Here is a 57,029-nt window from a genome sequence, read left to right on the forward strand (position 1 = left end):
GTGGCCAGCGGAATGTCGTAGTACTCGGCGACATTGGCGGCGGGCTGTTCGAAATTCAGAAACGTGACCAGCAGGTCGGACCCGGCCGCCAGCGACCGCAGTGTCGCAGTGATTTGCTCCCAGTGCCGGGTGACGGACTGCCCGATGTCGCGCCACGACCTGACCAGATCTCGGATCTTCCAGAATTTGCGGAACACACGCGTCCAGAAGTCGCGGTGCGAACTCCACCACTCCCGCGTATCGGGCCCGTAGGCGACGGCCACGTGTACGTCGTGCCCGCGGCGCAGCAGTTCACGGCCGACAGCAACGCCGGGCTCCGCGTCGCCGCGAGTTCCATAGATGGCCAGCACAAATCTCATCGCGGAGGTTTCCGCCTTTCAGTCGTCGTGCGCGCGGGCAGCGTCCGGGGGCACCAGACATGATGCCTGGCGTTCGTTCGAGCGACACAACGAATCGGCTACTCTCGCGTGATGATTTGGTCCGCATCCGATGCGCCGCCGGACAATCGGCTCGCATTGGTGGACCAGGGTTTGTTTGCGGGACATCGCGCCGCGGGCCTGAACCTCGTCATCCAGTGTGTGTGGATTTACGAGCGCGCCATCGACTTGGACGAGTTGAAGCGGTTTCATCACCATCTCCGTGACGGCCTCTTGGGACGGCGCATCGAGCTCTCGCCGTTGCCGTTCGCCCGCCCGCGGTGGGTGGTTGATCGCGGGCCGTCGGACATCGACATAGCCGACAGCGCCCGTCCGCCTGGCGAACTCAGCGACTGGGCCGATGAACGCGCGCAGCTGCCGATCGACGCGGAAACTGGGCCCGGATGGCATGTCGGCGTGCTTCCCCTGACGAACGGCTCGACCGCGGTCACCCTGGTGCTCTCCCATTACCTGCTCGACGGCCTCGGGCTCGCCGTCGCCCTCGCCGACGCCGCGCTGGGCAACACCCGCGATCTTGGCTATCCACCGCCGCGTTCACGCACCCGAACGCGCGCGGCCGTTCAGGATGCCGGCCGCACGATGCGAGAAGTGCCCGAGGTGGGCCGGGCTCTCAGGGCGGCGGCGAGGCTGGCCCGAAAACAGGCCCGTGCGCGCGGTGCTGCCCCCCGATCACCGGCATCGCGACCGGTCGCGCTCCGGGCCGGTGACGGCGATGACCCCATCGTCGTGCCGGCCGCATCGATTCACGTCGACGCGGACGACTGGGATGCCCGCGCGAAGGAGCTCGGCGGAACGGGGAGCACGCTGGTCGCGGGATTTGCTGCGAAATTCGCCGAGCATGCTGGGCGCCGACGCGCCCACGACGGCCTCGTCACCCTGCACCTGCCAATGAACGATCGTGCCGAGGGTGACATGCGCGCCAACGCCATGTCGATCGCGACCGTCCGCGTCGATCCGACGCGGGTGACGGCGGACCTCGGTGACCTGCGGGCCGCCATCAAGCAGGCGCTGAGGACGCTGCGCGAGACGCCGGACGAGGCGCTGCAGTTGCGCGCGCTGATCCCGTTCACCCCGAAGCGGGCGCTGAAACGAATGGTCGATGCCGGTTTTACCGACCCCGATGCGCCCATGCTGTGTTCGAATCTCGGCGACCTCGACCCGTTGGTGTGTCGGCTCGATGGCACCGAAGCTGAGCTCGTCCTAACGCGGGCGACCGGGCAACGCGTGACGCGGCAGTGGCTGGACCGAACGGGCGGCCAGATGACCCTGCAGAGTTGGCGCACCGGCGGCTCCAAGATCTACCTCACCGTCAACGCCTACCAACCGGGTGCGGAGAACACGAAGCCCGCGTTGCGCGAGCTGGCCGCCCGCACCCTGGCCGGGTTCGATCTGACCGGCAAGATCGACTAACGAAGCGTCGTGCGCAGGCTTAACGCGCGGACCCTGGCCAGACACCCCCACAAACACCGAGCTCAGCGGTTAGGCTTTGAACGTGGCGGCGAAGAAGTGCGGAGCCCCACCCAGTGCAGACGGCTCGGCGAAGCACCCGGACTGCGTAGCGGCGGTGCGGGCGCAGACCCGCGACCGCAATCAGCACTACGCCGACAGCGCCGCCCGCCGGGCCCGGATCCTCACCGTCACGGCGTGGCTGGCAGTGACGGTGAGCGTGAGCTTTGTGCTCGTGCAGATCGTCAGCGGATCGTGGCTGTGGCAAGTCAGCTCGATCAGCGTCACCGGCGCGATGATCTTCGCCGTCGTCCCGTGGCTGCAGCGATTCGGGGAATTGGTTGCGCCACTTACGTTTATGGGCGCGGCCTATGTGTCGATCTTAGCCAACTGCCTCGACGTCGGCACCAGCGCGGGCGCTCAGTTCTTCTTCCTGGTTGGCGCCTGCATCGTGGTGCTGCTACTGGGGATCGAACACATTGTGTTGGCGTCCGCGCTGGCGGCCGTCGCCGCCGGCCTGATCATCGCGGTGGAGTTCCTGGTGCCACGGAGCACCGGACTGCAGCCGGCGTGGGTCCAGTCGGCGGGTTTCGTCATCACGGCCATCTCCAGCGTCGTGATGGTGGTCGTCACGGTGTGGTTCGCCCTGCGCGACACCGCGCGGGCCGAGGCGGTCATGGAAGCCCAATACGACCGCTCCGAGGCGCTGTTGGCCAACATGTTGCCGGCCAGCATCGCCGACCGCCTCAAAGAATCGGGGCGAGGCATCATCGCCGACAAATACGACGAGGCCTCGGTCCTGTTCGCCGACATCGTCGGCTTCACCGAGCGAGCCAGCGGCACCGCGCCGGCCGACCTGGTGCGCTTCCTGAACCGTCTATACAGCGATTTCGACGCGCTGGTCGACAGGCACGGGCTGGAGAAAATCAAAGTCAGCGGGGACTCCTACATGGTGGTCAGCGGGGTACCGCGGCCGCGGCCCGACCACGTGCAGGCGCTGGCGGACTTCGCGCTCGACATGGTCGATGCCGCCGCCCAACTGAAGGATCCGCACGGCCAGCCGCTGCCACTGCGGGTGGGCATGGCCTGCGGCCCGGTGGTGGCCGGGGTCGTCGGGTCGCGGCGATTCTTCTACGACGTGTGGGGCGACGCGGTCAACGTCGCCTCCCGGATGGAATCCACGGACTCGGTCGGGCGGATTCAGGTGCCCGAGGACATCTACGCGCGCCTCAGGGACGACTTCGTGCTGCAGGAGCGCGGCCCCATCGAGGTCAAGGGCAAGGGCACCATGCGCACCTGGTACCTGGTCGGCCGCAAGGCCGTAGCCGCCGAGACGCCCGATCGAGTTGCCGAGGAATCGCACACCGCGCGCGTCTGATTCGCGTGGCCTTCAATCCCTATACCCGAACCGGCGTTTGTGTCAGACTGCGGCCATGACTACTTCTCCGGAAGCAACTCCTGGAAAACCGCCTATTCCAAGCTTGTTACCGCATCTGTGGAAGTCCACGCTGCTATCGGGAATTCTGTCGCTGATCCTCGGCATCCTGGTGCTGGCCTGGCCCGGAATATCGGTCCTGGTCGCCGCCATCTGGTTCGGTGTCTACCTACTGATCACCGGCATCGCGCAGGTCGTGTTCGCGTTCAGCCTGCACGTGACGGCCGGCAGCCGAATCCTGTTGTTTATCAGTGGCGCAGCGGCATTGATCCTGGCCGTGCTGGCGTTCCGTCATTTCGGTCAGGGGTACGCGGTCTTGTTGCTGGCCATCTGGATCGGCGTCGGCTTCATCTTCCGCGGTGTCGCCACAACGATTTCCGCGATCAGCGACCCGACGCTGCCGGGCCGCGGCTGGTCGATCTTCGTCGGCGTGATCAGCCTGCTGGCCGGCATCGTGGTCATCGCGTCGCCGTTCGACTCGATCATCACGTTGGCGCTCGTCGTCGGCGTCTGGTTCGTGGTCATCGGCGTCTTCGAGATCGTGTCGTCGTTCGGGATTCGCAAGGCGTCGAAAACGCTAGCCAGCTGAAACCGCCGTCGGATCATCCCGGTGGCGTCGCCGAATCCTATCTACTACACTGCGTCGTAGAAAGGCAGGCGCCTCCGTAGTTTCGGGAGATGACAATGAATGTCGTCGACATTTCACGGTGGCAGTTCGGTATCACCACCGTCTACCACTTCATCTTCGTGCCGCTCACCATCGGTCTGGCTCCCCTGATCGCGGTGATGCAGACGGTGTGGGTAGCCACCGGTAACGCCGCGTGGTATCGCCTAACGAAGTTCTTCGGCAAGCTGTTCCTGATCAACTTCGCCATCGGCGTGGCAACCGGCATCGTGCAGGAATTCCAGTTCGGCATGAATTGGAGCGAGTACTCGCGCTTCGTCGGCGACATCTTCGGCGCCCCGCTCGCGATGGAAGGCCTGGCCGCCTTCTTCTTCGAGTCCACCTTCCTCGGGTTGTGGATCTTCGGCTGGAGCAGGCTGCCCAAGCTGGTACACCTGGCGTGCATCTGGATTGTCGCGATCTCGGTCAATGTGTCCGCGTTCTTCATCATCGCGGCGAACTCCTTCATGCAGCACCCGGTCGGCGCCCACTACAACCCCGCGACCCGGCGTGCCGAGTTGACCAGCATTGCGGCGTTGCTGACCAACAACACTGCGAGAGCGGCCTTTTCACACGCGGTCGCCGGTTCCTTACTGACGGCGGGAACTTTCGTGGCCGCCGTCAGCGCGTGGTGGCTGGTCCGCTCCCGCAAACCCGGAACCGCCACGCCCGCCGCCGAGTCCGATGCCCGAACCATGTTCCGCCCGGCGACCATCCTCGGGTGTTGGGTCGCTCTGGTCGCGACCGTCGGCTTGCTCTTCACCGGTGACGCCCAGGGCAAATTGATGTTCGTGCAGCAACCGATGAAGATGGCGTCGGCGGAATCGTTGTGCGACACGCGAACCGACCCGGATTTCTCCATCCTGACCGTAGGCACGCACAACAACTGCGAAAGCATTACCCGCGTGATCGAGGTGCCCTACGTGCTGCCGTTCCTCGCCGACAGCCGATTCAGCGGTGTGACGTTGCAGGGTGTGCGCGATATCCAGCGGGACTACCAACAGCGATTCGGGCCAAACGACTACCGGCCGAACCTGTTCGTCACCTACTGGTCGTTTCGCGCGATGATCGGATTCCTTGCGATCCCGCTGCTGTTTGCGCTCGCCGCGCTGTGGCTGACCCGCGGCGGCCGAATTCCCAATCAGCGGTGGTTCTCTCGGCTGGCGCTGCTGACCATTCCCACGCCGTTCCTGGCCAACAGCGCCGGGTGGGTGTTCACCGAGATGGGCCGGCAGCCCTGGATCGTCGTGCCCAATCCGACCGGCGACCAGCAGGTGAGACTCACGGTCGCCCAGGGTGTGTCGGATCATGTCCCCGCAATGGTCATCACCTCGTTGGCGACGTTCACCCTGGTGTACGCCGTGCTCGCGGTCATTTGGTTCTACCTGCTGAGGCGCTATGTCGTCGAAGGGCCACAGGAGCACGACGCCGAACCCGCGGCGCCACCAGCACCCGGCGAGCACGACGTGGCGCCGCTGTCCTTCGCCTACTAGGGCCTACGAGGCCGCCAAGGACAAAGAAAGGAACGACGGTGGGACTCCAACAGGTGTGGTTCGGTGTCATCGCGACGATGTTCCTTGGCTTCTTCATCCTGGAGGGCTTCGACTTCGGCGTGGGAATGTTGATGGAGCCGCTCGCCCGGCTCGGCTCGGGCGACCCGGAGCTGAACCGCCGCGCGACGCTCAACACGATCGGACCGGTCTGGGACGGCAACGAAGTCTGGCTGATCGTCGCCGGGGCAGGGATGTTCGCCGCGTTTCCGGGCTGGTACGCGACGTTGTTCTCGACGCTCTACCTGCCCCTGCTGGCGATCCTATTCGGCATGATCGTGCGCGCCGTGGCCATCGAGTGGCGCGGCAAAATCGACGACACGAAGTGGCGCGCCCTGGCCGATTTCGGTATCGCGGCGGGGTCATGGCTGCCCGCCGTGCTGTGGGGCGTCGCCTTCGCCGTCCTGGTCCGCGGACTCCCGGTCGACGCCGCCGGCCAGGCTCACCCGTCGATCACCGACGTGCTCAACGCCTATACCGTGTTGGGTGGTATGGCCACCGGCGGCCTGTTCCTGCTCTACGGCGCTGTGTTCATCACCCTCAAGACGTCGGGCCCGCTGCGTGACGATGCGTACCGATTCGCCAAGTGGCTATCGCTTCCTGTGACGGGATTGGTTGCGGGCTTTGGGGTTTGGACACAGCTGGCGCACGGCAAGGACTGGACGTGGGCCGTGCTCGGGGTCGCGGTGGTCGCGCAACTGGCAACGGTGCTGTTGGTGTGGCTGGGCAGACTCGACGGCTTCGCATTTTTCTGCGCGGCCGTTGTGGTCGCGGCGGTGGTGGTGCTGCTGTTCGGCGTGCTCTATCCCAATCTGGTGCCCTCGACGCTGAACGGCCAATGGAGCGTGACGATCGACAACGCGGCCTCGACACAGTACACGCTCAAGATCATGACGTGGGTGACGGCGTTCATGGCTCCACTGACGGTCGTGTACCAGGCGTGGACGTATTGGGTTTTCCGGCAACGGATCTCGGCTGAGCACATTCCGCCGCCCATCGGTCTGGCGAGGCGTACGTCCTGAGCACGAGGGACTCCCGAGCGCCGCTGGACCCGCGACTGTGGCGGGCATCGGGCGCGCTGCGCCGGTTCCTGGCGGCCACGGTGGGCTGCGGGGTGGTGATCTCCGGCTGCGCGATCGGCTCGGCGATCGTGCTGGCGGGCATCGTCGCGCGCGTCGTCACCGATCCGTCGGCACGGGGCCTGCGCGGCTGGGTAGGCCCGCTGTCAATCCTGTTGGTGCTGTGGGTGATCCGCACCGTGACACACTGGCTGCAGGCGCGCCTGGGACAGCGGGGCGCCAGCGCGGTGATCGCCGATCTCAACGGGCAGGTGCTCGCGGCGGTGACCGCCCGGCAACCCAACGAACTCGCCGCGCAGCGCGACGCCGCGGCGGTCGTGGTCACCCGTGGACTCGACGGCCTGCGTCCCTACTTCGCCGGGTATCTGCCGACGTTGTTGCTCGCCGCGATCCTGACGCCGGCGACCGTGGCCGTGATCGCGGTCTACGACCTGAAGTCGACGGTGATCGTGGTGATCACCCTGCCGCTGATCCCGGTTTTCATGGTGCTGATCGGGCTGGCGACGGCCGAGCGATCGGCGGCAGCGTTGGGCGCGATGACCACCCTGCAAGCGCGATTGCTGGATCTGATCGCCGGTATCCCAACGCTGCGGGCGCTCGGCCGCGCGTCGGGTCCCGAGCACCGGATCGCCGAACTCGCTGCCGCGCATCGACGCTCGGCGATGGCGACGCTGCGGATTGCGTTTCTGTCGGCGCTGGTGCTCGAATTGCTGGCCACCTTGGGTGTGGCACTGATCGCGGTCGGCATCGGTCTTCGCCTGGTGTTCGGTGAAATGACCTTGGCCACCGGTCTGACCGTGCTGCTGCTGGCCCCCGATGTCTACTGGCCGCTGCGCCGCATCGGGGTGGAATTCCATGCCGCTCAAGACGGTAGGGCCGCCGCCGACAGGGCATTCGCTCTTATCGGCGAGCCCACCAGGGAGGTGACGCGAACCCGGACCGTCGCCGCGCGGGGGGCCGAGATCCGGCTCGAAAACCTCAGCGTGGCCGGCCGAGACGGGAATTCGCCGTGCGGGCTCACCGCGGTGATCGAACCCGGCCACGTCACCGTGCTGACCGGACGAAATGGCGCGGGCAAGAGCACCACCCTGCAGGCGATCGCCGGACTCACCATCGGTTCGTCGGGCCGGATCACGGTGGCCGGCGTGGATGTCGCAGACCTCGATCCCGCCGCGTGGTGGCCGCAGTTGTCCTGGCTACCGCAACGCCCGGTGCTGGTGCCGGGCAGCGTGCGCGACAACCTCACGCTGCTGGGCGGTGTGGAAGATCTTGAAAAGGCCTGCGCCGCTTCCGGATTTGACGCAGTCCTGGCCGAGCTGCCCGACGGCATGGAAACCGTGCTCGGGCGCGACGGCGTCGGGCTGTCCCTGGGGCAGCGGCAACGTCTGGCCCTTGCGCGAGCGCTCGGATCGCCGGCCCCGGTGCTACTGCTCGATGAGCCCACCGCGCACTTGGACGCCCACACCGAGGGCCGGGTGCTGCGCGCCATCGTCGAGCGCGCCCGCGCCGGGTCGACCGTCGTGGTCGTCGGCCACCGCGGGCCCGTCGTCGCAATCGGTGACCGGGTAGTCGACGTGGAGTCGGACGATCGGGTGCGTTATGCGCCGGTCTGACCCGCTCCTCGCAGCCTGGAGTCTGCTGCGCCCGCGCCTGCCGCGCATCCTGGCGGCCATCGCGCTGGGCGTGCTGTCGCTGGGCAGCGCGCTGGCGCTGGCCGGGATTTCGGCATGGCTGATCACGCGGGCATGGCAGATGCCCCCGGTGCTGGACCTGTCCGTCGCGGTCGTGTTGGTGCGCGCGTTCGCGATTTCGCGGGGGGTGCTGCACTACTGCGAGCGACTGGCCACCCACGACACCGCGCTGCGCGCGGCCGGCACCGCCCGGGCGCAGATCTATCACCGGCTCGCCCACGGGCCGGCTTCGGCCGCGGTTCGGATGCGCAGCGGTGAGTTGGTGGCACGGGTGGGCGCCGATGTCGACGAACTGGCCGACGTCCTGGTTCGTGCGCTCGTCCCGATCGGTGTCGCGGCGGTGCTGGCCCTGGCGGCGACCGCGACCGTCGCGGCGATATCGCTACCGGCCGCCGTGGTGCTGGCGGTCTGCTTGCTGATCGCCGGTGTCGTGGCGCCGCGGCTGGCCGGGAGGGCCGCCGCGACGCAGGAAGAGTTTGCGCGCCAACATCATTCGGAGCGTGACACGTCGGCCATGCTCGCCCTCGAACACGCGCCCGAGCTTCGCGTCGCCGGCGTGCTACCTGATGTCATCGCGGAATCGCAACGGCGCCAGCGCGCTTGGGGCGCCGCACTCGATGCCGCCGCACGGCCGGCCGCCATCGCCGAGGCGGTGCCCACCGCCGCCATCGGGGTTAGCGTGCTCGGCGCGGTGGCGGCCGGGATCGGGATGGCGCACGCGGTCGCACCCACGACGCTGGCCGTGCTGATGTTGTTGCCCCTGTCCGCGTTCGAGGCGATGACTCCCCTCCCGGTCGCCGCGGTCCAGTTGACGCGGTCGCGGATCGCCGCGTGTCGCTTGCTCGACCTCGCCCCCGCCGACAGCCACGCCGAGCCCATGCAGCCGCAACCGGCTGGCGCCGGGTGCTTGTCCGCCGATGTCGTTTCCGGTCACGGGGATTCGGCGCGGTCAACCAGGGCGCGGCTAGACCTGCCGCCGGGCGCGCGGCTGGCGGTCACCGGCGCCAGCGGTTCGGGAAAGACGACGCTGCTGATGACACTCGCCGGGCTGATGCCCCCACTGGACGGGCGGGTACTGCTGGACGGAACCGATCTCGACCAGCTCGACGAAGCCGAGTTACACCGCATCGTCACGTTTTTCGCCGAGGACGCGCACATCTTCGCCACCACCGTCCGCGACAACCTGCTGGTGGTCCGTGGCGACTGCCATGACGACGAACTGGTGGCCGCGCTGGACTCGGTCGGGCTCGGCGGCTGGCTCGCCACCCTGCCCGACGGCCTGTCGACGGTGTTGACGGGTGGCGCACAGGCGATCTCGGCGGGCCAGCGCAGGCGGCTGCTGCTGGCCCGGGCGAAGCTCTCACCCGCCCGGATCGTGCTGCTCGACGAGCCCACCGAGCACCTCGACGCGATCGACGCCGAACGGGTGCTGCGCGAGCTGCTGACCCACGGCGCAGCGTTAATCCCCAGCGACAGAACGGTCGTGGTGGCCACTCACCACTTGCCGGAAGGGCTTGATTGTCCCGAACTACGCGTCGAGCACTCAGCGATGGCGTCGCCGCGGCATGAACTCCAGCGTGAGCAGCACGAACACCAGCGGAACTAACTGCGTCACCGATATCAGCGCGTAGCGCCGGGCATCCAACGCGTGGAACTTGCGCACGTACCGGTACAACGACTCGAGCGCGATCAACGGATCCAGCACGTGGATCAGCCGGTAGAAAATGCGCTGCAGCCGCCCACGATTCTTGTCGTCGAAAATCTCCGGGAACGCCGCGAACGACAGCGATACCCGCTGCGCCCCAGCCTCTTTGCCGGCCATGATCATGTCGACGCTGAGACGTTCGTCGATCCCGTTGGGCGCGCCGCGGCGCCGCCACGGCACGTCGAGGCTGATGTCGCTGCCGCCGCCCGCGGTCGCGTAACGGTGAAAGCCCTGTACCTTCCCGGTGGCATCCCGGGCGAGGATCAGCCGTATGCCGGGGAACCGGCCCTCCAGCACGCCGTCGAGGTTCATGTAGAAGCCGCGGTCGGTATGGGCGCCGCTGGGTGACGCGTGCACCACGTCGGTCAGTTCGGCCAGCAGCCGGTCGTCGAGTTCCTGCTCGGCGACGATCTCGGTGGTGATGCCGGCGTTGTGGGTGCGCTTGACCGCCTGACGCAGGTTGCGGAACTTGCGGCCCACCATGTCGAAGCGGGAGACGTTGACGACGACATCGCGGCCGATCGGGACCGCGCGCAGCGATTGTCCGAGCACCCTCGCGTCCATCCACAGCTCGAGACGCCGGTCGCTGCAGCCCACTACCGCGATTCGCCAGCCGTGCATCCGACACATCGCGGCGAAGTCGGCGACTAATTCGGGGAAACGCGCCGCGTCACCGATCGGGTCGCCCCCGACCACCGCGAACCCCATCCGCGTCCGGTACGCCAGCGCCGCGGTTCCGTCGGCGTTGAAGTGGTAGCTCTTGCCCGTCTGCATGGCGAACGGCGCCAGTGGGTCGTCGCTGGTGGCATCGATCAGGGCCCACGCCCGGGGCAGATCTTCTGGTCGCGGATGCGATGAAGTCGGCCACATCAGCACCAGTCCGGAGCTGGCGATCAGCACGTCACCGAGCAGATCGAAGGACAGCACGTGCGAACCGAAGCCCGCCAACACAAACAGGGCGGCCGCGGCCGCATGCATGGTCGTGACCGGGCGGCCCAGGAAGATCCCACGTGCAATGAACATCACAGCGGCCAGCACCGTCAGCGACCATCCCAGCCGACCGGCGTAGTGCCACTCCGGATTGTGGTGGTGCCGGGCGAGGATCGCGATCAGCCAGCAGGCGGCGCTGAACAATGCCAAGGCTCCGAAACAGCGCGCGGCGAGCGAATCGACGTGAACGACAACGCGTTCGCGCGCGCGCAACCTTGGTAGGACTTCGACCGGCGGTCCGTTCACATCTCACCTCCCGATGCGCTGACCTTCAGCTGGGCGGCTCGCTTGCCGCATGTCCCATCGAATACCCGGCTTGTAAAAACTTACGCCTGATCACGGCTGTTTTCACCCGTAATCGGACGCATGTCCGATAGGTATCCTGTGCTGTCTATCGGCGCCGGGGCGGAAAGTATTTCAGCACGCCTTCCTGGGCCACCGTGGCCACGAGCTGGCCGGAGCGATCGAAGAAGTGTCCGGTGCCCAGCCCGCGCGAGTCCGCGGCGACCGGCGAGGACGTCGAATACAACACCCAGTCGTTGATGTCGACCTGCCGGTGAAACCACACGGAGTGGTTGGCGGAGGCCGCAAAGATACGGTCGAAGCCCCACGACAGCCCGTGAGTGGTGATGACCGAGTCCAGCACGGTGGTATCGGAGGAGTACACCATCGTCGCCGTGTGCAGCACGGGATCGTCGGGCATCGTCCCCAGCGCCTTGACCCAGACCCGGTTGTAGGCAAGGCGGTCGCCCTTGTCCCGCATCACCCACGCCGGGTCGTTGGTGTAGCGCCATTCGATCGGCTGCAAGGCGTTGACGAAGTGCGGGACGGTCTCCTCGTAGCCCTGCAGCAGCTCGCGGAGCGGCGGCTGGGTGTGGGGCTCCGGCACCGGCGGCGGTTCGACGGCGTGCTCAAGGCCCGGGCCCCCGGCCATGTACGAGATCATCGCGGTGGACAGCAGCGTGCCGTCCTGTACCGCGTCGACGCGCCGGTTGGCGAAGCGCCGCTCGTCACGCAGCGGCACGACGTGGAATTCGATGTCCTTGGCGGTGTCGCCGCCGTTGATGAAGTGCACCGAAAGTGCGCTGGGCGGCAGGTCGTCCCGGATCAGCGTGCGGCTGCTCGCGACGAACGATTGCGCCATGAGCTGGCCGCCGAAGGTCCGCAACGGGTTCTTGCTGGGATGTGAACCGACGAACACTTCATCGGATACGCGGTTGAGGTCGAGTACCGCCAGCAGCTCCTCGAAATCGTTGCCAGCCGGCACAGGCCTGCCCGCCCCCTGTCGATTAGACGTCGTCCTCCCCGATCCGGTGCACGTGGATCAGGTTGGTCGAGCCTACTGTGCCCGGCGGCGCGCCCGCGACGATGACCACCAGGTCGCCGCGCTTGTAGCGGCCGAGTTCCAGAAGCGACTTGTCGACCTGACGAATCATGCCGTCGGTCGAGGTCATCATCGGGACGATGAACGTCTCGGTTCCCCACGTCATGGCGAGCTGGCTGCGCACCTCGGGCCATGCGGTGAACGCGAGCAGGGGCAGCGGCGTGTGCAGGCGCGCCAGTCGCTTCACCGTGTCACCCGACTGGGTGAACGCGACCAGCGCCTTGGCGTCGAGCCGCTCGCCGATGTCGCGGGCGGCGTAGGAAATCACTCCGCGCTTGGTGCGCGGCACATGCGTCAACGGCGGAGCGGCCGTCGAATTCTCCTCGACCGCGCATACGATCCGCGACATCGTCCGCACGGCCGCCAGCGGATACTTGCCCACCGCGGTTTCGCCGGAGAGCATCAGCGCGTCGGCGCCGTCGAGCACCGCGTTGGCGACGTCGGAGGCCTCGGCCCGGGTGGGTCGCGAGTTCTCGATCATGGAGTCGAGCATCTGAGTCGCCACGATGACGGGTTTTGCGTTCTCCCTTGCGATCTGGATGGCCCGCTTCTGCACCAGCGGAACCTCTTCCAGGGGGAGCTCGACGCCCAGGTCGCCACGGGCCACCATGATGGCGTCGAAGGCCAGCACGATGGCTTCGAGATTGTCGACGGCTTCGGGCTTTTCGAGTTTGGCGATCACCGGCACCCGGCGGCCGATCCGATCCATGATCTCGTGGACCAGCTCGACATCGGACGGCGAGCGCACGAAGGACAGCGCGACGAGGTCGACGCCGAGGTTCAGCGCGAAGGTGAGATCCTCGATGTCCTTCTCGGACAAGGCGGGGGCGGACACGTTCATGCCGGGTAGCGACATGCCCTTGTTGTTGCTCACCGGGCCGCCTTCGACGACGGTGCAGACCACGTCGTCGCCGTCGATCGCCTCGACCACCAGCCCGACCTTGCCGTCGTCGATCAGGATCCGGTCACCGACGACGGCGTCCTTGGCCAATTTCTTGTAGGCCGTCGACACCCGGTCGTGGCTGCCTTCGCAGTCGGCGACGGTGATCCGGACAGTTTCACCGTCGGCCCAGTAGGTCGGCCCGGTGGCGAAGCGCCCGAGCCGGATCTTGGGGCCCTGCAAGTCGGCCAGCACGCCCACCGCGCGGCCGGTCGCGTCCGAGGCGTTGCGCACCCGCTCGTAGGCGGCTTTGTGGTCGGCGTAGTCGCCGTGGCTGAAGTTCATTCGGGCGACGTCCATTCCGGCCTCGACCAGCGCCAGGATCAACTCGTCCGATTCGGTTGCAGGGCCAAGGGTGCAGACGATCTTCCCGCGTCTACTCACGGCGACCCAGCATAGTCGTGCTCTTCGTTATCGGGATGACCCGACGGTGGCGGCACGGTTACCCGCTGAGAATCGTCGGGACCAGTGGAAATCCGGGCAGGTTGCGGGTCACCGTCCACACCGCCGCCGCGACGACGACGGTCACCACCGCGGGCACCGAGAGCCAAGGCCGCCCCTGACGCCGGCGCAGCACGATCCAACCGGCCAGCGCGGGGATACCGACCAGCAGGAAGAGGTTGTCGTTGATGGTGGCGACGAGGTCACCGTGCAGCAGGTCGTGCGTCATCCGGAGCCCGCCGCAAAACGGGCAATTCCATCCGGTGAGCCACTTGAACGGGCACTGCGGATACAGCGAGTGGGTGTTGTGCGGGTCGACGAAGCCCACGTAGCCGAGTGCGCCGGCAAGCAGCGCGCCACTCCCGGCGGCGGCATACACGCGACGACGGCGGCTCAGGGTCTGGGAAGTGGGATTAGGTTCCATCGCGCAACGGGCGGCCCTGTGGGTCGGGGACCTTGTCGGTCAATATCAAGATGGCGTCGACGATGCTCCAAATCAGCCCGACCCCGCAGGTGAGCCATCCCACGAGCAGCTGGGCGACGCCCACGCCGACGTCTCCGATGTAGAAGCGGCCGATCCCTCCGACGCCGACCAAACTGAGCAGCTGTAGGAGGCCCGCGGTGGTCTTCGACTTGTCCGAGAACGGTTGTCCGGTCACCGGATGGCGGCCGAAGGGCGCGGTCGGGTCGTAATACGGGCTGGGCGCAGGATATTGCGGATAGGGCGGCGGATACCCGGGCCCGGGCGGAGGCGGCTGTTGCGCCGCCGGGTCGGACCCAGCGTCGTGCCACGGCTGATCAGTCACGTCTTCAGCATGCCCCACTGGTCCGCCGAACGTCGACTGGTCGGGCGGAAATCCGCACATCTCGCGCAGCGACTCGACGCTGGACGAGGTCGGGGCTGTTAGCGGTCCCTACGGTTGCGCAGTCGAAAGCGCAGGCGCCGCCGCGTGGAGCCAGACTCGGCTTTCGCTGCGGTGCCGGCGTCTGCCGGTGCCGGCGATGCGGGTTCCCCCGGCTCTCCCCGATCCTCTGCTACCGGCTCCGCCGACTCCGACTCTGCCTGCGGCTCTTCGGATTTGGGCTCCTCGGCTTCGGCGTCTTCGGCTTCGGGCTCGTCGGCTTCGGGCTCGTCGGCTTCGGTCTCGACCTCGTCGATCTCGGTTTCGGTTTCCGCCTCGGCCTCTTCGGTCTCCGCCTCGGGCTCCTCGGCTTCAGGCTCTTCGGCTTCGGGCTCCTCGGCTTCAAGTTCTTCGGCTTCGGGCTCCTCGGCTTCAAGTTCTTCGGCTTCGGGCTCCTCCGCTTCGGCTTCGGCGGCCTCGGTCACGACGGCTTCTGCCTCCGCGTCGTCGGGCTCCGCGCGTTCGGCTTCCATCGCCTCCGCTACGGCCGCCTCGGCCTCCGCGACTTCGGGTTCGGCGCTTTCGGATTCGTCGGCCACGGCCTCCGGCTCTTCGGCCTCCGCAGGCTCCGGCTCGGCCTCCTTCTCGGCCTCCTCCTCGACTTCAGACTCTTCGACCTCGACCTCCGCCTCTTCGTCCCCAGGCCCTTCGGGCTCGGCCTGGGTCTTGACCGTTTCCGGCTCCGCGACTTCAGCTTCGACGGCTTCAGTTTCGACGGCTTCGTCTTCGCGGTCTTTGGACTCGGCGGCTTTGGACTCGGTGGCTTTCTCGAGTTCAGTCGTTTCCGCATCCGCCGCCGCACCGCTCGCCGCCCCGGATGCCGAAGCGACAGCGGCGAGCTCGTCCGCGGGCTCGGGCTCGGCTTCGGGCAACTCCTCGTCGACGTACTCGGTGCCGCGCAGGCTCGCGGGATCCTCCCGGCCCTTCGGCGCCAGCACGAGGTAAACCACCGCCCCGATGAACACGAAGGTCGATGTGAACGAATTGATTCGGATCCCCGCGATGTGGGTGGCCGTGTCGTCGCGCAGCAGCTCCACACAGAATCGCCCGACGCAGTAGCCCGCCACGTAGATCGCGAACAACCGCCCATGGCCCAAGCTGAATCGCCGGTCCAGATAGATCAGTGCGACGAATACCAGGACATTCCAAATCAATTCGTACAGAAAGGTCGGCTGCACGACCAGCGCCAGCTGCCCGGTCGACACACCGTCGAGCGAATGCGGGTCGATGTATCCCGCGGGATCGCGACGGTAGAAGATCTCCAGGCCCCACGGCAGCGTGGTCTCCCGGCCGTAGAGCTCCTGGTTGAAGTAATTCCCGAGCCGACCGATGGCCTGCGCCAAGATGATTCCGGGAGCAACGGCGTCGGCGAAGGCCGGCAGCGGAATTCCGCGGCGCCGGCATGCGACCCACGCGCCGACCGCGCCGAGGGCGACGGCGCCCCAGATGCCCAAGCCGCCGTCCCAGATTCGCAGGGCCGCGGCGGGCCCGGCTCCGCCCGGCCCGAAATAGGTCCGCCAATCGGTGGCCAGGTGATAGAGCCTGCCGCCGATCAATCCGAAAGGCACCGCCCACAGGGCGATGTCGTAGATCACCCCGCGCTGGCCGCCGCGAGCCACCCAACGCCGGTCACCGATCACCAGCGCGACGACGATGCCCGCGATGATGAAGAGCGCATAGGCGCGGATTGGTAACGGCCCCAAATGCCAGACGCCCTGCGACGGGCTGGGGAAATAGGTTGGCAACATCGTCATGACGCGGACTCCCCCTGTCGCACACCCTCGGCGAGTTCCTCGGTCAGGGCGCGCAGCTTCGGCAATCCGTCGCCCAGCGCCGACACCAACGCGGAACCGACAATCACACCGTCGGCGTAACTTCCGATCTGCGCGGCCTGCTCGCGCGAACGCACCCCCAGACCCACGCCGACGGGTATGTCCGACACCGCCCGAACCCTGCTCACCAATTCGGGTGCGGCCTGCGACACCGCGTCGCGGGCCCCGGTCACGCCCATCGTCGATGCCGCGTAAACGAATCCACGCGAGGCTTCGATGGTGGTCACCAACCGCTGAGGCGTCGACGAGGGCGCGACGAGGAATATGCGATCCAACCGATGCGCTTCGGACGCCGCAACCCATTGCCCGGCCTCGTCGGGAATGAGGTCGGGGGTGATCAGGCCATGCCCACCGGCCGACGCCAGGTCACGCGCGAATGCGTCAATCCCATAGCGCAGCACCGGGTTCCAATAGGTCATCACCACAGCGCGTCCACCGGCCGAAGTGATCGCCTCGACCGCGGCGAGCGTATCGCGCACCCGCACACCCCCGTGCAATGCGGCCTCGGTGGCCCTGGCGATGGTGGGACCGTCCATCCCGGGATCCGAATACGGCACCCCGACTTCGATGAGATCGCAACCGGATTCGACGAGCGCGGTCATCGCCTGCAGGGAAGTCGGCACGTCCGGGTACCCGGTGGGCAGGTATCCAATCAGCGCCGCCCGGTTGTCCTTCCGGCAAGACTCAAACAGCGGCCCAAGCCTGCTGGCTTCGCTTTGTTCCACGGTCATTGCGCGCCCGCATCGCCCAGCAAACCGAACCACTTGGCGGCCACCTCGACGTCCTTGTCGCCGCGACCCGACAGGTTCACCACGATGATCGCGCCCCGCCCCAGCTCCTTGCCCAGCTTGACCGCACCGGCGACCGCGTGCGCGGATTCGATGGCCGGGATGATGCCCTCGGTATGGCACAGCAGCCGAAAGGCGTCCATCGCTTCGGAATCGGTGATGGGCTGGTATTCGGCGCGTCCGGTTTCCCTGAGCCACGCGTGTTCAGGACCCACCCCCGGATAATCCAGACCCGCTGAGATCGAATGGGATTCGATGGTCTGGCCGTCCTCGTCTTGCAGCAGGTAGGAAAACGATCCCTGAAACGCGCCCGGGGACCCCCCGGTGAATGTCGCTGCGTGCCTGCCGGTCTCGACGCCGTCGCCCGCCGCCTCATAGCCGACCAGGCGCACGCCGGGATCGTCGAGAAACGCGTGGAAGATACCGATAGCGTTCGATCCTCCACCGACGCAGGCCACGACCGCGTCGGGCAATCGGCCGGCCTGAGCCTGGATCTGCGCGCGAGTCTCCAACCCGATGACTCGCTGAAAATCACGAACCATGGTCGGGAAGGGATGCGGGCCTGCGGCGGTGCCGAAGCAGTAGTAGGTGTTGTCGGCGTTGGTAACCCAATCACGGAACGCCTCGTTGATGGCGTCCTTGAGGGTTTGGGAACCGGTGTCGACCGAGACCACCTCTGCCCCCAGCATTCGCATCCGCGCGACGTTGAGCGCCTGACGTGCCGTGTCGATGGCGCCCATGTAGACCACACAATCAAGGCCGAGCAAGGCGCACGCGGTGGCGGTGGCCACGCCGTGCTGACCGGCGCCGGTCTCGGCGATCACCCGGGTCTTGCCCATTCGCTTGGCCAGCAGGGCTTGACCGAGCACGTTGTTGATCTTGTGAGAACCGGTGTGGTTCAGGTCTTCTCGCTTGAGGAAGACGCGCGCCGAACCCGCGTGCTCGCTAAACCGGGTAGCCTCATACAGGGGTGACGGCCGCCCGGCATAGTTCGCCTGCAGCTCGTCGAGGGTGTCCAGGAAGTCCGGGTTGACGCGTTCCTTTTCGTAGGCGGCGGTGACCTCTTCGATGACCGCCATCAGCGCCTCGGCAACGTACCGGCCGCCGTACACGCCGAAATGACCACCCGAATCGGGGTCGTGGCGGGTGGGTTCTGCGATGGCCGCGCTCGGAAGCGGAAGCTCCGGGCGGGTTAGATCTGCCATCACCAATACTCAACGCGGGGGCGGCTCATCGGGTTCAACGTTTCGTGCTCGTCAACGCCTAGCGAGCCGGTTTCGGACAGGACGGATGGGTTCCCGCGGTGACCAAGTCGGCAACCGCGGCGCGCGGGTCGCCGCTTTTGACCAGACCCTCACCGACCAAGACCGCGTCGGCGCCCGCACCGGCATACGCCAAAAGATCTCCGGTACCACGCACACCCGACTCGGCGATCCGGATCACGTTGCTGGGCAACCCCGGAGCGATCCGCGCGAAGCAATCCCGGTCCACCTCCAGCGTCGCGAGATCGCGCGCATTGACGCCGATCACGTTGGCGCCTGCCTTCAATGCCCGGTCGGCTTCTTGTTCGGTGTGCACTTCGACGAGCGCTGTCATGCCAAGGGATTCGGTGCGGTCCAACATCGACACCAATGCGGACTGATCCAACGCGGCGACGATGAGCAACAACATGTCGGCGCCGTGCGCCCGCGCCTCATGGATCTGATATGGCTGCACCACAAAGTCTTTGCGCAATATCGGGATTGAAACCGCGGCCCGCACCGCGTCGAGGTCGTCGAGCGAGCCGTTGAAACGCCGTTCCTCGGTCAGCACGCTGATGATCCGGGCGCCGCCATCTTCGTAGGCACGGGCCAGTTTTGCCGGATCGGCAATGGTCGCCAGTGAACCCGCCGACGGACTGGCCCGCTTGACCTCGGCGATGACACCGATGCCGGGCTCGCGCAGCGCGGCCATCACGTCGAGCGGTGGCGGCGCGGCCGCGGCGGCCGCTTTGATTTCGGACAGGCTGATAAGCGCTTCGCGCGCGGCAACGTCGGCCCGGACTCCTTCGAGGATGGAGTCAAGCACTGTTGCCGGACTCATACCTGTCGTTTCCCTTCCCACGGTCACGCACGGTCTACAGCCGATTTCGACGACGTCAATGAAGGGTAGCGACCGTCGGCTTGCGGTCCGTCACCGACCCTCGGTGTCGGACTCGCGGGGCCGATCGGTCGGGTCGCGTCCCTCGTCGAGCGCGTCCCAGATCATCCGCTCCGACATCTCCGGCGTCTCCGGCTCCTCCAGCATCGCCGAGTCAGCGTCTCCGCGGAGCGCATTTGAGCGACGTGTCGCGGGCGATGCATATTTTGTTGCGCCCAAGCGGTCCGAACCCAACACCGAAGCCGAGCGCATCAGCAAAACCGCGGCGACCAGAGTGCACACCGCGGCCAGCACCGCGATCCCCGCCCCCCAGTAGCGCCGTTCGCTTCCCACCAGCGACACCAGCGAGACGTGCGCCAGATCGGCTCCGCGCACCGCCACGTCGGGGAGCACCCACAGGCTCACGCCCAGATATGCGACCGCCAGGCTCGCGGCCGCCAGCAGACCCGCCAGCAGCCGCAGCGGCCAGCCGCGCACCGCCAGCGCCGCGACGGCCGTCGCCAGCATGAGCAGCGCCAACGGCAGCAGGGCGGTCGACCACGACGCGCCGGGCAGGCTCACCTCCTTCGGCTGGCCAAGCCCGTCGAACGACCGGATCACCACCCACGGCAGCCGCGACGCCACCCACAGCGCCACGGCCGCGATGACCAGCAGCAACTGGGCTACGCGAATCGTCAGCCGGGCCCGCCGGGCATCAGCCATTGCGGCCCGCCTCCGGCGCGGTCAGCGTCTCGGCGGCGGCGATCGCATTGAGCACCGCGCGCGCCTTGTTGGTCGCCTCCGTGTGCTCGTAGGGCCCGTTGGAGTCGGCCACTACCCCACCGCCCGCCTGGACATACGCGGTGCCGTCGCGCATCAACGCGGTGCGGATGGCGATCGCGAAGTCGGCATTGCCGGCGAAGTCGAGGTAGCCGACCACGCCGCCGTAGAGGCCGCGGCGGGTCTTCTCCACCTCTTCGATCAGCTCCATGGCCCGCACTTTCGGCGCGCCCGACAGCGTGCCGGCCGGGAAGCAGGCCGTCACCGCGTCCAGGGCGGTGTGGCCGTCGCCCAGCATCCCGGTCACGGTCGACACCAGGTGCATGACGTGGCTATAGCGTTCGATGTGGCTGTAGTCCTCGACCCGAACGGTGCCCGGCGTGCAGACCCGGCCGAGGTCGTTGCGGCCGAGGTCGACCAGCATCAGATGCTCGGCGCGTTCCTTGTCGTCGGCCAGCAGTTCCTTTTCCAGCAGCTGGTCCTCTTCGTCGTTCTGGCCGCGCCACCGGGTCCCGGCGATCGGGTGCGTTGTCGCCCTGCCCTCGGTGACGGTGACCAGCGCCTCCGGACTAGACCCGACGATCGAAAAGTCAGTCGCCCCTTCGCTATTCGGTACGTGCAGCAGATACATATACGGGCTGGGGTTGGTTGCGCGCAGCATGCGGTAGACGTCGATCGGGTCGACATCGGTGTCCATCTCGAAGCGCTGCGAGGGCACCACCTGGAACGCTTCGCCGGCCGCGATCTGCTCGACGAGGTAGTCGACGATCTTGCCGTATTCCTCGACGGTGCGCTGGGCCCGGTGGCGCGGCTCCGGCCGGCTGAAGGTGGCGACCGTCGACGGCAACGGCTGCCCCAGCGCCGCGGTCATCACATCCAGCCGCGCGACGGCATCGTCGTAGGCCTCGTCGACGCGCTCGTCGGTGCCGTTCCAGTTCACGGCGTTGGCGATCAGCGTGATGGTGCCCTCGTGGTGATCGACCGCCGCCAGGTCGGTGGCCAGCAGCAGGAGCATGTCCGGGAGTTTGAGGTCGTCGACGGCCAGCTCGGGCAGCCGTTCCAGGCGCCGCACCAGGTCATAGGCGAAAAAGCCGACCATGCCGCCGGACAGCGGCGGCAGCCCCGGCTTGATTTCGTGGGGGGAGGCCGTGGCCAGCAGCTCGAGGGTGGCCTGCAGGGCGTGCAGCGGGTCACCCCCGGTGGGTGCGTCCTGCGGGACCGTGCCCAGCCATACGGCCTCGCCGTCGCGCACGGTCAGCGCCGACGGCGATCCGGCGCCGATGAACGACCACCGCGACCAGGACCGGCCGTTCTCGGCGGATTCCAGCAGGAAGGTGCCGGGGCGATCGGCGGCGAGTTTGCGGTAGGCCGACAGCGGTGTCTCGGCGTCGGCCAGGACCTTGCGGGTCACGGGAACCACACGGTGCGCGGCCGCGAGCTGGCGAAAGTCCTCTCGGGAGGTGGCGTCGGCGAGGTGGGCGTGCACTGAACCATCCTCGCAGATACGCGGCTGAGCTCGGGGCCGCCCGACGACGATGCAGGCCGCGTAAGCCGCGTGAGGAGAAGTCGGGCAACTCGGGCGTAGCCTGACGCCATGAAAACTGGTGACACCGTGGCGGACTTCGAACTTCCCGATCAGACGGGCACGCCACGCAAGCTCAGCGCGCTGCTCTCCGATGGACCCGTGGTCCTGTTCTTTTACCCGGCGGCGATGACGCCCGGCTGCACCAAGGAGGCGTGTCACTTCCGCGACCTGGCGGCGGAGTTCGCCGCGGTGGGCGCCAACCGCGTCGGCATCAGCGTCGATCCCGTGCAGAAACAGGCCAAGTTCGCCGACTCGCAGAACTTCGACTACCCGCTGCTCTCGGACACCGAGGGCACCGTCGCCAGGCAATTCGGAGTCAAGCGCGGTCTGCTGGGCAAGTTGATCCCGGTCAAGCGAACGACCTTTGTCATCGACACCGATCGCACACTGCTCGACGTGATCTCCAGCGAATTGAGCATGGAAACCCACGCCGACAAGGCGCTGGAGACGTTGCGGGCCCGGTCGTCGGCGTAACTCCGCGAGATTGCCTGCGCCCCTTGGTTTTACGGGATGATCGCTAGAAACAGGTAAGCCGCGAACAGCACCAGATGCACCTCGCCCTGCAACCGAGTAGCTCGCCCGGGCACCACGGTCAGCATGCTGATCACCACGGTCAGTGCGAGCATCACCAGTTGGGTCGGAGCGAGGCCGAGCACCAGCGGTCCTTTCAGCCAGATCGACGCCAGCGCGATCACCGGGATGGTGAGCCCGATGCTGGCCATCGCCGAGCCGTAGGCCAGGTTGAGGCTGGTCTGAATACGGCCCCGCCGCGCCGCACGCACCGCCGCGAGTGTCTCGGGCAACAGCACCAGCAGCGCGATCACCACCCCGACGAACGTCTGGGGGAATCCCGCGGCCGTCACCAGACGCTCAACAGCCGGCGATTCCTGTTCGGCCAGGCCCACCACCGCCACCAGGGCGACGAGCAGCAGCAGGAGGCTGACCAGGGCCGACCGGGCGCTCGGTGGGTCGGCGTGGCTCTCGTCCTCCTCGAACAGCCGCTGCTGGCCCTTCTGCGCGACCGGCAGGAAAAAGTCGCGATGCCGGACGGTCTGGGTGAACACGAACAGCAGGTACACCAGCAGCGAGGCGACCGCGGCGAAGATGAGCTGGCCGGGCGAGAACTCCTTGCCCGGGTGGCTGATGGTGAACGCGGGCATCGCCAGGCTCAGCGTCGCCAGGGTGGTGACCGTGGCCAGCGCGGCTCCGCTGCCCTCGGCGTTGAACAACGTCACGCCGTACCGACGGGATCCCCACAACAACGACAACCCCGCGATGCCGTTGGTGGTGATCATGAACGCGGCGAACGCCGTATCGCGGGCCAGCGTGGCCGCGTCGTTACCGCCCGACGCCATCAGCTCGACGATGAGGGCCACCTCGATGACCGTCACCGCGCCCGCGAGCACCAAGGACCCGAACGGCTCGCCAACCCGAGCGGCGACGACCTCCGCGTGCTGGACCGCGGCCAGCACCGCACCGATCAACAGCACGGCCTGCAGCGCAATCAATATCGGCCCGAGGTGCTCGCCCCACGTTGCCGTCAACACGACGACGGCGACCACGGGCACTACCACCGTCCAGGACACGCGTTTCAACATCGCCCGCCATTGTCATCGAAGTCCGCCGCGGGCGCCCTCCGACACCGCGGGAATGCGACGTCAGGCCTTGGTCGCCGTCACAAAGTAGCCGCGCGGGACGCCGGGCACGTCCAGCGGTACGACGGGGTGCTCCCACCGATGCCACCTGCTACCGGGCTCGGCCACGTCGGTGACGACCGCCGTCCAGCCGCGGTCCTCGACGAGGGCGGCCGGCGTGTCGGTGCCGAATACCCACGGTGCGCCCAGTTGCCGCATGTACTGCAGCGTCGACTCGAGAAACGGCGCCTCCAGTAGCGTCCGGCCGACCACGTCGTACAGCAGCAGCGAAGCCGGGGCCGACAGCGCGTCGATGCGCGCGAACAGGCTGTCGACGGCCGACGCGTCGATGTATTGCAGCAGTCCCTCGACGAGCCAGGCCGTGCGCGCCGACGGGTCGAAGCCTTTCGAGCGCAAGGCTTTTGGCCAGTCGTCGGCTAGATCGACGCCGACGGCAACCCGGTGGCAGCTGGGCGCCTCGCCGGCCAGTCGCTCCTCCTTCGTCGCGATGACGCGCGGCTGGTCCACTTCATAGACGGTGGTGGCCGGGCGCCACGGCAGGCGATATGCGCGGGCGTCCATCCCAGCGGCGAGGATCGCCACCTGCGAGAGCCCATCGCGCTGCGCGGCAGCGAGCGCCTCGTCGAAGAACCGGGTGCGGATGATGATCTCGGCGGAGGCCTGCCCGGTCGCTGCCACGGCGTCGGCGAGCAACTGCCGGCCGTCGTCGCCGGCCAGCCGTTCGGCGAACGGGTCGGTGAAAAGCCGATCGTCGCGTGCGGTTTCCTCGGCGCGCATCGCCGCCGTGAGCAATCCGGTGGCCGCTACCGCGTGTTTGGTGTGGTCCATGCTCCGATCATCGGCGTGCCGGCGCCGGCCGTCTTGGATATTTGTGCCGCTCCGTCGGGACGTGGCTGGGCAACACGATCCGCTGGCTTCTGTATTGCGTCGGCGTCATCGCGGTGAACGACCGGAATTCGCGCACGAAATGGGCCTGGTCGAAGTAGCCGGTGTCGGCCGCGACGCGCGCGCCGCGCTCCGCGCCCGCGTCGAGCCGGCGCAGCGCCGCCTGGAGTCGGCGGACCCGGGCATACGCCTTGGGTGCCAGTCCTACCTCGGCGCGAAACATCCCGATCAGCCGCTTGGTCGAGAGCCCCGCCAGACGCCGGACCTCCGCCATCTGACGGGAGGGATCGGCTTCGATCGCCGCCATCGCGACGGCGACACCCGGGTGGCGGCGCACGGTGAACCGCGCGCGTTGCAGTAGAAAATCCTCGAGAATGCCGAAACCGTCGGCCGGCGACGGGGCCTCGATCAAGCGCTCGTGCAGCTCACGCCCGTCGCGCCCCCAGATTTCATCGAGGCCGACGCGGGCATCTTCCAGGTCACCCTGCGGGACGCCGAGAAACGGAAACGCGCCGCCGGGACGGAAATGGATCGCGATAACCGGTTCGTCGGCCGCGATGTCGGTGATGTACGACGCGCTGTGCGGCCCGATGATGATGGCGGGTGGAACCGCCAGGCGGGTGCCGTCGGCGGCGTAGAAGTCCAGCCGCTGGCGCCGCCCGACGTCGAAGATCATGGTGGCCGCGCCGCGCGGCAGAGCTCGGCTTCGGTAGGTGGATCCGCGGTGTCGCCAGTGCCCGAAGAATTCGATGTACGCGGCCAGGGGCGGTTTCGGTCGATACAGCGCGGGCCGGTCCACCACGGGCAAGTCCTTCCCCGTCGATCATTCGAAACCTCAGTAGCATGCTCACATGCCGCAAAGCGATGGCTTAGCCGAGGGCGAGGTGTTCGCCGGCTACACGATCGTTCGGCGGCTGGGGGCCGGGGGCATGGGCCAGGTGTACCTGGCGCAGCACCCGCGGCTGCCCCGCCGCGACGCGCTGAAGATCCTGCCCCGCGAACTGACCGCGAACGACGAATTCCGCCAACGCTTCAATCGCGAGGCCGACCTGGCCGCGAACCTGTACCACGAGCACATCGTCGGCATCCACGACCGCGGCGAATACCAAGGCCAACTGTGGATCTCGATGGACTACGTGGAGGGGACGGACGCCGCCGAGCTGCTGCGCACCCAGCACCCATCCGGGATGCCGAAAACGCAAGTCCTCGAGATCATTTCGGCCGTCGCCGACGCGCTCGACTACGCCCACTCGCGCGGGTTGCTGCATCGCGACGTCAAGCCCTCCAACATCCTGCTGACCGAGACCGGGCCCCGCCGCCGGATCCTGCTCGCCGATTTCGGCATCGCCCGTGAACTCGGGGAGATCAGCGGCCTGACCGCGACCAACATGCTGGTGGGGACCACCGCCTACTGCGCGCCGGAGCAATTGCAGGGTGCGGATCTGGACGGCCGGGCCGACCAATACGCGCTGGGCTGCACCGCCTTTAACCTGCTGACGGGCTCCGCGCCGTTTCATCATTCCAACCCCGCGGTCGTCATCACCCAGCATTTGTCCACCCCGCCGCCACACGTCAGTGAGCGCCGACCCGAATTGGCCGACCTCGACGGCGCCCTGGCCAAAGCGCTCGCCAAAAAGCCCGGCGACCGTTACGCGACGTGCGCCGATTTCGCGGCGGCGCTCGGCAGTCAGCTGAACACCGGCGCCGAGGCGGCGGGCCGCACGGAAGTCATTGCCGCACCGACGGAAGTGATCGCGGCGCCGCGAACACAAGCGCCGCAAGCGGAGCGGGGTCGGCGGGTGGGCACCTGGGTGGCGGCGCTGGTCGCCGTCGCGGTGGTCGCGATCGCGGTGGTAGTGGGCGTGCAGATGCTGCACGGCAAATCCGGCCAATCGGGCCGCGGTGCCACTTCGCGTTCCGTGGGTCCGCCGCCCGTCAGCACCGCCCCCGCGACCGCGGCCATCAAGCTCACCAGCCAACTCACCGACCAATCGGGCGTGCTCGGCCCGCTCGAGTCGGACGCCGTGCAACGGGCGCTCACCAGGCTCTACGACGGTCGCGGCACCCGGCTGTGGGTGGTCTACGTCAGGAATTTCGGCGGCCTCAAGCCAATGCGGTGGGCCGAGGACACCATGCGCGCCAACGGTTTCACCGACGCCGACGCGATTCTCGCCATCGCCACCGACGAAACCGCCTTCTCGTTCCGGGTGCCCAACGCGGTGCTCACGGGGAAGGCGATCGACGTCGAGGTCATCCGCCGCGACCGGATCTCCCCGGCGGTCTTCCGCCACGAATGGGCCCGCGCGGCGATCGCCGCCGCCAACGGGTTGGACGTTGCACCCAGCTAGCGCCCAGCTAGCCCTCGGGTGCCAGCAGCACGTCGGCGTCGAAGCAGCTGTGATCGCCGGTGTGGCAGGCCCCGCCAACCTGGTCGACGGTCAGCAGCACGGCGTCGCCGTCGCAGTCCAGTCGCACCGAGTGAACGTGCTGGGTGTGGCCGGAGGTCGCGCCCTTGATCCACTGTTCGCCGCGCGATCGCGAAAAATACGTGGCCTCACGGGTTTCCAGGGTGCGGGCCAGCGCCTCGTCGTCCATCCAGGCGACCATCAGCACGTCGCCGCTGCCGCGCTCCTGCACGACGGCGGTGAACAATCCCTCGGCGTTGCGCTTCAGCCGCGCCGCGATGGTCGGGTCGAGCGTCATCGCACGGTGATCCCCTCTGCGACCATGGCGGCCTTCACCTGTCCGATGGTCAGCTCGCGGAAGTGAAACACGCTGGCCGCCAACACCGCATCGGCGCCTGCGGCAACCGCGGGCGCGAAGTGTTCGATGGCGCCGGCGCCGCCGCTGGCGATCACCGGCACCGTGACGGCCGCGCGCACGGCGCGCAGCATGGGCAGGTCGAATCCGGCTTTGGTGCCATCGGCGTCCATCGAGTTCAGCAGGATCTCCCCCACGCCGAGTTCGGCGCCGCGGGCCGCCCATTCGACGGCGTCGATCCCGGTGCCGCGGCGACCGCCATGGGTCGTGACCTCCCAGCCCGACGGTGTCGGCGCCGCCCCCGCAGGCACGGTGCGGGCGTCGACCGACAACACGATGCACTGGGACCCGAACTGGCGCGCCATCTCCGCCAGCAGGTCCGGGCGGGCGATGGCGGCGGTGTTGACCGAGACCTTGTCGGCCCCGGCGCGCAGCAACATGTCGACATCGGCCACGGTGCGCACCCCGCCGCCGACCGTCAGCGGGATGAACACCTGCTCGGCGGTGCGGCGTACCACCTCCAACATCGTCGCCCGTCCCGACGACGACGCGGTCACGTCCAGGAAGGTCAGCTCGTCGGCGCCTTCGGCGTCGTAGGCCGCCGCGAGCTCCACCGGATCACCCGCGTCGCGGAGGTTGGCGAAATTGACGCCCTTGACCACCCGCCCGTCATCGACGTCCAGACACGGGATCACGCGCACGGCCAGCCCGGTATCCGCGTACATGTCAATAGTCCTCCGGTTCGCCTATGCTGCGCAGGATCTCGAGAATCTCCGCATGCGCGCCGGGCGCCGCGGCCAGCACCGACCGCGCCGCCGGGGTCCACGGTTCGCCGGCCAGGTTGGTGACGATGCCGCCCGCGGCCCGCACCTGCGCCACCCCCGCGGCATGATCCCAGACGTGACCGCCGAAAGTTATTGCGCCGCCGAGTATTCCGTCGGCAACGTAGACGAGGTCGATGCCGGTCGACCCGTGCATGCGTAAGCGCGACGACACCCGGCTGAGCGTCTCCAGCACCGCCAGCCGATAGCGTCCCGGGAACCGGCCGCGCGAGTCGACGCTGAAGGTGCCGACAGCGACGAGCGCGTCACCCAGGTCGGTGTGAGTCAGCGGCGCCTGCGGGACACCGTTTTTCACCAGCGGACCACCCGCTATCGCGGTGTATCGGTCGTTCGTGAACGGCACCCAGGTCAGGCCCGCGACCGGTTCGCCGTCGTGCAGCAGGCCCAACAGGATCGCGGCCATCGGCGATCCGGCGGCGTAATTGAACGTGCCGTCGACCGGATCCAACACCCACACCCACGGCGAGTCGACGGCAGTGCCGCCGAATTCCTCGCCGTGCACTCCGATCCCGGTGGCATCCTCCAGGGCGGCGACGACCTGGCGTTCGATGGCGAGGTCGACTTCGGTGGCGAAGTCGTTGCCCTTCTTGGCAACCGCGGAATCGGCGCGGTGACCCTCCAAGAACGGCGGAACCGCCGCGTCCAGGATCGCCGATGCCTTTTCGACGAGCGCGTCCAAATCCAAGGCGCTACTCCCGCACCGCGGCCAGCGCCTGCGGCAGCGTGAACCGCCCGGCGTAGAGGGCCTTTCCGACGATGGCGCCCTCGACCCCGCGGCCGGTGAGGGTGGCTAGGTTGTTCAGGGCGCGCAGGTCGTCGAGGCTGGACACGCCGCCCGAGGCGATCACCGGCGTGTCGGTGCGATCGGTGACGGCGGCCAACAGGTCGATATTGGGGCCACCCAGCGTTCCGTCCTTGGTGACGTCTGTGACGACGAACCGCGAACATCCTTCGCCGTCAAGGCGTTCCAGCACTTCCCACAGGTCGCCGCCGTCGGTTTCCCAGCCGCGCCCGCGCAACCGGTGCTCGCCGTCGGTGATCTCCACGTCGAGCCCGACGGCGACTTTGTCGCCGTGCTCGGCGATCGCCCGCGCGCACCACTGCGGGTTCTCCAGCGCCGCGGTTCCGAGGTTGACCCGGGCGCAGCCGGTGGCCAGCGCCGCGGCCAGCGAATCGTCGTCGCGGATACCGCCGGACAACTCCACCTGGACATCGAGCTTGCCCACCACCTCGGCCAGGAGTTCGCGATTGGAGCCGCGGCCGAATGCCGCGTCCAGGTCCACCAGATGGATCCAGTCGGCACCGTCACGCTGCCAGCCCAGCGCGGCGTCCAGCGCGGAGCCGTACTCGGTTTCGCTGCCGGCCTTGCCCTGAACCAGGCGCACGGCGCGACCCTCGACCACGTCGACGGCGGGTAACAAAATCAGCGGCATCTTTACAATCCCTCGACCCAGTTGCTCAGCACGGCCGCACCGGCATCCCCGCTCTTCTCCGGGTGGAATTGGGTGGCGGCCAACGGCCCTTCCTCGACGGCGGCCAAAAACGGCACCTGATGGGTGGCCCACGTCAGCACCGCATCCGGTGAGCCCTCCCAGGACTGCGCCGCGTAGGAGTGCACGAAGTAGAACCGCGCGCCCGCGTCCAAACCGTCGAACAGCACGCTGCCCGGCCCGGGCTTCACCACGTTCCAGCCCATGTGCGGGATCACCGGAGCGTCCAGCCGGGTGACGGCGCCGGGCCACTGCCCGCAGCCTGTGGTCTCCACGCCGAATTCGACGCCGCGGGCGAACAGAATCTGCATGCCGACGCAGACTCCCAGCACTGGGCGTCCGGCGGCGACCCGTTCGGCGATGATCCGCTCGCCCGCGATCTTGCGCAGTCCGGTCATGCAGGCTTCGAACGCTCCGACCCCGGGCACCACCAGTCCGTCGGCGGCCGCCGCGGCGCGCGCGTCGGCGGTCACCTCGACCGAGGCGCCGACCCGCTGCAGCGCGCGTTGGGCCGACCGCAGATTACCCGAGCCGTAGTCCAGTACCACGACCGATCGTGTTGTCACAGAACACCTTTGGTGGAGGGCACCCCCGACACGCGGGGGTCGGGCTCGACCGCCTCACGCAACGCGCGGGCCACTGCCTTGTACTGCGCCTCGGTGATGTGGTGCGGGTCGCGCCCGTAGAGGACGCGCACGTGCAGGGCGATACGGGCGTTGGAGGCAAGCGTCTCGAACACGTGCCGGTTGACGACGGTGTGGTAGGGCACCGCGCTGCCGGTAATCGTGGTGTGCTGCAGGTGATCCGGCTCGCCGGTGTGCACGCAGTACGGCCGCCCGGACACGTCGACGGCGGCATGGGCCAGCGTCTCGTCCATCGGGATGAAGGCGTCGCCGAACCGCCGGATGCCCTTCTTCTCGCCGAGGGCCTGCCCGAGCGCCTGACCCAGCGCGATGGCGGTGTCCTCGATCGTGTGGTGCGCCTCGATCTCGACGTCGCCCGTGGTGCGAATGGTCAGGTCGAAGCTGGCATGCGTGCCCAGTGACGTGAGCATGTGGTCGTAGAACGGCACACCGGTATCGACGTGGACCTGCCCGGTGCCATCGAGGTCGAGTTCGACGACGATGTCGGTTTCCTTGGTGCGACGTTCGATACGCGCACGACGGGTCCCTGTGGTTGTCGGCGAGGTTGTCACGGTGCTCCTACTGGGCTGGGGGTGGCTGGAGCCAGTTCGGTGGTCGCGAGCTGGGCGCTGACTCGCAGGAACGCATCGTTCTCGTCGGCCAGTCCCGTGGTGGCGCGCAGGTACCCGGGAATCCCGACATCGCGGATCAGTATGCCCGCGTCCAGGTAGCGCTGCCAGGTGGCCGGCGCGTCGGCGAACCGCCCGAACAGCACGAAGTTCGCGTCGCTGGGGATCACCCGAAAGCCCATGGCGGTCAAGGCCGTTGCGACGCGGTCGCGTTCGGCGGCGAGGGTGGCCACACTGCCCAGCGTGTCGTCGGCGTGACGCAGCGCGGCCCGGGCCGCGGCCTGCGTGAGCGACGACAGGTGATAGGGCAGCCGCACCAGCAGCATCGCATCGATCAGCGCCGGCGTGGCGATCAAATAACCGAGCCTGCCGCCGGCGAACGCGAACGCCTTGCTCATCGTGCGGGTGACGACCAGCCGGGTCGGGTATTCCTCGACCAGCGACACCGCGCTGGGCTGTGACGAGAACTCCCCATACGCCTCGTCGACGATCAGGATTCCCGGTACCACGTCGAGCAGCCGTCGCAGATCCGCCAGCGAAACGCTCTGTCCGGACGGGTTATTGGGGCTGGCGATGAACACCACGTCGGGCCGGCGTTCGATGATGGCGGCGACGGCGGCATCGACGTCGAGGCTGAAGTCGTCGGCGCGGACCGCTTCCAGCCATTCGGTGTGCGTGCCGTCGGAGATGATCGGGTGCATCGAATACGACGGCACGAATCCGATGGCGCTGCGCCCCGGCCCGCCGAACGCCTGCAGCAGCTGCTGCAGGATCTCGTTGGAACCATTGGCGGCCCAGAGGTTTTCCACACCGAGCCCGGTGCCGGTCTGCGCACTGAGGTAGCCGGCCAGATCCTGCCGCAGGGCCACCGCGTCGCGGTCGGGGTAGCGGTGCAGCCCGGCGGCCGCCTCGGCCACCGAGCGCACCACGTCGTCGACGAGCGCTTGCGTGGGCGGGTGCGGGTTCTCGTTGGTGTTCAGCCGCACGGGAACCACCAATTGCGGTGCGCCATAGGGTGATTTGCCGCGCAGGTCGTCGCGCAGCGGCAGGTCGTCCAGCGTGGGCTCGTGCGCCGTCATCGCTCGAACCTCCGCCGTACCGCCTCGCCGTGCGCGGGCAGGTCCTCGGCCTTCGCCAGCGTCACCACGTGCCCCGAGACGTCCTTGAGGGCCGCTTCGGTGTAGTCGACGACGTGGATGCCGCGCAGGAACGTCTGCACCGACAGACCGCTGGAATGCCGCGCGCTACCGCCCGTTGGCAGCACGTGATTCGATCCCGCGCAGTAGTCGCCGAGGCTCACCGGCGAGTACGGGCCGACGAAAATTGCTCCGGCCGAACGTATTTGGCCGGCAACCCGCGGCGCGTCGGCGGTCTGGATCTCCAGGTGCTCGGCGGCGTAGGCGTTCACCACCTTGACCCCGGCGTCCAGGTCGTCGACCAAGATGATTCCGGACTGGCGCCCGCTCAGCGCGGCCGTCACCCGCTCGCGGTGCACCGTGGTCTGCAACTGGGCCGCCACCTCGGTGTCGGTGGCCTCGGCCAGGTCCTCACTCGGGGTGACCAGCACACTGCCGGCCATCTCGTCGTGTTCGGCCTGGCTGATCAGGTCTGCGGCCAGATGCGCCGGGTCGGCGGTGTTGTCGGCGAGGATGGCGATCTCGGTTGGGCCGGCTTCGGCGTCGATGCCCACGTGTGAGCGGCACAGCCGCTTGGCGGCGGTGACGTAGATGTTGCCCGGCCCGGTGATCATGTCGACCGGCGCCAGCTCGGCGCCGTCGGTGTCGGTGCCGCCGTAGGCCAGCAGGGCCACCGCCTGCGCGCCACCCACTGCCCAGACCTCGTCGACCCCCAGCAGGCGGGCCGCGGCCAGGATCGTCGGGTGCGGCAGGCCCTCGAAGCGGGCCTGCGGCGGGCTGACCACCACCAGCGAGTCGACACCGGCGGCCTGGGCGGGCACCACGTTCATCACCACGCTGGACGGGTAGACCGCGTTGCCGCCGGGCACATAGAGGCCCACCCGCTCGACGGGGACCCACCGCTCGGTGACCGTGGCGCCCGGGCCGAGCGTGGTGGTGACGTCGGTGCGGCGCTGATCGGCGTGCACGGCGCGGGTCCGCTCGATCATCACCCGCAGCGCATCCCGGACGCCGGCGTCGAGTCCGTCCTCCGCGGCCCGCAGCGCCGCGTCGGGCACCCGCACGGCCGCGGGCCGGACGCCGTCGAACTTCGCCCCGAATTCCAGGGCCGCCTCCGCCCCGCCCTCTGCGACGGCCTGCACGATCGGGCGCACCTGGGCCAGCACCGTGTCCACGTCGGCGCCGCCGCGCGGCAGCGCGGCCCGCAAGCGGGCGGCCGTCAACTCCGCGCCCCGCAGGTCAATGCGGGCCAGCACGGGTTGGGGCGTGGCAGTCACAGGGTCCATTCTCCCAGAGCAGCTCAAGTGGATATCCGACCGGTAGTGTGGCCGTCATGTCCGCCAAGGATCACCCCAACAATGCCCCCGGCGTGCCGATGGTGTTCCCGCCCTGGTTTGAGCGCTTCCAGATCAAGTACTTCAACCCGGCGGTCAAGCCGATCGCGCGCTTTCTGCCCGGGACCGCGACCATCAAGCACCGCGGCCGCACGTCCGGCAAGCAGTACGACACCGTGATCACGCCCTACCGCAAGGGAAACGTTCTGGCGATCGCGCTGGCGCACGGCAAGACGAACTGGGTCAAGAACGTGCTCGCCGCCGGGGAGGCGGATGTCCAGTTCAGCCGCAACCGCGTGGTGCACCTCACCAATACGCGGATCCTTCCGGCCGGCTCGGAGGGCCCGGAGGTCGAGGGCCTGCCCCGGATGGCGCGCATGCAGCTGCGCCGGGTCGGGGTTTTCGTCGGCGACATCGCCTGAGCGCCGCCGCCTGATGCGTTGAGTCTGCGCTGACGGCGGTCACTGTGCGGGCAGGGCGCCCAGGATGCACACGCAACGCCCTGTTGCGCTGCCCTATTGCGCTGCTAGATCCCGTTCGAGAGTGCGTTTGATGGCCCGCGCAGCGTCCTCCATCGCGGCAAGCAGCCGCCCGGCCAGCTCATCGGGCAGCACGTCGCGCGACCACACGAACCGGCAGCGACCCGGACCGATGGCCACGATTTGCATCGCCGTGTTGTCATGTTCGGGGCACACTGTGTCCCCGATCAGCGAGTAGACGATCCGGCGCTCACCCTCGTCGCGGGCGATCAGCCGCTCCCGCGCGACGTTCCCCTTGGCGAACGTCACCACCCGGACGTCGCCATCGGTCTGCGACGACGCGACATAACCGTTGGCCATGCCGACCGGGCCGTCCGCCCAGTCGCCGATCACTCGCCACGCTCGGTCGGCGTCGACGTCGATTTCGAACTCGGTGCGTATTGATGCCATGGATCCAGCTTGGCGACCGGCCGCTGCGGGGTCTTGAAGATTCTTGCGGGCGCTGTCATACCGGGGCGCTAGCCTGGCGCCGTGCTGTCAATGGCGACTCTGGCAGACCGGCCGCAGTTCGGCTTGCAGGCTTGGACATGCCGTCCCGACTGTTCGGGCTGGTCGGCGGTCGAGCGCCCGGTGGACGGGCGGCTGGTGTTGGTCAGGTCCGGCCGGTTTCAACGGCGGGCGGCGGACGGTCCGGTCGACCTCGACCCGACGGTGGGATACCTTGGCGCGCCCGGAGACGAAGACCAGTTCGCGCATCCGCACGGCGGCGACATGTGTACCTCGGTGCGCTTGAGCCCCGCGTCGTGGCGGCAGCTGGTCGGCGATCCCGGTCGCAGGCATCACTCAACCTTTTACGTCGACGCTCGGTTGGAGCTCGCACACCGACGGCTCCTGGCCGCCACCGATATCGACTACCAGCTTGCCGAGAATCTCCTGACGCTCACCGTCGCGGCGCTGCGCAGGGTAACCGACCGACGCACGCCACTAACCGATCGACCGGTTCCTGCGGACGCGCGATTGGTGCGGCGGGCGCGCGCGGCCATCCACGACGATCATCCGGCGGCACGCGGATTGTTCCCGCTTGCCGAGCTTCTGGGTGCGTCACCGTACCGGTTGAGCCGGGCGTTTCCCCGGGAGCTGGGCGTGACACTGACCGGCTATCGCAACAGGGTCAGGGTCGGCCGGGCGCTCGAGCGGCTGCAGGCCGACACATCGACGTTGGCCGACATCGCGGCCTCGCTCGGCTTCGCCGACCAGGCGCACTTGACTCGCGTGGTGCGTGCACATGTCGGCCATACTCCGCGGGCGCTGCGCCGCGCGCTACGGCGGGTGACGAATGCAGAGTCCACGTCCACGGCCGCGTCGAGTGTGCGCTGACGGCTTTGAGTGTGCGCACACGGCGGTGACACGCCGGTAAACGCCGCCCAGGATTCACACTCGACGCAAAAGATAGACCTACATGTCCAGGCCGATATCGAGCACGCGGACCGAGTGGGTCAGCGCGCCGACGGCCAGGTAGTCCACGCCGGTCGATGCGTAGGCCGCCGCGTTCTCCAGGGTGAGCCCGCCGGACGACTCGAGCAGCACCGCGGGTGCCCGGGAATTCCTGCGCTGGACGGCCGTTTGCGTCTGCCAGACCGGGAAGTTGTCCAGCAGGATCAGCTCGGGCTTTTCGGGCAGCACCGCGTCGAACTGCTCGAGCGAGTCCACTTCGACCTCACAGGGCAGCGCCGGGGCGGCCTCGCGCACCGCGCGCAGCGCGGCGACCACCGATCCGGCGGCCACCACGTGGTTGTCCTTGATCAAGGCCGCGTCGCCCAGCCCTAACCGGTGGTTGACGCCGCCCCCGACCCGCACCGCGTACTTCTGCAGCGCCCGCAGGCCGGGCAGCGTCTTGCGGGTGTCACGGACCTTGGCGCTGGTGTCGCTCACCGCGTCGACCCAGGCTGCCGTCGCCGTGGCGATCCCGGACAGGTGGCAGATGAGGTTGAGCATGGTCCGCTCCGCGGTCAACAGACCCTGGGTGTGCCCCCGCACCGTCAACAGCGGCTGGCCCGAGCGCACCCGGGCGCCGTCGTCGATACGGTCCAGTACCTGATAGCCGGCGGTGCCCAATACCTCGTCGAGCACCAACAAGGCGATGTCCACCCCAGCGATCACGCCCGGCTCCCGCGGCACCATCGATGCCGTGGCGACCGCGTCGGCCGATACGGTCGCCAGGGTGGTGACGTCGGGCCCGTAGCGCAGATCCTCCCGGAGGCCGCGGCGAACGATCTCCAGCGCGGCGTCGCGTTCGCAGTCGGACAACGTCATCAGCACACGGCCGCCAACGCCTCGGCCTGCATGTCTTGGTCGGCCAGCCGAACCACGATGCTGCGCGCCTGGTCCGCCGCGGCGTCCGGGAACTCCGCGCGGTGGTGGCAGCCGCGGCTTTCGTTGCGCGCCAAGGCCGCGGCGGCCACCGCTTGCGCGGTCAGCGTCAAGGCCACGTCCTCGAAATCGCGGCGGCCCGCGATGGTGCGGGCGCCCGCCTTGGCCAAGTTGTCCGACAAGCCCTGCAGCCCAACGGCGTTGCGCACCACCGAGGCGTCGCGGCTCATCGCGCGCTGCAGTTCCCACCGCGGCGCGGCGGCGTGCGTGATCGGCTCGGGCGCTGACGCGCGCGAGGGCCCGGCCGCGGCCGCGTGCGTGGCCGCGGCACGCCCGGCGCGGCCGCCGACCACCAGTCCCTCCAGCAAGCTGTTGGACGCCAAGCGGTTTGCGCCGTGCATCCCGGTGCGGGCCACCTCGCCCGCGGCGAACAGGCCGGGCAGTTCGGTTTGACCGGACACATCGGCCACGACCCCACCACAGCTGTAGTGCGCACCCGGCACGACCGGAATGGGCTGGCGCACCGGGTCAATGCCCGCGGAGCGGCACGCGGCGGTGACGGTGGGGAATCGGGCCTCGAAGCCGTCGATGCCGCGGGCGTCGAGGTAGACGCACGGGTCGCCGGTGGCCTTCAGCCGCGCATCGATGGCCCCCGCGACGACGTCGCGCGGCGCCAGGTCGCCCATCGGATGGACGCCTGCCGTCACCGAATTACCTTGGCTGTCAAGCAATATCGCACCCTCACCGCGGATCGCTTCGGTGACCAGCGGGCGCCGGCCGCCCCCTGCGGGGCTGTAGAGCATGGTCGGGTGGAACTGGATGAACTCGAGGTCGCTGACGGCGACGCCGGCCCACAACGCCAATGCGATTCCGTCGCCGGTGGATCCTTCGGGGTTGGTCGTCGCGCCGTAAAGGTGACCGAGCCCGCCGGAGGCCAGGATCACCGACGGCGCGCTGATGATTCCCATGCCGTCCGGGTTGGCCACCGACACGCCAGTCACCGCTTCGTCGCCCAAACAGCCGTCATGCAATACGCGCAACGCCACGTGGCTGGTGCGGATGTCGAGCATGGCCGCGGCGTGATCGAGCGCCCGCTGGACCTCGGCGCCGGTGGCGTCGCCGCCGGCGTGCACGATGCGTCGACGCGAGTGCCCGCCCTCGCGGGTCACGTCCCAGCGGCCGGGGGCCGATTCGTCGAATCGCGCTCCGTCGCCGACCAATTCGGACACCGCGCGGTAGCCGTCGGCGACGATCGAGCACACCGCGTCGGGATCGCACAGCCCCGCGCCCGCGGCGAGGGTGTCGGCGACATGCGCGTCCACCGAGTCGTCGTTGTCCGGCAGGACCACCGCGATGCCGCCCTGGGCGTAGTGCGTGGCGGTAACCGCACGGGTCTGGTCGGCCTTGCTGAGCACCACGACCCGCCGGCCGGCGCGATGGGCGGCGAGCCCGGCGGCCAAACCCGCGACGCCGGTGCCGATCACGACGACGTCGGCGGTATCCGTCCACCCGGCGGTCATTCGCCGCCGCCCGGCTGCCCGATCTCGATCATTCGCTGAACGCTGCGCCGACCCGCCGCCGCGATGTCGGGGTCGACGTGAACCTCGTCGGCGCCCTCGACCAGGCAGCGCAGCAGCGCCGCGGGGGTGATCATCTTCATGTACTTACACGACGCGCGGTCGTTGACCGCGCGGAACTCGACTTCTGGTGCCGCCCGGCGCAACTGATACAACATGCCGACCTCGGTGGCCACCAGAACCGTCCGCGCACGCGTCTGATGCGCGGCGTCGAGCATGCCGCCGGTGGACAAGATCCGCACCCGATCTTCCGGGACGGCACCTTCGCCCGCGAGGTACAAAGCCGAAGTCGCACAACCGCATTCGGGGTGCACGAACAATTCGGCGTCGGGGTGGGCGCAGACCTGCTCGGCGAGTTCCTCGCCGTTGATCCCGGCATGGACGTGGCATTCACCGGCCCACACATGCAGGTTGGTGCGGCCGGTCACCCGACGGACGTGGGCGCCGAGAAATTGGTCCGGGCAGAACAGCACCTCGCGGTCGGGATCGATGGACTCGACGACGTCGACGGCGTTGGACGAGGTGCAGCAGATGTCGGTGAGCGCCTTCACGGCCGCCGTGGTGTTGACGTAGGAGACGACGACGGCGCCGGGGTGCTCGTCCTTCCACGCGCGCAGCTCGTCGGGGGTGATGGAATCGGCCAGCGAACAGCCGGCCCGCCGATCCGGAATCAGCACGGTCTTCTCGGGGCTCAGAATTTTTGCGGTCTCGGCCATGAAATGCACCCCGCAGAAGACGATGGTGTCCTCGGGAGCGTCGGCGGCGATCCGCGACAGCGCCAGCGAGTCGCCGACGTGATCGGCGACGTCCTGAATCGCGGGCAGCTGGTAGTTGTGCGCGAGGACGGTGGCGTTCCGCAGGTCTGCCAGCCGGCGAATCTCGGCCGCCCATTGCGCGTCACCGTCCACGCCCGTGTAGCCGCCGGGCGAGTCAGTGATGCCGGCAATCAGGTCGTCCGCGAGCGTGTCCATGCGATTCAAAACCGTCACGGAGATGCCCCTTTCGCGTCCAGGAGGTTTTCGACTTACAATCGAAAACATGGCCCATGGTAGCACCGCACACGAGGTGCTTGCTGTCGTGTTCCAGGTTCGCCAGGTTAAGGCGGGCCCGCGAAGAGAAAAACCGCAGCTTAACGTGCTGTTATGGCAACGTGCCCGCGATCCGCAAAAGGGCGCGTGGTCGCTGCCGGGCGGGCGGCTGCGCAACGACGAGGACATGACCACCTCGGTCCGGCGCCAGTTGGCCGAGAAGGTCGATCTGCGGGAGGTGGCCCACCTCGAACAGCTCGCAGTGTTCTCCGACCCCGAGCGGGTGCCGGGCATCCGGATGATCGCGTCCACCTTCCTGGGCCTGGTGCCCTCCCCCGCCACCCCCGAGCTACCGCCGGACACCCGCTGGCATCCGGTGAACGCGCTGCCGCCGATGGCGTTCGATCACGGCCCGATGGTGACCCACGCCCACGCCAGGCTGGTAGCGAAGATGTCTTATACGAATATCGGATTCGCCCTGGCGCCAAGGGAATTCGCGCTGTCAACGCTGCGCGACATCTACGGGGCGGCCCTGGGTTACCAGGTCGACGCGACGAATCTGCAGCGCGTGCTGGTCCGTCGCGGGGTCATCTCCCAGACCGGCACCATCGCGCAATCCGGCCGCAGCGGCGGACGCCCGGCGGCGCTGTACCACTTCACCGACTCCCAGCTGCGGGTCACCGACGAATTCGCCGCGCTCAAGCCCCCGAGTGAGGTGGCGGTAAATTAGGCGGTCGCAGTGGCGCCAGCGACGCGCCGCGGGCCGAGGAGAACTGGCTCACAATGCGGCGGTTCCGCTTTAGTTACCGGGCGTTCATGCGCAAGAATGCCGATTGGCCAAGAAGGGATCCTCAATGGTTGAGCTCGGCAATCTGGCAGGTACGCGTGGCGCCGAGTGGATCGGTCGGCCACAGCACGAGGAACTGCAGCGCAAGGTGCGTCCGCTGCTGCCCTCGGACGACCCGTTCTACCAGCCGCCGGCGGGGTTCCAGCACGCCGAGCCCGGCACCGTGTTTCGCTCGCGCGACGTCGAGCTGGCTTTCTTGGGCCTGATTCCGCAGCCCATCAAAGCCACCCAGCTGCTGTACCGGACGATGGACCTCAACGGCCAGCCCGAAGCGACGGTCACCACGGTGATCGTGCCGGCAGGGCTGGCCGAGGGGCAGACCTGCCCGCTGCTGTCGTATCAGTGCGCGATCGACGCCGTGTCGTCCCGCTGTTTCCCGTCGTATGCGCTGCGCAGGAAGGCGAAGGCGCTCGGCTCGCTGGCCCAGCTGGAGCTCTTCCTGATCGCCGCGGCCGTCGCCGAGGGCTGGGCGGTCTCGGTGCCCGACCACGAGGGCCTGGGAGGCACGTGGGGCGCGCCGTACGAGCCGGGGTACCGCGTGCTCGACGGGATCCGGGCCGTGCTCAACTCCGAGCGCGTCGGATTGTCCCCGTCGGCGCCGATCGGGCTGTGGGGCTACTCCGGCGGCGGACTGGCCAGCGCCTGGGCCGCCGAAATGTATGGCGACTACGCACCCGAGCTGGACATCGTGGGGGCGGTGCTGGGCTCCCCCGTCGGCGACCTGGGCAACACCTTCCGTCGGCTCAACGGCAAATTCTTCGCCGGGCTGCCCGCGCTGGTGGTGGCCGCGCTGGCGCACGTCTACCCCGACCTGGACCGGGTGATCAAGGAGCACACCAACGAAGAGGGCCGCGCCCTGCTGGACTCGCTGGAGACGATGACGACCGCCGAGGCGGTCATCCGGATGGCCGGCAAGAACATGGGCGACTACCTCGACGAGCCGCTCGAGGACATTTTGTCCACGCCGGAGATCTCGCACGTCTTCCAGACCATCAAGCTGGGCGCGGTGGTGCCGACGCCGCCCGTGTTGATCGTGCAAGCCGTCCACGACTATCTGATCGACGTCAACGACATCGACGAACTGGCCGACGCGTATTCGGCCGGCGGCGCCGACGTCAGCTACCACCGCGACGCGTTCAACGAGCACATGCTGCTGCACCCGCTGTCCGCCCCGATGACGCTGCGCTGGCTCACCGACCGGTTCGCCCGCCGGCCGCTGAGCGACCACCTCATCCGAACCGTGTGGCCGACGGCGTTCAACCCGATGACCTACGCCGGAATGGCGCGACTGCTCATGATCGGGGCCAAGGTCATCACCGGCCGCAAGATTCGCCACCGGCCGCTGTGACCCCGCTGCGGGCCCGCTAGGAGACCGACGCCTCCGGCTCCATCGGCAGTGCGCCCGACGGCTGATCGGCGGCCGGGAGGTTTCCTAAATCGTCGCGTGCGTTCCCGGCGGCCAGTACCGCGTACACCAGCGCGGCGACGCCTGCGGGCCACAGCAGGGTGAGGACCGCCTGCAGCGGACCCGGGCCGAAGAACACCGGCGGGGCCTGCACAACGTACGCGACCGCCGGCTTTCCGACCAGCGGCACCGCGTCGAAGTTCACCGCGCCGTAGCGCAGCAGAACCGACAGCGCACCCACCGCGCTGGCGGCCGCCGCGACGACCACCATGCCGACCGATAGGCCGACGACCATGGCCGGGCCTCGACGCTCGCGCCGCTGCCACGCCAGCACCGGCGCAATCACCGACACCACCGTCAGCAGGCCCAACATTAGGCAAGGCGCGTTGAAGAAGTGCCCCGATTCGGTGCCCAGGTACTCGTGCACCCGTTCACCCGCGCGGGTGATCGCCACCGCCACATGGATCGGCGGCGCAATCCACGCCCACAGGCCGCCGATCAACGCGCCGATCACCGAAAACCCCAGTGCCGCAATGGCAATCGGACGCGCCCGGAAGCCCCGCGCGACTCTGGTCGGCTCCGGCCGGGAAGGTTCGGTCACCGCTGCGCCTCCAAGTCGGCCGAGTCCACCACTCCGTGCCGCGAGCATCGCGCCCGCCAGCCGTCGGGGCGAACCTGTACCACCATTCGGCGTCCACATTCGGCACAGAACCGCGGCGGCTCGAGGCCCAGCCGGGCCGCCGTCGGTGACACTGTGCCCCCCAATTCCCCGGTGTAGACGTTGTAGACACCGGCGCCGACGGGGGCGCCTAGATCCCGCACCACAATTGTCAAACCTAGCGGCTACAAGGCGGCTTACAAGCTGGCATTGAGCGCCTTGATGGGCATCTGGAGATCGTCGAGCAGTTCCAGATCCGCCTCGGCCGGGCGGCCCAGCGTGGTCAGGTAGTTGCCGACGATGACGGCGTTGATGCCGCCCAGGATGCCCTTCTTGGCCCCGAGATCGCCCAGGGTGATCTCACGGCCGCCGGCGAAGCGCAGCATGGTGCGCGGCAACGCCAGCCGGAATGCCGCCACCGACTTCAGCGCCTCGCTGACCGGCAGCACCTCCAGGTCGCCGAACGGCGTGCCCGGCCGCGGGTTGAGGAAGTTCAACGGCACCTCGTCGGGACCGAGCTCGGCGAGCTCGCCGGCGAATTCCGCGCGTTGTTCCAGGGTCTCTCCCATGCCGAGGATGCCGCCGCAGCAGACCTCCATGCCGGCGTCGCGCACCATCGACAGGGTCTGCCAGCGCTCCTCCCACGTGTGGGTGGTGACGACGTTGGTGAAGTACGAGCGCGCGGTCTCGAGGTTGTGGTTATAGCGGTGCACACCCATCGCCGAGAGCTGCTCGACCTGCTCGGCGGTCAGCATGCCCAGCGAGCAGGCGATGTTGATCTCGACCTCGTCGCGGATCGCCTCGATGCCGGCCGCGACCTGGGCCATCAGCCGCTCGTCGGGTCCGCGCACGGCGGCGACGATGCAGAATTCCGTGGCGCCAGATTTGGCGGTCTGTTTCGCGGCCTCCACCAGGCTCGGGATGTCCAGCCGGGCGCTGCGCACCGGCGACGTGAAGAGGCCCGACTGGGAGCAGAAATGGCAATCCTCGGGGCACCCGCCGGTCTTCAGGCTGATGATGCCCTCGACCTCGACCTCCGGGCCACACCAGCGCATCCGCACCTCGTGCGCCAGCGCCAGCAGCTCGTCGAGCCGCTCGTCGGGGAGCCGCAGCACCCGCAGCACCTGGTCGGAGCTCAGCCCCTCGCCGCGCTCCAGCACCTGATCCCGGGCGACCGCCAGGATGTCCTGGTCGTCGCCGGCTTCGGCGCTCCGCCGAGTTGCCGCTTGAGTCACCCGTACTCTCCTGCCTCTGCCTCGTGTCCGCACGTCAGGACACGTCTGCCAGCCCTCGTGGCGGCAGCCCGAATGAAAAGGTGTTCAAAGTAGGGTAACGGCCGCCGTAGATGCGAACCCCCGGGGTATACGACCACCATGACCACCGCGCACGTCGTCTACATGGCACACCACATGCTATTGCTCGCCGTACCGGCGTTTTTGCCGGCGGTGATCGTCGTGGGGGTGGTCCTCTACGTCGCGCTGCGCGATCGCCGCGCCGGCCGCGGCACGCCCGGCGATTCCGGCCCGGGATCCGAACCCGCCGACAAAAAGCGTGATTGACCGCGCGTGAATCGGGGCATTACCAACTCGATCGCGAACTTACCTCCAAGTAAGAAGCGATCGTCGGATCAATTTCTCCCGGGACGGCCCGGCGTGGTTGGGAGGGCGTGACGATGAACGCGACGGAACTGACGATTGTTGCCGAAGCACCGGCGCGCGGTGCGGGGCTGAACCAGGTGATCGGGCTGTCGATCGCCGCGGTGGTGATAGCGGTGGCCATGCTGTGGATCGGGCATGCGCATCGCACCCACCGCATCGAATGGCTGACCCGGGTCGCCGACCGGCTGGGCGAGAAGTTCCACCGGCCCAACTGGGTGGCCCTGCCGGTGCTGGTGTTCACCACGTCGATCATCTGCGCCCTGTTCGGGTTCATCTGGGACGTCAGCTGGCACATCGGCAATGGCCGCGACCCCGGACCGCTGGCCAACCCGGCGCACTACTTCATCATCATCGGACTGTTCGGAATCTTCGTGGGCGGCATGCTCGCGGTGGTGCTGCCGTTCGGTAAGCCCGGCCCGGCGGCGGTGCGCATCACCGAGAACTGGTATGCGCCGGTGGGCGGCGTGCTGATGGCGGGCTGCGGCCTCTACGCGATGATCGGGTTCCCGCTCGACGACATCTGGCACCGGATCTTTGGTCAAGATGTAACCCTTTGGGGCCCAACGCATTTGATGATGATCGGCGGCGCCTGCTTTTCACTTTTCGCGGTGCTGATGCTGGAGCGCGAGGGCGAGGCCCAAGAGGTCGGGGAGGTCTACCACGGCCCCTTCATCACGTTGCTGCGCTACCTGTCCTTCGGCGGATTGTTCATCGGCCTGTCGGTCTACCAGATCGAGTTCGACTTCGGGGTCCCGCAGTTCCGCCTGGTTTTTCAGCCGATGCTGATCGCCGCGGCCGCCGCGCTGGCGGCGGTTGCCGCGCGCGTCACGATGGGTCGGGGGGCCGCGGTCGTGGCGGCATTGTTCGCGATCGCACTGCGCGGCGGGGTGGCCCTGCTGGTCGGTCCCATCCTGGGCGCGCCGATCAACTGGTTCCCGCTGTACCTCGGCCCCGCGGTGGTGGTCGAGCTCGTAGCGCTCACCCCACTGTTCAAGCGCCCCATCGCTTTTGGTGCCGTTTCCGGCCTGGCCGTGGCGACTGTCGGGCTGTGGCTGGAGTCCCTGTGGATCGGGGCGGTGTACCACTACCCCTGGCCCACCAAGATGTGGGGCGAGGCGCTGGCGATGTCGGTGCCCGTTGCGGTGCTGACCGGAATCTGCGGCGCGCTGTTCGGCATGGTGTTGACCGGCCAGCGGCTACCGGGCAGGCGGATCGGCATTGCCGTTGTGGCGTTGACGGTGTTGGTGATCGGCGGTGCGGTGGCCAACGGGTTGCACATCGTGGTGCCGCGTCAAAACACCGCCACCATCGCTCTGACGGACCAGCCCAGCCCCCCGGGGCGGCGCATGGTGACGGCCGACGTGCAGCTCACGCCGCCCGACATGGTGAGCAACAACCCGGAGTGGCTGACGATCCTGTCCTGGCAGGGCCGGATGGAGAATAACCGCGGCCTGATGGTCGACCGGCTCGCCAAGGTCGGGCCCGGTCACTACCGGTCCACCCAGCCGGTTCCGGCATGGGGATCCTGGAAGACGCTGCTGCGGGTGCAGGACGGCTACACGCTGACGGCGGTGCCGATCTACGAGCCGGCCGACGACGCCATCCCGGCGCCCGAGGTCCCCGCCCTGGCGTCGAGCACGCGGCCGTTCGTCCTCGAGGTCACGATCCTGCAGCGCGAACGCGACCAGGGCGCGCCGACCTGGCTGTTCACCGCCGGCTCGATCGTGGTGCTCTTCTTGACGCTGATGGTGATCACCGCCCTGACGTGGGGCGCCGGTCGCCTCGGCTACGCGACGGGTGAGCCGGAGCCGGTCGAAGAGAAGCAGCCCGTGCCCGGCGCTCCGCGAGCGGCGTGACGCGATGACGGTTCGCAACGCCCTCATTTCCGCGTGGGTGGTGGCGCTGGTGTGCGGCCTGGTTGGCTGCGGCGGTAAGTCGCCGAGCCAGCCGCCCGCCGCCGGCTTGGACGTCAACGTCACGATCGCGAACGGCCAAGTCACGCCGACCAACGCCACGCTGCAGGCAAAGGTCAAGCAGCAGATCACCTTTCACGTCACCAGCGACGTCGCCGACGAGCTGCACGTCCACTCGGAGCCCGACCACAAGTTCCAAGTCGCGGCCGCACCGAATCAGACATTTCAGTTCAGCGTCGATGTCCCCGGCAAAGTCGAAGTCGAGCTACACCACCTGGACCGCACGATCGCGACCATTCAAGTTCAACCGTGACGGTGTTGCTCGCACACGGCCTGGGTGGGTCGAGCGATCTCCCGGTCCCCTACGCCTACGCGATGGTCGGTGCGGCATGGGCATTGACGTTCACGTTCGCCTTGGTCGCGTTCGCGTGGCGGCAGCCGAGGTTTGACCCCGACGCGCCCGGCCGCGCGCTGCCGGCCGCGGTGACCACACTGGTCGACGCCCGCGCGACACGCTGGACGGCGGCGGGCGTGGCACTGGCCTTCGCGGTCTGGGCGGCGCTGGCGGGTGTGTGCGGTCCGCAGACGCAGACCAACGGCCTGCTCGGGGCGTTCTACGTGCTGCTGTGGGTCGGATTGGTCGCGCTCTCCCTGGCGTTCGGCCCGGTATGGCGGGTGATCTCGCCGGTGCGCACGGTGTACCTGCTGCTGCGACGCGTCGCCCCGCAACGGATGGGACGGTCGCGGCTGTCCTATCCCGAAAGCTGGGGCTACCGCCCGGCGGCGGCGGGCCTGTTCGCTTTCGTCTGGCTGGAATTGGCGAGCCCGAACTCGGCCTCGCTGGTTTGGGTGAAGTCGTGGCTGCTGGTCTACGTCGTGGTGTTGCTGGGCGGGGCGTGGTTGTGCGGCCAACGCTTCCTGGCCCGCGTCGACCCGTTCGGCGTGTACAGCATGGCGGTGTCGCGGCTTTCACCGTTTCGCCGCTCTCCGACGACCGGGCGGATCGTCATCGGCAACCCTTTCGACCATCTGCCGTCCCTGCCCGTGCGCCCGGGTGTTGTCGCGATGCTGGCGGTGTTGCTGGGGTCGACGGCGTTCGACAGTTACTCGTCGTCGCCTACGTGGCGCGGCTTCGCCGACCGGCTTGCCCGCCTCGCCCACGGCGTGCCGGCGACGCTGTCGTCGTCGATCCTGCGGACGATCGGCCTGCTGGTGTTCGTTTCAGTTGTCGCACTGACGTTTTCGCTCGCCGCGCGGGCCACCGGCGGAGTCGACCGCGAGGAGCGTCGCGCGCTGCCCGGCCGGATGGCGCATTCGCTGATCCCGATTGTCGTGGGCTACATCTTCGCCCACTACCTCTCGTACCTCGTGGAGCGCGGACAGCAAGCCGTCATCGCCCTCGCCGATCCGTTCGGTCGCGGATGGAATCCGTTGGGGCTGGCGCACTCTCATGTCGCCTATGTGTTGTCGACGCATCCGCCGGTGCTGGCCGGCATCAAGGTGGGTTGCGTGGTGACGGGCCACATCGTGGCGGTGATCGCCGCGCACGACAAGGCGCTTCGACTGCTGCCCGCCGGCCATCAGCTCACCGGGCAGCTGACCATGATGCTGGTCATGGTCGGCTACACCTTCACCGGCCTGTACCTGCTGTTCGGCGGATAGCCGTGTCAGCCGATCAGGTGCTCGGCGCGCTTGCCACCGTCCCAGCGCCGCAGGGCCGCGAAGCGCCCGTCGATCTGCGACGGCCGGCCCGCGATGCGCAGCGCCCGCCCGAGCTGGCCCCCGCCGACCCGGCGGGCCAGCGTGACGTGCGCGGTCCACTGACCGGGCACGCTGTTGGGCATCGGCGCGGGCAACAGATGGGGACCGCACAGCCGGTGCACCTCGGCGTGCAGCGCCAACAGCTCGGCCGTCGGCACCACCAGGCGCGCGAAGACGACGTTGGCCCGGCCGAACAGCACCGGCGCGCCGATCGCGGCGACCAGCGGGAGCCGCTCGCTCAGCGGCCGCAGCAGCTCGTCGACGTCGACGGCGACGCGCTCCGCGACGGCCAGCGTCACGTGCGGGCGACTGGCCGGCGCCTGGCTGGGGATCCCTGCCCCGGCCAGGTCTGCCCAGATGCGGCGGATCGCCGCCTCGGTGTCGTGGTCGAAGACCAGCTCGATCGAATGGACCATCAACCGACCAGTGTGGCTACCCAGTCGCGGTCGAACGCCGCCTTGCTCAGCGCCGCGAATTCCGCGGGGTGCATCGACCCGGCCCCCGCGGGCAGCTCGGCCCGCACCGGACCGAGCCGGGTCAGCGCGGACCGGTTCGAGGTCTCCACCGGCCCGGGCCGCGCCGGCCAGCTGCCAATCACCAAACCGGAGCACGAAACACCGTGTGCGGCAAGCGCTTCCACGGTCAGCGCGGTGTGGTTGAGGGTGCCCAGCTCCGCGCTGACCGCGACCAGCGCCGCGGCGCCCAGGTCGACGGCGAGATCGCGCAGGGTGACGCCGCCGTCCGCGAGTTCGACCAGCAGCCCGCCGGCACCCTCGACCAGGGTCAGCCGCCCCGGGCGGTCCAGATCGCCGATGAGCCGCAGCACCTCCGCTCGGGTGGGTAGGGCCCTCCCGGCCTGCTCGGCCGCCGCGACCGGCGCCAGCGGCCGCGGGTATCGCGCCAGCCCGGCGAGTTCGGTCACCCCGGACAGCCGGGCCACGTCGGCGAGGTCGTCGTCGCCGCAGTCGGTGCCCGTCTGGACGGGCTTACACACGGCCACGTCGATGCCGGCCTGACGCGCATGCGACGCGAGGGCCGCGGTGACGACCGTCTTACCGACGCCCGTGCCGGTGCCGGTGACGACCAGAACGGTCAACGGCGCGCCACGGCAAGCACATCCGTCAGCACCCGGCGTGCGATCTCGAGTTCGGCGTCGTCAAGCGACGCGCGGGCGGTCAGCCGCAGCCGCGACGTCCCGGCGGGCACCGTCGGGGGCCGGAAGCAGCCCACCTTCACGCCGGCGTCCAGGCAAGCCGTCGCGGCGGCCAGCGCCACCTCCGGATCGCCCAGGATCACCGACACCACAGCCGACTGCGGCACATCGGGTACCGCACAGATCCCGGCCAACGTGCGGGCGTGCCGCTGCACCGCCTGCGGCCGCCACGGCTCGGAGCCCAGGATGTGCAGCGCGGCCCGCGCGGCACCCACGGCCGCGGGGGCCAGGCCGGTGTCGAAGATGAACGGGCGGGCGGCGTCGATCAGGTGGGCCCGCACCTGCGCCGGCCCCAGGACCGCCCCGCCTTGGCTGCCCAGCGCCTTGGACAGCGTGGTGGTCATCACGACGTCGGGCGCGCCCGCGAGCCCGAGCTCGTGCAGCAGCCCGCGCCCGCCGCCGCGCACGCCCAGGCCGTGCGCTTCGTCGACGATGAGCAGCGCGCGGTGTCGCCGGCACACGTCGTGCAGCTCCCGCAGGGGTGCGAGTGCGCCGTCGGCGCTGAACACCGAGTCGGTGATGACGACGGCGCGTTCCTCGCCGCGCGAACCCAGCGCCGCGTCCACCGCGCCGAGGTCGCGGTGCGGGGTCACGACTACCCGGGCACGCGACAGCCGGCACGCATCGACCAGGGACGCATGCGAATACGCGTCGGAAACCAGCAGCGAACCGGGGCCGGACAGGCCGACGACGGCCCCGAGGTTGGCGGTGTAGCCCGAGGAGAACAGCAAACCCGTTGCGGCGCCGACATACTCGGCGAGCTCGGCCTCGAATTGCTGGTGCAGTTCGGTGTCACCGGTGACCAGGCGCGAACCCGTGGCGCCGGCGCCCCACATGCGCAGCGCCTGCACGCCGCCCTCGATGACGTCGGGGTGCTGGGAGAGTCCCAGGTAGTCGTTCGACGCGAGGTCCAGCTCGGTGGCGACGGCCGGCCTCGGCCGCAGCGAACGGCGCAGCCCGGCCTTGCGGCGCTGGGTCTCCACCGTCTCCAGCCAGGCCAGCGGGGAAACCTCGATCGGTGCCTGCTGGGCGGCGTTCATAGACCTAGAGCCTACGAGAGCCGGCGAGGCGAGCGACCACGGCCGTCGCCGAGGCGATCCCGTTAGTCATGTTTTGTTAACTTTTTTGGGGGCTCGGGGGCTTAGGGTGCCGGGATGTTGCTCCGGGATGTTGTTTAGGAGGGGTCAGGGATGATGGCTGTCATACGCAGTTTGGCTGTAGCCGCGGGCGTCGCCGCCGTGGCTGTCGGGGCACCGGCTCCGGCTTTCGCCGCTCCCGAACTGAGCGGCCACTACGTCGAAACCGAAACCGCCGCGAACGACCGCAGCACGACCGACAACTGGTACTTCTCTTCCTGCGGTGACGGGTGCGCATCGGTGGCTCGCAAGGGCGCCAAGGCCTTCGGGCAGGCGAAGTTGGTCGGCGGCCAATGGACACTTGACGTGGCAGGCGAGACCGCAATGTGCCCGGACGGCAGCCAGGTCCCCAATGCTCTCTCAGCGCACTACACGTGGAACCCGAGCACCCTGGCCGGCACCGTGCAGACAACCGCCGACGCGCCGGAATGCGGCGATCCGGCGGGGTTCCAGGTCACCGACAACATCCAGTTGCGGCCGGCCTGACGCGCGGTTTTACCGCACGAGGCGCGCGACCTCGACCATCGCCGTGCTGATCCGCGCGATCTCGTCGGCTGAACAGACGTAGGGCGGCATCGCGTAGACCAGGTTGCGGAACGGGCGCAGCCAGACGCCGTGGTCGAGCGCCGCGGGGGTGGCGACGGCCAGGTCGACGGTTCGGTCGCACTCGATGACGCCGATGGCGCCGCACACCCGGACGTCCTTCACGCCGGGCAGCGCGCGGGCGGGTTCGAGGCCGTCGGCCAGTCCCCCGGCGATTTCGGCGATCCGCGAACGCCAGTCCTGGCCGAGCAGCACCTCGACGCTGGCCACCGACACCGCGCAGGCCAGCGGGTTGGCCATGAAGGTTGGCCCGTGCATGAGCGCGCCCGCCTCGCCGGAGCTGATGACCTGCGCGATGTCGGTGGTGCACAGGGTGGCGGCCAGGCTGACGTAGCCGCCGGTGAGCGCCTTGCCGACACACATGATGTCCGGGCTTATCCCGGCATGGTCGGCGGCGAAGAGCTCACCTGTGCGCCCGAAGCCGGTCGCGATCTCGTCGAAAATGAGCAGGACGTCGTGGCGATCGCAGATGTCGCGCAGGTCGCGCAGGTAGCGCGGGTCGTGGAAGCGCATCCCGCCGGCTCCCTGCACGACGGGTTCGACGACCACGGCCGCGAGTTCGTCGGCGTAGGAGGCCAGCTGGTCCTCGAACGCCGCGCTGTAGGCGGGGTCGTGTTCGCGTGGCACCTGCGGGGCGAACACCTGCCGCGCCAGGATGTCGGTCCACAACGAGTGCATGCCGCCGTCCGGGTCGCAGACGCTCATCGGCGTGAAGGTGTCACCGTGATACCCGCCGCGCCAGGTCATCAGCCGGTGCTTGCCGGGCCGGCCGCGGCTGCGCCAGTACTGCAGCGCCATCTTGACGGCGACCTCCACCGACACCGACCCCGAGTCGCTGAAGAAAACCGTCTCCAGGCCCGCCGGCGTGATCTGCACCAGCAGCTGGGCCAGCCGGGCCGCGGGCTCGTGGGTCAACCCGCCGAACATGACGTGGTTCATGGTCCCCAGTTGCGCGGCCAGCGCCGCGTCCAGTACCGGATGGCCGTGGCCGTGAATCGCCGTCCACCAGGAGCTCATCGCGTCCAGCACGTCGATCTGGGTGCCGTCTCTGACCAGGATCAGGCGCGCGCCGCGGGCGCCGACGGCCACCACGGGCGCGACCGCCTCGCTGCCGATCGTGCTGTAGGGGTGCCATAGATGCGCGGCGTCGATCGCACTGATTTGCTCGGGCGTCAACCCGGCCCTCGCCGCAGGCATAGAGACCGAGCGTAAAGCAGTCGGGTCGCGCAAACTCCGGCCATCGGGAAGCATCTAACGGCATGGCTTCGCCGCGTCAGCCCGACCACCCGCGTCCCGACGACCCCGCCGAGCCTCCCGCGGTGCCCTACGACGCCGACGAATCCCGGTCCGAGCCACCAAGGGTCATCCGGCTGCGGGTAGCTGCCTGGGACGTGATTTGCACCGTCGTGCTGCTGGCGTTGCTCATCGTCCTGGCCACGGCGACGAGCTGGCCGTCGAAGCTCTACGGCTTCCTGCCGGAGGTGTGCTCGGACGAGACGTGCGGGCCGGTGCCATATGGAATCGACATGTACATCTATCCGCTGGTGTGGGGTGGCGTCGGCGCGGCGGTGGCCGCGGCGGGGATCGGTCCCTTCGTTTCCCTGCTGAAGGGCTGGTACATGTCGTTCTGGCCCGTTTTGGCGCTGGCCATTGTGGTGGTCAGCTCGGCCGCTGCCTCGATGATCACCGTTTTCAGCCAGCGTTATTGGCACTGAGTCATCGGCGCTGAGCGCGCGGCCGCGGTTACGTTCGTCCAACCTTGCGGCCGCGCACCGATATGAGACCGAAATCACAACGGCGCATGCGGGATTGGACGCGCCAGTCACCGTCCGGTCACGGTCCGACAAATAATCCCGCGTGGGGCTCACCAGCTATTTTCCGCGTGCAACTTCTGTTGTAAAAGTGTCTGTAGTGACTGGTGTGATTCAACGGGCGACCGACTGATTCACGTTCCGAGTCATCAGGCGGCGTTCGACCCCGGCGTGGTGGTCGTCGCCATCGACCCGAGCGAGCCCAGAGAGGTTGCACTCCGATGAAACGCATCTACTCCTTCGCCATCGGCCTGGCCATGCTGGCGGCCCCGATGGCGACCGCCGGCCTGGCCACCTACGGCCTGGCCGCCGCCGACCCCGGCGCCCGGCAGATGGACTACCAGCAGGTCACCGACATCGTGGTCCAGCGCGGTCTGTCGCAGCGCGGCGTGCCGTACTCGTGGGCGGGCGGCGGTGTCAACGGCCCGAGTCGCGGCACGGGCACCGGCATCAACACCGTCGGATTCGACGCCTCGGGCCTGATGCAGTACGCCTACGCGGGTGCCGGGATCAAGCTGCCGCGTTCCTCCGGCGCGATTTACCGGGTCGGCCAGAAGGTCCTGCCGTCGCAGGCGCGCAAGGGCGACATGATCTTCTACGGCCCGGAGGGCACGCAGAGTGTCGCGATGTACCTGGGGAACAACCAGATGCTCGAGGTGGGTGACGTCGTCCAGGTTTCGCCGGTGCGCAGCAACGGCATGACCCCCTACCTGGTGCGGGTCCTGGGAACCCAGGCGGGGCCGCAGGCGCCCTTGCAGCAAGCGCCGATTCAGCAAACCCCCCAGCAGGTGCCGGCCCAGCAGGTTCCGGCCCAGCAGGTTCCGGCCCAGCAAACCCCGGGCCAGCAGCTTCCGATGCAGCAGCTGCCCACACAGCAGGCCCCGCTACAGCAGTCGCCGACGCAGCAGGCACCGCTGCAACAGGCACCGCTGCAACAGGCACCGCTGCAACAAGTTCCCGCGCCGACGCAGCAGGCGCCGGTGCAGCAGGCGCCCGTGCAGCAGGCACCGTGGCAACCCCAGGTCGGTACCGTGCGATAACCCCTCAGCCGCCCGACCAGCCGCCACCCGCTTCCTCGCGCTGAGGAGCGGGTGGCGTTTTCGGTAAATTAGCGGTCGACCATGCCGACCCTGCCGCCGCCTCCGCCGCCGATCGCCACCGCGAATCCGGTCGCTGCCAGGGCGGCAGGGACGGTGGCAAGGTCGGGCTTTTATCGCTACGACCTCGACGGGCTGCGCGGCATCGCGATCGCGCTCGTCGCGATGTTCCACGTCTGGTTCGGGCGGGTTTCCGGCGGCGTGGACGTGTTCCTGGCCCTGTCCGGGTTCTTCTTCGGCGGCAAGATTCTCCGCGCCGCGCTCGACCCGGCCGTTTCGCTGTCACCGATCGCGGAAGTGACGCGGCTGGTCCGCCGGCTGGTCCCCGCGCTGGTCGTCGTACTGGCCGGGTGCGCGTTGCTGACCATCCTGGTGCAACCGCAAACCCGCTGGGAGACGTTCGCCGACCAGAGCCTGGCCAGCCTCGGCTATTACCAGAACTGGGAGCTGGCCAACACCGCGGCGGATTATCTGCGCGCCGGTGAAGCCGTCAGCCCGTTGCAGCACATCTGGTCGATGTCAGTGCAGGGCCAGTTCTACATCGCCTTCCTGCTGCTGGTGGCCGGGTGCGCCTACCTGTTCAGGCGCCGGCTCGGCGCACACCTGCGGACCTTGTTCATCGTGCTGCTGACCGTGCTGACGGTGGCCTCGTTCGGGTACGCGATCGTCGCGCATCTCGACAACCAATCGATCGCCTACTACGACAGCTTCGCGCGGGCGTGGGAGCTGCTGCTGGGCGCGCTCCTCGGTGCGGTGGTGCCCTACGTCCGCTGGCCGATGTGGCTGCGCACCGCCGTCGCCGCCGTCGCACTGACGGCCGTCGTGTCGTGCGGCGCCCTGATCGACGGCGTCAGGGAATTCCCCGGCCCATGGGCGCTGGTCCCGGTCGGGGCCACCATGCTGATGATCCTCGCGGGGGCCAATCTGCACGGCCGGCTGCCGCTGCCGAATCGGCTGCTGGCGGCGGGGCCGCTTGTTGCCCTGGGTGCGATGGCGTACTCGCTGTATCTGTGGCACTGGCCGCTGCTCATCTTCTGGTTGTCCTATACCGGCCACAAGCACGCCGGCTTCGTCGAAGGCGCGGCCATATTGCTGGTGTCCGGGGTGCTGGCGCACCTAACCACCCGGCTGGTCGAGGACCCGCTGCGGTATCGGACCACGAGCGGCAGGCAAACCGACGTCGCCCCGGCGCTCCCCTGGCCGGCGCGGTTCGGCCGGCCGACGATCGCGCTGGGGTCCGCGGTGGTCCTGCTGGCCGTCACGCTCACCGCGACGTCGTTCACGTGGCGTCAGCACGTCACCGTCCTGCGCGCCGCGGGCAAGGAACTCAGCGTGCTCAACCCGCAGGACTATCCCGGCGCCCGCGCCCTCACCGAACGCGTGCGGGTCCCGGCGCTGCCGATGCGGCCCACGGTCTTGGAGGTCAAGCAAGACCTCCCGGTCTCGACCAGGGATGGGTGCATCAGTGACTTCGTCAACCCCGCGGTGGTCAACTGCACCTACGGCGACGAGGCGGCCACCCGGACCATCGCGCTGGCCGGCGGCTCGCACGCCGAACATTGGCTGCCCGCGCTGGACGTGCTCGGCCACGCGCACCACTTCAAGGTCGTGACCTATCTCAAGATGGGCTGCCCGTTGTCCACCGAGGAAGTCCCGTTGATCATGGGCAACAACGCGCCCTACCCGCAGTGCCGCGAGTGGGTCCAACGCACGATGAGCAAGCTGATCACCGACCGTCCCGACTACGTGTTCACGACAACGACGCGGCCGTGGAACATCAAGACCGGCGACGTGATGCCCGCCACCTACATCGGGATCTGGCAAACGTTGTCGGACAACAACATTCCGATCCTCGGCATCCGGGACACCCCGTGGCTGGTCAAGAACGGCCAACCGTTCGATCCGGCGGACTGCCTGGCCAAGGGCGGCAACGCGCAGTCGTGCGCGATCAAGCGTTCCGATGCGCTGGCCGAGCACAACCAGACCCTCGATTTCGTCACGCAGTTCCCGTTGCTCAAGGTGCTCGACATGTCGGACGCCATCTGCCGCGCAGATGTCTGCCGCCCGGTTGAAGGGAACGTGCTGATCTACCACGGCGCTCACCACCTGACCCCCACCTACATGCGGACGATGGCCCACGAGCTGGGCCGGCAGATCGCGGCGAACACCGGTTGGTGGTGAGGCAGCCGCACCCAGCGCTCGCGGATAAGGTCAAGGGATGCCGTCGAACAATCCACCCGCGACTTCGGGCGTCGCGGAACCCGATACGGAAGAGTCCGCACCTACCCTGCCCACCGTGTGGCCGGGCAACGCCTATCCGCTCGGGGCCGCCTATGACGGCGCGGGAACTAACTTTTCGCTGTTTTCCGAAATCGCCGACAAGGTCGAGCTGTGTCTGATCGACGCCAACGGCGGCGAGTCGCGCATCCCCCTGGACGAGGTCGACGGATACGTCTGGCACGCCTATCTGCCGAACATCACCCCGGGCCAGCGCTACGGCTTTCGCGTCTACGGGCCGTTCGATCCGGCCGCCGGCCACCGGTGCGACCCGAGCAAGCTGCTGCTCGACCCGTACGGGAAGGCTTTCCACGGCGATTTCACGTTCGGCCAGGCGCTGTACTCGTATGACATGAGCGCCGTCGACCCGGACACCAACGGGGTCGACACCGGCACGCCCCCGATGGTCGACTCGCTCGGCCACACGATGACCAGCGTGGTGAGCAACCCCTTTTTCGACTGGGGATCCGACCGGGCGCCGCTCACGCCGTATCACGAAACGGTCATCTACGAGGCCCATGTCAAGGGCATGACGCAGACCCATCCCGGTGTCCCCGAGGGGCTTCGGGGCACGTATGCCGGGCTGGCCCACCCGGTGGTCATCGAGCACCTCAAGTCGCTGAATGTCACGGCGCTGGAATTGATGCCGGTTCACCAGTTCATGCACGACTCGCGGCTGCTGGACCTGGGGCTGCGAAACTACTGGGGCTACAACACGTTCGGGTTCTTCGCCCCGCACAACCAGTACGCGTCCAACCGCGACGCCAGCGTCGCCGAATTCAAGACCATGGTGCGCAGCCTGCACGAAGCCGGCATCGAGGTCATTCTCGACGTGGTCTACAACCACACCGCCGAAGGCAATCACCTGGGGCCGACCATCAACTTCCGCGGCATCGACAACGCGGCCTACTACCGGCTGGTCGACGAGGACCTGCGGTTGTACAAGGATTTCACCGGCACCGGCAACAGCCTCAACGCCCGTCATCCGCATGTGCTGCAGCTGATCATGGACTCGCTGCGCTACTGGGTGACCGAGATGCACGTCGACGGGTTCCGGTTCGACCTGGCTTCCACGCTGGCCCGCGAGTTGCACGACGTCGACCGGCTGAGCGCGTTTTTCGATCTGGTGCAACAGGATCCGATCGTCAGCCAGGTCAAGCTGATCGCCGAGCCGTGGGATGTCGGCGAGGGCGGCTATCAGGTCGGCAATTTCCCGGGTTTGTGGACCGAGTGGAACGGGAAGTACCGGGATACTGTGCGTGACTACTGGCGGGGCGAGCCCGCAACCCTCGGCGAGTTCGCGTCCCGGCTGACCGGGTCGTCGGACCTCTACGAAGTCACCGGCCGGCGCCCCAGCGCAAGCATCAACTTCGTCACCGCCCACGACGGGTTCACCCTCAACGACCTGGTGTCCTACAACGAAAAGCACAACGAAGCCAACGGCGAGGACAATCGCGACGGGGAAAGCCACAACCGATCGTGGAACTGTGGCGTCGAGGGCCCCACCGACGACCCGGAGATCGTCGAGCTGCGTTGCCGCCAGATGCGCAACTTCTGGGCCACCCTGATGGTCAGCCAGGGCACGCCGATGATCGCGCATGGCGACGAGATTGGGCGGTCGCAGAACGGCAACAACAACGTCTACTGCCAGGACTCCGAATTGTCTTGGATGGATTGGTCTTTGGTCGACAAGAACGCCGACCTGCTGGCATTCGCGCGCAAGGCCACGACCCTGCGCAAGGACCATCCGGTGTTCCGCCGGCGCCGGTTCTTCGAGGGCGAGCTGATCCGAACCGGCGACGAGGTTCGCGATATCGCCTGGCTGACCCCGGGCGGGCGGGAGATGACCCACGAGGACTGGAATAAGAGCTTCCACCATCGCTGTGTGGCGGTGTTTCTCAACGGCGACGCCATCGCCGCGCCCGATGCCCGTGGCGAGCACGTGGTCGATGACTCGTTTCTGTTGTGCTTCAACGCCCACGACGACTACGTGGAGTTCGTCGCCCCGCACGACGACTACGCGCGCGAGTGGACCGTCGAGCTGGACACGAATCACCCCGCCGGCGACGCCGATT

General features: G+C 68.4%; 55 protein-coding genes and 1 pseudogene (1 of these 56 running past the window's edge). 22 read left to right on the forward strand and 34 right to left on the reverse strand.

The window, feature by feature from the left end; all coding sequences use genetic code 11:
• Positions 1-359: glycosyltransferase (locus A5747_RS06810; RefSeq protein ID WP_198938140.1), on the reverse strand; the 359-nt coding region annotated here is incomplete at its 3' end.
• A 111-nt stretch (positions 360-470) separates the two neighbouring features.
• On the opposite strand from A5747_RS06810, the gene A5747_RS06815 reads away from it, so the two are divergent.
• From A5747_RS06815 to cydC, 7 genes and pseudogenes are all read left to right on the forward strand, one after another.
• The gene (locus A5747_RS06815) at positions 471-1,847 is read left to right on the forward strand and encodes a hypothetical protein (RefSeq protein ID WP_076122898.1); all 1,377 of its coding nucleotides are present in this window, start codon (positions 471-473) and stop codon (positions 1,845-1,847) included.
• Positions 1,848-1,929: 82 nt separating this feature from the next.
• Positions 1,930-3,261 carry an adenylate/guanylate cyclase domain-containing protein gene (locus tag A5747_RS06820; protein WP_076122899.1) on the forward strand — a complete coding sequence of 444 codons (1,332 nt, stop codon included), beginning with the start codon at positions 1,930-1,932 and terminating at the stop codon, positions 3,259-3,261.
• 37 nt (positions 3,262-3,298) lie between these two features.
• Positions 3,299-3,907 carry an HdeD family acid-resistance protein gene (locus A5747_RS06825; protein ID WP_369805014.1) on the forward strand — a complete coding sequence of 203 codons (609 nt, stop codon included), beginning with the start codon at positions 3,299-3,301 and terminating at the stop codon, positions 3,905-3,907.
• A 95-nt stretch (positions 3,908-4,002) separates the two neighbouring features.
• Entirely contained in the window at positions 4,003-5,475 is a 1,473-nt protein-coding gene (locus A5747_RS06830) for a cytochrome ubiquinol oxidase subunit I (protein ID WP_076122976.1), read from the forward strand.
• Positions 5,476-5,513: 38 nt separating this feature from the next.
• Entirely contained in the window at positions 5,514-6,554 is a 1,041-nt protein-coding gene (cydB, locus tag A5747_RS06835; protein ID WP_076122901.1) for a cytochrome d ubiquinol oxidase subunit II, read from the forward strand.
• 56 nt (positions 6,555-6,610) lie between these two features.
• A complete protein-coding gene (cydD, locus tag A5747_RS06840) occupies positions 6,611-8,224 on the forward strand; it encodes a thiol reductant ABC exporter subunit CydD (RefSeq protein ID WP_076122902.1) in 1,614 nt (537 codons plus the stop codon).
• Positions 8,211-9,933: pseudogene (gene cydC, locus A5747_RS06845) on the forward strand (thiol reductant ABC exporter subunit CydC). Before cydD ends, cydC begins: the two are co-directional and overlap by 14 nt.
• Here the strand turns inward: cydC and A5747_RS06850 are convergent.
• The 11 genes from A5747_RS06850 to A5747_RS06900 all read right to left on the reverse strand — a co-directional run bounded on the left by A5747_RS06850 (position 9,846) and on the right by A5747_RS06900 (position 21,668).
• Complete coding sequence (locus A5747_RS06850; RefSeq protein WP_076122904.1) at positions 9,846-11,243, reverse strand: bifunctional lysylphosphatidylglycerol flippase/synthetase MprF; 1,398 nt, start codon at positions 11,241-11,243, stop codon at positions 9,846-9,848. The pseudogene cydC and the gene A5747_RS06850 sit on opposite strands and share 88 nt — an antisense overlap.
• A gap of 145 nt (positions 11,244-11,388) precedes the next feature.
• Entirely contained in the window at positions 11,389-12,264 is an 876-nt protein-coding gene (locus tag A5747_RS06855; RefSeq protein WP_076122905.1) for an acyl-CoA thioesterase II, read from the reverse strand.
• Positions 12,265-12,286: 22 nt separating this feature from the next.
• Positions 12,287-13,705 (reverse strand): pyruvate kinase, encoded by a 1,419-nt coding sequence (pyk, locus tag A5747_RS06860; RefSeq protein WP_076122906.1) that lies wholly within the window; start codon positions 13,703-13,705, stop codon positions 12,287-12,289.
• A 58-nt stretch (positions 13,706-13,763) separates the two neighbouring features.
• A complete protein-coding gene (locus tag A5747_RS06865) occupies positions 13,764-14,186 on the reverse strand; it encodes a DUF2752 domain-containing protein (protein WP_076122907.1) in 423 nt (140 codons plus the stop codon).
• A complete protein-coding gene (locus A5747_RS06870) occupies positions 14,176-14,628 on the reverse strand; it encodes a TM2 domain-containing protein (protein ID WP_076122908.1) in 453 nt (150 codons plus the stop codon). Before A5747_RS06870 ends, A5747_RS06865 begins: the two co-directional genes overlap by 11 nt.
• A gap of 38 nt (positions 14,629-14,666) precedes the next feature.
• Positions 14,667-16,418 carry a prolipoprotein diacylglyceryl transferase gene (locus tag A5747_RS06875; RefSeq protein WP_076122909.1) on the reverse strand — a complete coding sequence of 584 codons (1,752 nt, stop codon included), beginning with the start codon at positions 16,416-16,418 and terminating at the stop codon, positions 14,667-14,669.
• Positions 16,415-17,227 (reverse strand): tryptophan synthase subunit alpha, encoded by an 813-nt coding sequence (gene trpA / locus A5747_RS06880; protein WP_076122910.1) that lies wholly within the window; start codon positions 17,225-17,227, stop codon positions 16,415-16,417. Before trpA ends, A5747_RS06875 begins: the two co-directional genes overlap by 4 nt.
• Positions 17,224-18,489 carry a tryptophan synthase subunit beta gene (gene trpB, locus A5747_RS06885; RefSeq protein ID WP_076122911.1) on the reverse strand — a complete coding sequence of 422 codons (1,266 nt, stop codon included), beginning with the start codon at positions 18,487-18,489 and terminating at the stop codon, positions 17,224-17,226. Before trpB ends, trpA begins: the two co-directional genes overlap by 4 nt.
• A 58-nt stretch (positions 18,490-18,547) precedes the next feature.
• A complete protein-coding gene (gene trpC / locus A5747_RS06890; RefSeq protein ID WP_076061861.1) occupies positions 18,548-19,366 on the reverse strand; it encodes an indole-3-glycerol phosphate synthase TrpC in 819 nt (272 codons plus the stop codon).
• A gap of 90 nt (positions 19,367-19,456) precedes the next feature.
• Positions 19,457-20,125, reverse strand: coding sequence for a TIGR02234 family membrane protein (locus tag A5747_RS06895; protein WP_076122912.1), 669 nt, complete (start codon positions 20,123-20,125; stop codon positions 19,457-19,459).
• Positions 20,118-21,668, reverse strand: a complete 1,551-nt coding sequence (locus A5747_RS06900) for an anthranilate synthase component I (RefSeq protein WP_076122913.1) — start codon at positions 21,666-21,668, stop codon at positions 20,118-20,120. The genes A5747_RS06895 and A5747_RS06900 overlap by 8 nt, the downstream gene beginning before the upstream one ends.
• Positions 21,669-21,776: 108 nt before the next feature.
• Between A5747_RS06900 and A5747_RS06905 the strand changes: the two genes are divergently transcribed.
• Positions 21,777-22,241, forward strand: a complete 465-nt coding sequence (locus A5747_RS06905) for a peroxiredoxin (protein WP_076122914.1) — start codon at positions 21,777-21,779, stop codon at positions 22,239-22,241.
• A 29-nt stretch (positions 22,242-22,270) separates the two neighbouring features.
• Here A5747_RS06905 and A5747_RS06910 read toward each other — a convergent pair whose 3' ends face one another.
• Genes A5747_RS06910 through A5747_RS06920 form a run of 3 tightly spaced genes read right to left on the reverse strand, consistent with a single transcriptional unit; the run spans position 22,271 to position 25,106 of the window.
• Positions 22,271-23,365, reverse strand: coding sequence for a calcium:proton antiporter (locus tag A5747_RS06910; RefSeq protein ID WP_076122915.1), 1,095 nt, complete (start codon positions 23,363-23,365; stop codon positions 22,271-22,273).
• Between the two features lie 60 nt (positions 23,366-23,425).
• Positions 23,426-24,250, reverse strand: coding sequence for an SAM-dependent methyltransferase (locus A5747_RS06915; RefSeq protein ID WP_076122916.1), 825 nt, complete (start codon positions 24,248-24,250; stop codon positions 23,426-23,428).
• A 7-nt stretch (positions 24,251-24,257) separates the two neighbouring features.
• The gene (locus A5747_RS06920) at positions 24,258-25,106 is read right to left on the reverse strand and encodes an AraC family transcriptional regulator (RefSeq protein ID WP_076122977.1); all 849 of its coding nucleotides are present in this window, start codon (positions 25,104-25,106) and stop codon (positions 24,258-24,260) included.
• 52 nt (positions 25,107-25,158) lie between these two features.
• On the opposite strand from A5747_RS06920, the gene A5747_RS06925 reads away from it, so the two are divergent.
• The gene (locus tag A5747_RS06925; protein WP_076122917.1) at positions 25,159-26,655 is read left to right on the forward strand and encodes a serine/threonine-protein kinase; all 1,497 of its coding nucleotides are present in this window, start codon (positions 25,159-25,161) and stop codon (positions 26,653-26,655) included.
• A gap of 7 nt (positions 26,656-26,662) precedes the next feature.
• On the opposite strand, the gene hisI is transcribed toward A5747_RS06925, so the two are convergent.
• The 8 genes from hisI to hisD are packed head-to-tail and all read right to left on the reverse strand — an operon-like array spanning position 26,663 to position 33,043.
• Positions 26,663-27,010, reverse strand: a complete 348-nt coding sequence (hisI, locus tag A5747_RS06930) for a phosphoribosyl-AMP cyclohydrolase (RefSeq protein ID WP_076122918.1) — start codon at positions 27,008-27,010, stop codon at positions 26,663-26,665.
• On the reverse strand, positions 27,007-27,792 hold the full coding sequence (gene hisF, locus A5747_RS06935) for an imidazole glycerol phosphate synthase subunit HisF (RefSeq protein ID WP_076122919.1): 786 nt from the start codon (positions 27,790-27,792) through the stop codon (positions 27,007-27,009). The genes hisI and hisF overlap by 4 nt, the downstream gene beginning before the upstream one ends.
• Position 27,793: 1 nt before the next feature.
• Entirely contained in the window at positions 27,794-28,594 is an 801-nt protein-coding gene (locus A5747_RS06940) for an inositol monophosphatase (protein WP_076122920.1), read from the reverse strand.
• 4 nt (positions 28,595-28,598) lie between these two features.
• Entirely contained in the window at positions 28,599-29,342 is a 744-nt protein-coding gene (gene priA, locus A5747_RS06945) for a bifunctional 1-(5-phosphoribosyl)-5-((5-phosphoribosylamino)methylideneamino)imidazole-4-carboxamide isomerase/phosphoribosylanthranilate isomerase PriA (protein WP_076122921.1), read from the reverse strand.
• Positions 29,343-29,344: 2 nt separating this feature from the next.
• Entirely contained in the window at positions 29,345-29,965 is a 621-nt protein-coding gene (gene hisH / locus A5747_RS06950; protein ID WP_076122922.1) for an imidazole glycerol phosphate synthase subunit HisH, read from the reverse strand.
• A complete protein-coding gene (hisB, locus tag A5747_RS06955) occupies positions 29,962-30,594 on the reverse strand; it encodes an imidazoleglycerol-phosphate dehydratase HisB (protein ID WP_076122923.1) in 633 nt (210 codons plus the stop codon). Before hisB ends, hisH begins: the two co-directional genes overlap by 4 nt.
• On the reverse strand, positions 30,591-31,730 hold the full coding sequence (locus A5747_RS06960) for a histidinol-phosphate transaminase (protein WP_076122924.1): 1,140 nt from the start codon (positions 31,728-31,730) through the stop codon (positions 30,591-30,593). Before A5747_RS06960 ends, hisB begins: the two co-directional genes overlap by 4 nt.
• Positions 31,727-33,043 (reverse strand): histidinol dehydrogenase, encoded by a 1,317-nt coding sequence (gene hisD, locus A5747_RS06965; RefSeq protein WP_198938143.1) that lies wholly within the window; start codon positions 33,041-33,043, stop codon positions 31,727-31,729. Before hisD ends, A5747_RS06960 begins: the two co-directional genes overlap by 4 nt.
• A gap of 77 nt (positions 33,044-33,120) precedes the next feature.
• On the opposite strand from hisD, the gene A5747_RS06970 reads away from it, so the two are divergent.
• A complete protein-coding gene (locus A5747_RS06970) occupies positions 33,121-33,543 on the forward strand; it encodes a nitroreductase family deazaflavin-dependent oxidoreductase (RefSeq protein ID WP_076122926.1) in 423 nt (140 codons plus the stop codon).
• Between the two features lie 93 nt (positions 33,544-33,636).
• Here the strand turns inward: A5747_RS06970 and A5747_RS06975 are convergent, their stop codons facing one another.
• On the reverse strand, positions 33,637-34,050 hold the full coding sequence (locus A5747_RS06975) for an SRPBCC family protein (protein ID WP_076122927.1): 414 nt from the start codon (positions 34,048-34,050) through the stop codon (positions 33,637-33,639).
• A 90-nt stretch (positions 34,051-34,140) separates the two neighbouring features.
• On the opposite strand from A5747_RS06975, the gene A5747_RS06980 reads away from it, so the two are divergent.
• A complete protein-coding gene (locus A5747_RS06980; RefSeq protein ID WP_083700200.1) occupies positions 34,141-34,977 on the forward strand; it encodes a helix-turn-helix domain-containing protein in 837 nt (278 codons plus the stop codon).
• Positions 34,978-35,055: 78 nt separating this feature from the next.
• Here the strand turns inward: A5747_RS06980 and nadC are convergent, their stop codons facing one another.
• From nadC to nadA, 3 genes are read right to left on the reverse strand one after another with little or no spacing between them, the layout of a single operon-like run.
• Positions 35,056-35,913, reverse strand: a complete 858-nt coding sequence (gene nadC / locus A5747_RS06985; RefSeq protein ID WP_076122978.1) for a carboxylating nicotinate-nucleotide diphosphorylase — start codon at positions 35,911-35,913, stop codon at positions 35,056-35,058.
• Positions 35,913-37,490 carry an L-aspartate oxidase gene (locus A5747_RS06990; protein ID WP_076122929.1) on the reverse strand — a complete coding sequence of 526 codons (1,578 nt, stop codon included), beginning with the start codon at positions 37,488-37,490 and terminating at the stop codon, positions 35,913-35,915. The genes nadC and A5747_RS06990 overlap by 1 nt, the downstream gene beginning before the upstream one ends.
• Complete coding sequence (nadA, locus tag A5747_RS06995) at positions 37,487-38,536, reverse strand: quinolinate synthase NadA (protein ID WP_076122930.1); 1,050 nt, start codon at positions 38,534-38,536, stop codon at positions 37,487-37,489. Before nadA ends, A5747_RS06990 begins: the two co-directional genes overlap by 4 nt.
• A gap of 49 nt (positions 38,537-38,585) precedes the next feature.
• Here nadA and A5747_RS07000 point away from each other — a divergent pair, with 49 nt between their 5' ends.
• Positions 38,586-39,305 carry an NUDIX domain-containing protein gene (locus A5747_RS07000; protein WP_076122931.1) on the forward strand — a complete coding sequence of 240 codons (720 nt, stop codon included), beginning with the start codon at positions 38,586-38,588 and terminating at the stop codon, positions 39,303-39,305.
• A gap of 124 nt (positions 39,306-39,429) precedes the next feature.
• Positions 39,430-40,770, forward strand: a complete 1,341-nt coding sequence (locus A5747_RS07005) for a lipase family protein (RefSeq protein ID WP_076122932.1) — start codon at positions 39,430-39,432, stop codon at positions 40,768-40,770.
• A 16-nt stretch (positions 40,771-40,786) separates the two neighbouring features.
• Here the strand turns inward: A5747_RS07005 and A5747_RS07010 are convergent, their stop codons facing one another.
• The 3 genes from A5747_RS07010 to bioB are packed head-to-tail and all read right to left on the reverse strand — an operon-like array spanning position 40,787 to position 42,720.
• Complete coding sequence (locus A5747_RS07010; RefSeq protein ID WP_076122933.1) at positions 40,787-41,428, reverse strand: DUF2567 domain-containing protein; 642 nt, start codon at positions 41,426-41,428, stop codon at positions 40,787-40,789.
• Positions 41,425-41,652 carry a hypothetical protein gene (locus A5747_RS07015; protein ID WP_076122934.1) on the reverse strand — a complete coding sequence of 76 codons (228 nt, stop codon included), beginning with the start codon at positions 41,650-41,652 and terminating at the stop codon, positions 41,425-41,427. Before A5747_RS07015 ends, A5747_RS07010 begins: the two co-directional genes overlap by 4 nt.
• Before the next feature lie 30 nt (positions 41,653-41,682).
• A complete protein-coding gene (gene bioB, locus A5747_RS07020) occupies positions 41,683-42,720 on the reverse strand; it encodes a biotin synthase BioB (protein WP_076122935.1) in 1,038 nt (345 codons plus the stop codon).
• 138 nt (positions 42,721-42,858) lie between these two features.
• Between bioB and A5747_RS07025 the strand changes: the two genes are divergently transcribed.
• From A5747_RS07025 to A5747_RS07040, 4 genes are all read left to right on the forward strand, one after another.
• A complete protein-coding gene (locus A5747_RS07025) occupies positions 42,859-43,044 on the forward strand; it encodes a hypothetical protein (protein ID WP_076122936.1) in 186 nt (61 codons plus the stop codon).
• A 113-nt stretch (positions 43,045-43,157) separates the two neighbouring features.
• A complete protein-coding gene (locus tag A5747_RS07030; RefSeq protein WP_076122979.1) occupies positions 43,158-44,999 on the forward strand; it encodes a hypothetical protein in 1,842 nt (613 codons plus the stop codon).
• A 4-nt stretch (positions 45,000-45,003) separates the two neighbouring features.
• Positions 45,004-45,369: a hypothetical protein gene (locus tag A5747_RS07035; RefSeq protein ID WP_076122937.1), complete on the forward strand. Its 366-nt coding sequence runs from the start codon at positions 45,004-45,006 to the stop codon at positions 45,367-45,369.
• Positions 45,366-46,718 (forward strand): hypothetical protein, encoded by a 1,353-nt coding sequence (locus A5747_RS07040; protein ID WP_076122938.1) that lies wholly within the window; start codon positions 45,366-45,368, stop codon positions 46,716-46,718. Before A5747_RS07035 ends, A5747_RS07040 begins: the two co-directional genes overlap by 4 nt.
• Before the next feature lie 5 nt (positions 46,719-46,723).
• Here A5747_RS07040 and A5747_RS07045 read toward each other — a convergent pair whose 3' ends face one another.
• Genes A5747_RS07045 through A5747_RS07055 form a run of 3 tightly spaced genes read right to left on the reverse strand, consistent with a single transcriptional unit; the run spans position 46,724 to position 49,070 of the window.
• Complete coding sequence (locus tag A5747_RS07045) at positions 46,724-47,233, reverse strand: 2'-5' RNA ligase family protein (RefSeq protein WP_076122939.1); 510 nt, start codon at positions 47,231-47,233, stop codon at positions 46,724-46,726.
• Positions 47,233-47,913 carry a dethiobiotin synthase gene (bioD, locus tag A5747_RS07050; RefSeq protein WP_076122940.1) on the reverse strand — a complete coding sequence of 227 codons (681 nt, stop codon included), beginning with the start codon at positions 47,911-47,913 and terminating at the stop codon, positions 47,233-47,235. The genes A5747_RS07045 and bioD overlap by 1 nt, the downstream gene beginning before the upstream one ends.
• Positions 47,910-49,070, reverse strand: coding sequence for an 8-amino-7-oxononanoate synthase (locus A5747_RS07055; RefSeq protein WP_076122941.1), 1,161 nt, complete (start codon positions 49,068-49,070; stop codon positions 47,910-47,912). The genes bioD and A5747_RS07055 overlap by 4 nt, the downstream gene beginning before the upstream one ends.
• A gap of 171 nt (positions 49,071-49,241) precedes the next feature.
• Between A5747_RS07055 and A5747_RS07060 the strand changes: the two genes are divergently transcribed.
• Positions 49,242-49,652, forward strand: a complete 411-nt coding sequence (locus A5747_RS07060; RefSeq protein ID WP_142245475.1) for a hypothetical protein — start codon at positions 49,242-49,244, stop codon at positions 49,650-49,652.
• Between the two features lie 9 nt (positions 49,653-49,661).
• On the opposite strand, the gene A5747_RS07065 is transcribed toward A5747_RS07060, so the two are convergent.
• Positions 49,662-50,966, reverse strand: a complete 1,305-nt coding sequence (locus A5747_RS07065; RefSeq protein ID WP_076122943.1) for an adenosylmethionine--8-amino-7-oxononanoate transaminase — start codon at positions 50,964-50,966, stop codon at positions 49,662-49,664.
• Positions 50,967-51,028: 62 nt separating this feature from the next.
• Here A5747_RS07065 and A5747_RS07070 point away from each other — a divergent pair, with 62 nt between their 5' ends.
• The 4 genes from A5747_RS07070 to glgX all read left to right on the forward strand — a co-directional run.
• Positions 51,029-51,484, forward strand: a complete 456-nt coding sequence (locus A5747_RS07070; RefSeq protein ID WP_076122944.1) for a hypothetical protein — start codon at positions 51,029-51,031, stop codon at positions 51,482-51,484.
• A gap of 317 nt (positions 51,485-51,801) precedes the next feature.
• Positions 51,802-52,620 carry an NlpC/P60 family peptidoglycan-binding protein RipD gene (gene ripD / locus A5747_RS07075; protein ID WP_076122945.1) on the forward strand — a complete coding sequence of 273 codons (819 nt, stop codon included), beginning with the start codon at positions 51,802-51,804 and terminating at the stop codon, positions 52,618-52,620.
• Positions 52,621-52,701: 81 nt separating this feature from the next.
• Complete coding sequence (locus A5747_RS07080) at positions 52,702-54,858, forward strand: acyltransferase family protein (protein WP_076122946.1); 2,157 nt, start codon at positions 52,702-52,704, stop codon at positions 54,856-54,858.
• A 37-nt stretch (positions 54,859-54,895) separates the two neighbouring features.
• Positions 54,896-57,029, forward strand: the 5' portion of a protein-coding gene (gene glgX, locus A5747_RS07085; protein WP_076122947.1) for a glycogen debranching protein GlgX. It continues 71 nt past the right edge of the window; only the first 2,134 of its 2,205 coding nucleotides appear in the window; its start codon is at positions 54,896-54,898; its stop codon lies off the right edge, out of view.

It is taken from the genome of Mycobacterium sp. IS-836 (genome assembly GCF_001954275.1).
GTDB lineage: Bacteria > Actinomycetota > Actinomycetes > Mycobacteriales > Mycobacteriaceae > Mycobacterium.

Coding starts and splice junctions, on each gene's coding strand:
- A5747_RS06815 (WP_076122898.1), top strand. CDS start 471: ATGATTTGGTCCGCATCCGATGCGCCGCCGGACAATCGGCTCGCATTG.
- A5747_RS06830 (WP_076122976.1), top strand. CDS start 4,003: ATGAATGTCGTCGACATTTCACGGTGGCAGTTCGGTATCACCACCGTC.
- A5747_RS06865 (WP_076122907.1), bottom strand. CDS start 14,186: ATGGAACCTAATCCCACTTCCCAGACCCTGAGCCGCCGTCGTCGCGTG.
- A5747_RS06870 (WP_076122908.1), bottom strand. CDS start 14,628: ATGTGCGGATTTCCGCCCGACCAGTCGACGTTCGGCGGACCAGTGGGG.
- A5747_RS06875 (WP_076122909.1), bottom strand. CDS start 16,418: ATGACGATGTTGCCAACCTATTTCCCCAGCCCGTCGCAGGGCGTCTGG.
- trpA (WP_076122910.1), bottom strand. CDS start 17,227: ATGACCGTGGAACAAAGCGAAGCCAGCAGGCTTGGGCCGCTGTTTGAG.
- trpB (WP_076122911.1), bottom strand. CDS start 18,489: ATGGCAGATCTAACCCGCCCGGAGCTTCCGCTTCCGAGCGCGGCCATC.
- trpC (WP_076061861.1), bottom strand. CDS start 19,366: ATGAGTCCGGCAACAGTGCTTGACTCCATCCTCGAAGGAGTCCGGGCC.
- A5747_RS06895 (WP_076122912.1), bottom strand. CDS start 20,125: ATGGCTGATGCCCGGCGGGCCCGGCTGACGATTCGCGTAGCCCAGTTG.
- A5747_RS06905 (WP_076122914.1), top strand. CDS start 21,777: ATGAAAACTGGTGACACCGTGGCGGACTTCGAACTTCCCGATCAGACG.
- A5747_RS06910 (WP_076122915.1), bottom strand. CDS start 23,365: ATGTTGAAACGCGTGTCCTGGACGGTGGTAGTGCCCGTGGTCGCCGTC.
- A5747_RS06915 (WP_076122916.1), bottom strand. CDS start 24,250: ATGGACCACACCAAACACGCGGTAGCGGCCACCGGATTGCTCACGGCG.
- A5747_RS06925 (WP_076122917.1), top strand. CDS start 25,159: ATGCCGCAAAGCGATGGCTTAGCCGAGGGCGAGGTGTTCGCCGGCTAC.
- hisI (WP_076122918.1), bottom strand. CDS start 27,010: ATGACGCTCGACCCGACCATCGCGGCGCGGCTGAAGCGCAACGCCGAG.
- hisF (WP_076122919.1), bottom strand. CDS start 27,792: ATGTACGCGGATACCGGGCTGGCCGTGCGCGTGATCCCGTGTCTGGAC.
- priA (WP_076122921.1), bottom strand. CDS start 29,342: ATGCCGCTGATTTTGTTACCCGCCGTCGACGTGGTCGAGGGTCGCGCC.
- A5747_RS06960 (WP_076122924.1), bottom strand. CDS start 31,730: ATGACGGCGCACGAGCCCACGCTGGACGACCTGCCGCTGCGCGACGAC.
- A5747_RS06970 (WP_076122926.1), top strand. CDS start 33,121: ATGTCCGCCAAGGATCACCCCAACAATGCCCCCGGCGTGCCGATGGTG.
- A5747_RS06975 (WP_076122927.1), bottom strand. CDS start 34,050: ATGGCATCAATACGCACCGAGTTCGAAATCGACGTCGACGCCGACCGA.
- A5747_RS06980 (WP_083700200.1), top strand. CDS start 34,141: ATGGCGACTCTGGCAGACCGGCCGCAGTTCGGCTTGCAGGCTTGGACA.
- nadC (WP_076122978.1), bottom strand. CDS start 35,913: ATGACGTTGTCCGACTGCGAACGCGACGCCGCGCTGGAGATCGTTCGC.
- A5747_RS06990 (WP_076122929.1), bottom strand. CDS start 37,490: ATGACCGCCGGGTGGACGGATACCGCCGACGTCGTCGTGATCGGCACC.
- A5747_RS07000 (WP_076122931.1), top strand. CDS start 38,586: ATGGCCCATGGTAGCACCGCACACGAGGTGCTTGCTGTCGTGTTCCAG.
- A5747_RS07005 (WP_076122932.1), top strand. CDS start 39,430: ATGGTTGAGCTCGGCAATCTGGCAGGTACGCGTGGCGCCGAGTGGATC.
- A5747_RS07025 (WP_076122936.1), top strand. CDS start 42,859: ATGACCACCGCGCACGTCGTCTACATGGCACACCACATGCTATTGCTC.
- A5747_RS07030 (WP_076122979.1), top strand. CDS start 43,158: ATGAACGCGACGGAACTGACGATTGTTGCCGAAGCACCGGCGCGCGGT.
- A5747_RS07035 (WP_076122937.1), top strand. CDS start 45,004: ATGACGGTTCGCAACGCCCTCATTTCCGCGTGGGTGGTGGCGCTGGTG.
- A5747_RS07045 (WP_076122939.1), bottom strand. CDS start 47,233: ATGGTCCATTCGATCGAGCTGGTCTTCGACCACGACACCGAGGCGGCG.
- A5747_RS07055 (WP_076122941.1), bottom strand. CDS start 49,070: ATGAACGCCGCCCAGCAGGCACCGATCGAGGTTTCCCCGCTGGCCTGG.
- A5747_RS07065 (WP_076122943.1), bottom strand. CDS start 50,966: ATGCCTGCGGCGAGGGCCGGGTTGACGCCCGAGCAAATCAGTGCGATC.
- A5747_RS07070 (WP_076122944.1), top strand. CDS start 51,029: ATGGCTTCGCCGCGTCAGCCCGACCACCCGCGTCCCGACGACCCCGCC.
- ripD (WP_076122945.1), top strand. CDS start 51,802: ATGAAACGCATCTACTCCTTCGCCATCGGCCTGGCCATGCTGGCGGCC.
- A5747_RS07080 (WP_076122946.1), top strand. CDS start 52,702: ATGCCGACCCTGCCGCCGCCTCCGCCGCCGATCGCCACCGCGAATCCG.